This is a genomic window from Cupriavidus gilardii (genome assembly GCF_017598945.1).
Lineage (GTDB): Bacteria > Pseudomonadota > Gammaproteobacteria > Burkholderiales > Burkholderiaceae > Cupriavidus > Cupriavidus gilardii_E.
Genome location: NZ_JAGFTW010000057.1, coordinates 1 through 54,246 on the forward strand (window position 1 = coordinate 1; position 54,246 = coordinate 54,246).

Below are 54,246 nucleotides of genomic sequence, written 5' to 3' on the forward strand. Positions count from 1 at the left end.
GGGTGAGGCGGGGTGGCGGGGGTTGGGCCATCGGTGCCGCCGGCGAAGCGGCGGCACCGTGATCATGCAGGCGTGGGAGATACGCCTGGCGAGGTGGCGCTGCCGGTTATTCCACCGTCGCGCCCGATTCCTGCACGATGGTCTTCCACTTCTTGTAGTCGGACTGGACCAGATCGGCGAACTGTTTCTGCGACATCACCTTCGGCTCGGCGCCCTGTTCGTGGATGGCCTGGATCATCGCCGGCGTGGCGAGCTGCTTGTTCACTTCAGCTGCAAGCTTGTCCACCACATCGCGGGGCGTCTTCGCCGGGGCGAAGATGCCGTACCACGTGCTGACGTCGACCTGCTTGTAGCCGCTTTCGGCCAGCGTCGGCACGTCGGGCAGCGAGGTGCTGCGCGTGGCCGAGGTCACCGCCAGCGCGCGCAGCTTGCCGGCCTTGATCTGCGCCATCGCCGACGGCACCGAGGCGACCATCAGGTCGACGTTGCCCGCGATGGCATCCATCATCGCGGCGTTCGAACCCTTGTATGGGACGTGCAGCAGCTTGATGCCGGCGGCCTGGCTGAAGATTTCCGCGGCCAGGTGAATCGTGGTGCCGTTGCCCGGCGAGCCGTATTTGATCGAGCCGGGCGCGCGCTTGGCGGCCGCCACCACGTCGGCGACGTTCTTGAACGGCGAATTGGCCGGCGCGACGATCATGATCGGGGTATAGGCGACATGGGTCACCGCCACCAGGTCCTTGGTCGGGTCGTACTTGACCGTCTTGTAGAGCCACGGGGCCACGATCAGGTTGTCCTTCTGGCCCATCACCAGCTCATAGCCATTGGGCGTGGCCCGTACGGCTTCGGCGATGCCGATGGTGCCGCCGGCGCCGGGGCGATTGTCCGGCACCACGGTCCATTTGGCGCTCTGGGTCAGCTGATTGGCGACGAGGCGGGACAGGATGTCGGTGCCCCCGCCCGGGGGAAACGGGATCACCAACCGAATCGGCTTGGCAGGCCAGGCAGCGGTGTCGGCCTGGACCGGTGCGACAGCGGCCATGCCGCAGGCCGCCAGAAGGGCGAGCAACGCCTTCTTCATTGTCTGTCTCCTGTTTTGCGATGTCCCGAACCAGTCGTTTTGCTGGCTTGTCGCGGCCGGATGGCGCCGGTCCCGCTGGGCTGGTGCAAGTCTAGAGGGCGGGAGTGGAGCGGGCGAAGTCATATTTTCAGAGACCAGATATGCGTTTTCAAAATAGCGGAGGTTACCACTAACGTGGATCGGGGGCTCAGCGAGGGCGCGCGGGCCGCCGATTCGATCGGTCTGAGGGCGCTCTGAACGTGATCGGGTATCGCGACACTGTGCAGCGCATGCGGGGAGGGAGCGCGCTCCCTATAGAGGTCACCGCTTGTTAAAACCCCGCCATTTCTGGCAAGCGTTGTAGCCGATCGGCTGGCAACTTATGGGGACGTCGTTCCCGTTCCAAGCCCAGCTCCCCCTTGCCATATGAACCCCTATCTCGACCACTCTGTTGCCCGCTATCCCGTCCGCGGTTTCAGCCGCGATCTCGCCTGCTATCCCGCTCGACTATCTGCGCGCTGTTCGGTAGCAGGTTCCGAAGAGCCGGCTTCGGACGGCTATTCGACCCTGCGCCCTTTTCCCGATCCCATATGCCTCCGGATAGCCGAACCCGGGGACACAACGGACGGTGGTCGCGCGGCGGCGAACGGCCGCGACCACGATGCCTCATACAAGCTGGTGTTCTCGTTCCGCGAGGTCGTGCGCGACCTGATACACGGTTTCATTGGCGACCCCTGGCTGCGCTCGCTGGACTGGAATTCCCTGGAGCCGGTGCCGGGAAGCTATGTGTCGGACCGCCTTCGTTACGGCATCAACGATGTGGTCTGGCGCATCGAGGTGGCGGGGCAGGAGCAGCCGCTCTACTTGCTGATCGAATTTCAAAGCCGGATCGATACCGACATGGCGGCGCGCATGCTGGCCTACGTCGGCATGTTCTACCGCGATGCGAGCCGCCGACGTGACCGTCGACGTGGCAGCCGGCGCGCCACAAAGTATCCCGCGGTGCTGCCGATCGTGCTCTACAACGGCAGCAGACCATGGCGCGCGAATACCGAAATAGCGGCGATGATTTCGCCCCTGCCGCAGTCCATGGCGAGTCACCAGCCGCGTCTGAACTATTGCCTGATCGACCGTACTCGCTACACGGATTCCCAATTGGCGGCGATGCGGAATCTGGTGGCGGTGCTGATGCGATTCGAACGGGCTCAGAACATCGAAGCGATGCTCGAACCATTGCGGCTGGCGAGGGAATTGACAGCACACAATGCCGCCCTCGATCAAGCAATGACCGCGTGGTTCGCTGCTCTGACCCCGAACGCTTTGCATTTAACGGAAGTACATAACCTGAAGGAGCTGGAAATGGAAATGTCAGCACGATTCGACCGGTGGGCGCAGCAGTATACGAAGAAGGGGATCGAGAAGGGGGTTCACATCGGCAAGGCCGAATCCCTGCAAAAGCTCCTGCGGCATCGATTCGGCCCATTGTCCTCACACGTTATCGCCAAGCTTGACGCCGCTTCAACGGCTCAACTGGAGGCCTGGCAGGACAGAGCCCTGGAGGCGCAGTGCCTGGAGGACGTGTTTCGCCCGTGACGCTTGCAATGGCGGACCCCGATGGCTTTGCATCTAACGGAGGTACATAACTTGACGGATCTGAAAAAGGAAATGACGGCACGATTTCACCGGTGGGCTCGGGAGTATGCGGAGAAGGAGATCGAGAAGGGAATCGAGCAGGGGATCGAGAAGGGGATTCACATCGCCAATGCCGAATCCCTGCAAAAGCTCCTGCGACATCGATTCGGCCCATTGTCCACCCATATTCTCGCCAAGCTGGACGCCGCTTCAACGGCTCAGCTGGAGGCCTGGCAGGACAGGGCCCTGGAGGCGCAGTGCCTGGACGACGTGTTTCGGCCGTGACGCATGCAATGGCGGGCAGGTCGGGCTTCTAGAGTTTGACGAGCCACACGCGGCGTGGACCGGCCCGGCCTCGCTGTTACCCGAGGCCGGCCCTTTCAAGCGCGAGGCCGTTCCGAACGGATCCTCGCGCTATTTCCCATTGGCTATTGCGTGACGCAGCTGAAGCTCGCGGCCACGTTGATGTCACCGCCTCCGTTGTACCGCGGCCAGCTCGGGTACGGGCACAGCGGGCGCGTGCGACCCGGCACGCCGACCGTATCGGCGACCACCTGTGCCGGCGGTTCGGTGCCTTTTTCCACCCAGTTTTCCAGCGCGGTCAGCGAATCCCAGGCCGCATTGAACACGGTGCTGGCGGCGTGCCCATAGCCGGGGATTTCGTAGTAGCGCATGAACTGCGCGACCCGGTCCGCGCCCATGGTGGCGCGGACGCGCTCGTAATATTGGGCCGTCGCCCGCGAGCTGACCAGCACGTCGGCATTGCCATGGGCCATCAGGATCTTGCCGCCCTTGGCAGCGAACGCGCTCAGGTCCGTCTTGTTGATGTCCTGCAGTGCGGTCAGTTCGCTGACGCGAGACTGCCAGGGGCCCGGGTTCTCCGGGTCCAGCGACAGCGAATTGAAGTTGGGATCGCGCGTGACGAAGAAGCGGACCCACTGGTCCCAGAACACCGCGAAATACGGCGCCGTGGCAGGCATTGGCGTCGCGGGCGGGTCGAGATTGAGCGCGAGCGCGATCACCGTCGCCTGCACGGGCGACGGGCCCGACATGCCAAGGTCCGCTCCCCATACGTTGAAGCCCGGGTACTGCGTCTCGCCGCTGCCAAGCGGATACGCGAACTGGATCGGCGCGTTGTAGACCTTCAGCGCCGCGATCTGCGGATCGGACAGGCAGTTGTCGCCGGTATCGCCGCCGCCCGCGCAGCGAAGCGGCGCGCCGTTCAACGTCGCGGTCGCCGGATCGAAACTGGCGTTGCACGCCGCGACATTGCTGATGAGCCCGTCCTGCACGCCGTCGAGCGTATCGCAGGCCTGCAGCGAGGCGTCATAGAGTGCGCGACGTTTGGCGGCATTGGGATAGGCCCCTGGCTGCGCCAGCGCGCGCGTGATGCGGCCAAACGCCAGATCCAGCGTCGCGGCGTTCCACGCGGGGTAGAGCACGATGGCGCCGTTCCAATCGTCGGGCCAGCGCTGGACCACGGCGAGCGCCTCCCGCCCGCCCGTGGAGCCGCCCGCAAAGTACGCCCTGCGCGGCCCTTCGGTCGCGTAGCGGGCCTTGATCAGGTGCAGCGCGGTGTCGCGGGTCTTCTTCAACGCGTCGCTGGCAAAGTTGCGCAAGGCCTCGTCGTTGACGCCGAACGAGCCATCCCGGCTGCCCAATGCGCCGGCCTGATGGCCGGAGTCGCTGGCGAAGGTGGCATAGCCGCGCCCCAGCGGCGTGGGCTGGTCCGCGGGTCCGGCGGGCACATTGCCTTGCGGCGACGGAATCGTGCCGTTGTAGCCGCCGCCGCCGAACATCATGATCTTGTTGTTCCAGTTGGTCGGAAGATTGAGCTGGAAGCGAATATTCGGCGCATTGGGATCGACCGGCCGGATCTGGCCGAGCACCCGGCAATACTCGCCGGTCGCCTGCGCCCCGCTGCCGGCCGCCGGTACCACGGTCGCCTCGGTGACCACCGCACCTGAAGTGGGCAGCCCGATTGCCGCGGCCGGTACTTCGACGCTCGCCATTTCCGGGCAGGTTTTGGGCTTGGCGGCACTGGGTGGAGGCTTGTGTTCGTGATCGTCGCCGCCGCAGGCGGAGAGGGTCAGGACGATGCCGGCCAGCAGCGCACCAGAGACGGTGCGGACCGGATTGTCAGCGTGGCGTGTGCCGCGGCGCGGGTCCGGCAAAATTTCCGTGTTGGTATCCTGCATGCTTTGTCTCCCATGTCGATATTCCGCCTTGGCGCTGGGCCGGCCTTGGCAAGGCCGTCAGGCCACGCAAGGAGGCGGCCAATCGACCATAGGAGGCGCAGCGCGATGCGTCAATCACGGAGATGGCTGATGGCTCGTCACGCGGCCGCCATCGGATCGCGGGGACAGTGCAGGCGAAGAGCGCCGGCCCCTCAGAAGTCGACCTTCTGCCCCGGCTCCGGCACGATGATCCGGGTCGCTTCCGTGGCGCCCAGCGCCGCGGTAAATTCCGCCGGCGTGCCGCGCAACATGGGATTGGTCAGGTAGTGAATGGGGATCGCGTATTTCGGCCGAATCATCTCGCGCACGGCGATCGCCGCCTCGCGCGGCCCCATGGTGAAGTGCCCGCCGATCGGGATCAGCACCAGATCGGGTTTGTAGAGCTCCCCGATCAGCCGCATGTCGGCGAACAGGCCGGTATCGCCCATATGCCAGATGCGAAAGCCGTTCTCCAGCTCGATGATGTAGCCCACCGGCTCGCCGCCGTAGTGAACCTCTTCCTTGCCCGAGCCCGGGTTCTTCCATACCAGCTCGGAAGAGTGTTCGGCATGCACGGCAGTGATCTTCGGACCGTTCGGACCGAAAGGCGTCACCGTGCCGCTCTTGCCGAACCGCTGCGACAGATTGGCGGGCACCATACCGAGGCTGACGAGCGTCTGGCCCATGCCGCCGCCGTTGTAGATCGGCGCGTTATGCATCTTCGCCAGCGCGGGCGCATCGCCGAGATGATCGCCGTGGGCGTGGGTGACGAGGATCAGATCGACCTTGCCGAGCGCCTGCAGTTGCTTGAAGGGGGCCGGTGTCTTCGGGTTGCCCGTCAGCCAGGGATCGATCACGATCACCTTGCCGCCTGGTGTCGTGATACGCGTGGCGGCCTGGCCCAGCCACAGCACCTCGGTCTTGCCGGCGGCCGTCTGGCCTGCGGCGGCCGGTGCGGGTCCCGGTACGGAAGCGGCCGGGGTGGTGGGCGCGTTGGCTGCGCAGCCGACGAGCAGCGTCAGCAGGGCAGCGAGCAGCAGCGGGCGGGCTTGAGGCATGGCTTCCTCCGGGGCGTCGGTGTGCGTCACAACGGTGGGCAGCCGCCGAAGGGTTTCGATGCCGCTCGATGCCGACGCGGGTGAATCAGGCGGATGCAAGGGCGAGTATTGGCACAGCGGGGAACAGTGTCAACCGGCGATATCCTCAGGTCGGCAGCGAGTTCGCGTTCCGGCTGCCGCTGGCGGCAAGGTCGCGCTACGGCAAAGAAAACGGGCACAACGCGATCGGCCTTGCGCCCGTCTATTCGGCAGAAGCCAGTGCGCCGCCGCTAGGCGACGGTGCGCACCGGCAGCGAACGAATACGCTTGCCGGTCGCCGCAAAAATCGCGTTGCACAGCGCCGGTGCAACCGGCGGCACCGGCGGCTCGCCCACCCCGCCGGGCGGCACGTCGTGGCTGCCGTTGACCAGGTGAGTGCGGATCACGCGCGGCGAGGCGTGGTGGCGCAGCACCTCGTAGTCGTGGAAGTTGCTCTGCTTGACGCGCCCCTTCTCGAAGCTGATCTCGCTGGACAGCGCCAGACTCAGGCCCATGATCGCGCCGCCTTCCAGCTGCGAGCGGATGCGCTCCGGATTGATCTGCGGGCCGCAATCCATCGCCATGTCGACGGCCACGACCTGCACCTCGCCCTTGGCATTGACCGCGACCTCGACGACCGCGGCCGTGTAGCTCATGAAGCTGTAGCAGAAGGCCAGCCCGAGCCCATGTCCACGCGGCAGCTTGCGGCCCCAGCGGGCGCCGCGCGTGGCGGCCTCGATCACGTCGCGCAGCCGGCCGGTGTCATACGGGTAGCGCTCCGGCGATTCGGTGTAGTTCCAGCTGTCCGCCATGCTGCGCGGATCGATCTTGCGTGCCGGGCCGATCAGCTCGAGCGCGAACTGCTTGTGATCCTTGCCGGCGCGATGGGCCAGCTCGGCAATGAAGCACTGGGCCGCAAACGCGTGCGGGATGTTGGACACCGAGCGGAACCAGCCGATGCGGGCGTGGGCCTCGACCTCGGCGGTTTCGACGCGAACGTTCGGAATCCGGTACGGCATGTTGATGGCCGACATCCCCAGTTCGAACGGCTGCTGGCCCTTCGCACCCGCCGTGAACAGCGAGCCGATGGTCGGGGCGGCGCTGCGGTGCAGCCACGTCTGCGGCCGTCCGTCCTTGCCGACCACCGCTTCGAGCCGCTCTACCGAGACGGTGTGCAGATAGTCGTGATGGATATCGTCCTCGCGCGTCCATACCAGCTTGACCGGGGTACCCGGCATGGCCTGCGCCACGATCGCGGCCTCGTCGACGAAGTCGGGCTTGGACTTGCGGCCGAAGCCGCCGCCCAGCAGCAGCACGTTGACGCGCACGTCCTTGGGCTCGAGCTTGAGCCGCTTGGCCACCGCCGTCTGCGCGGCGACCGGATTCTGGACCGACGTCCACACCTCGGCCGTCTTGCCGCTGACGCGCACGGTCGCTACGGGCGGCTCCATCGAGGCGTGGGCCAGATGGGGGACGTAGTACTCGGCGGCGTAGCGCTCGGCCTCGGCGCTTTTGCTCCAGGCCGCCGCCGCATCGCCTTCGTTGCGCACCACCTTGCCGGGACGCCGTGCAGCCTCTTCCAGCGTGCGGCGATAGGCGACCGAGTCATAGCCGGCATTGGGACCATCGTCCCAGTCGATTTCCAACGCGGCCCGGCCTTGCATCGCCGCCCACGTATTGCGCGCCACCACGGCGACCCCGCCCAGCGGCTGGAAGGCCGGTGCGCCGCTGAACGCCGGGATTTCCACGACCTTCAGCACGCCGGGAACGGCCAGTGCCTTCTCTGCACGGACGGCGCGCACCTTGCCGCCGACCACCGGGGGCCGCGCCACCACGGCATAGACCATATTGGGCAGGCGCACGTCCATGCCGTAGGTGGCCTGGCCCTTGCCGATCGCTTCGAGGTCGACCAGCCGCACGCGATCCTTGCCGATGTAGCGGAACTGGTCGGGCGTCTTGAGCTTGAGCGTGCCTTCCGCCGGGACCGGCTGCTTCGCGGCATCCCCAGCCAGTTCGCCATAGGGCAGGCGCCGGCCCGTCGGCAGGTGAATCACCTCGTGCCGTTGCGCGCGGACCTCGCCGACCGGGACCGACCATCGCGCCGCCGCCGTGGCTTCGAGCATCTGCCGTGCCGCCGCGCCGACGCGCCGCATCGGCATCAGGAAATGCCGCACGCTGCGGGAGCCGTCGACGTTCTGGTTGCCGTAGCGCGTTTCGTTGGCCTCGGCCTGAACCACCTTTACCCGGTCCCAGTTCGCCTCCATCTCGTCGGCGACGACCATCGGCAGGCTGGTTCGCACGCCGGTGCCCATCTCGGCGCGGTGCGCGACGATGGTCACCGTGCCATCTGCGGCGATCGAGACGAACACCAGCGGGTCGGACACCGTGCCGCCGGGCATCGAATCGGCGCCGTATTTTTTTGGCGCGTCGTCGTCCGCGTATGCGAGTCCGATGACCCCATTGGCGCCCACCGCCAGCGACAGCGTGCCGAGCGCGGTGCCCTGCAGGAAGCCGCGGCGGGACAGGTTCGGTGCCGCGACCGCGCCGCGTTGCGACATCTCGTCGTTGGCCATCACGTGCTTGCCCATCACTTGCCTCCCTTGGCCAGTTCGCCGGCAGCCTGCTTGATCGCCGCACGGATGCGGGGATAGGTGCCGCAGCGGCAGATATTGCCGCTCATCGCTTCGTCGATCTGGCGCTCGTTCGGCGCGGGCGTGGCCTTCAGCAGGCTGACCGCCGACATGATCTGGCCGGCCTGGCAATAGCCGCACTGCGCCACGTTGTTCTCGACCCAGGCCTTCTGCACCACGCGGCCGACGCGGTCGGCTTCCACGCCTTCGATCGTTGTGATAGCGTGCCCGTCCGCCGCGGAGACCGCGGTAATGCAGGCGCGAATCGGCGAGCCGTCCATATGCACCGTGCAGGCGCCGCACAGTGCCATGCCGCAGCCGAATTTGGTGCCGGTCATGCCGAGTTCGTCGCGCAATACCCACAGCAGCGGGGTATCGCCCGGAACGTCGATTTCCTTGATCTGGCCATTGAGTTGGAGGCGTGCCATGGCGGAATAGAGGTCGGTGGGGTAGGGTTCGAGGGAATTTGTTATTGCTCGATGGAAGCGCGGGGCTCTACGGCATGCGGGCCGCGTGGGCCGATTGCGCTCCGGCGCAATGATATTCGCTTATGCCGCTTCGTGCATCGGGCACAATCGGCAAGCACTGATGCACCGTATTCATGAATACGATGCCGTGCCGGAAGCACCAAAACGGTGACTGCACGGCATGATTCCCAACGTTAGCGACAGCAAGGTCCGCCGCCATGGCACGCGATAACATCAACGACATTCTGGCCTTTCTGGCCGTTGCCCGCGAACGCAGCTTCACGCGCGCGGCCGCGAAGCTCGGCCTTTCCCAATCGGCGCTCAGCCATACCGTCCGCGCGCTGGAGACACGCCTGGGCGTGCGCCTGCTGACGCGGACCACGCGCAGCGTGTCGCCGACCGAGGCCGGCGAACGATTGATCCAGACCGTCGGGCCGAAGCTCGAAGAAATCGAGACCGAGATTTCGGCGGTGCGGGAACTGGGCGACAAGCCGATCGGGACCGTGCGCATCACGGCCATCGACCATGTCATCGACCATGTTCTGGTGCCGCGTCTGGCAGGACTGCTGCAGGCCTATCCGGACCTGCGGGTCGAGATGAGCTCGGACTACCGGCTGGTCGATATCGCGGCCGAGCAGTACGACATCGGCGTGCGGTGGGGCGATCAGGTTGCCAAGGACATGATTGCCGTACGGCTGACGCCGCCGGTGCAGACGATGATCGTCGGCTCGCCGGACTACTTCGCGGCCCACGGCGTGCCAGGTTCGCCCGAAGACCTGCTCCGGCACAACTGCATCACGCTGAGGCTGAGCGGCGGCGGCCTGTACGCCTGGGAACTGCGCCACAAACGGCGCGACGTGCAGGTCCGCGTCAGCGGCCAGTCCACCTTCAACAGCGCCTGCCAGATGGTCGAGGCGGCGGCGCGCGGTTATGGACTGGCATTCGTCACAGATGGCCTGGCCGAGCCCTATCTGCGCGACGGGCGGCTGCGCAGCGTGATGGCGGGCCACTGCCCGAAGTTTCCGGGGCTGTTCGCTTACTATCCGAACCGGCGCAATGCCTCGAAGGCGTTGAAGCTGGTGATCGAGGCGATCCGGTATCGCGATTGAAGCGGGCAACGACACAACGGGGCGCGACTTGCGCCGCGCCCCGCCGATCTGCCCTTACCGTACGGCCCTTCAAGGCTTGACCGCGATCGCTCCGATTTCGACCGCCACATCGCGCGGCAGCCTGGCCACCTGCACCGTCGCGCGGGCCGGTGTGACGCCGGTGAAGTAGGTCCCGTAGACCTCGTTCATCTTGGCGAAGTCGTTCAGGTCCTTCATGTACACGGTGGTCGAGACGACGTTGGCCATCGTCATCCCGTCCGCCGCCAGCACCGCCTTCAGGTTGTCGAGCACCAGCCGGGTCTGCGCCTCGATCGGCGCGTCCTTCAGCAGTTCTCCCGTCTTCGGATGAATCGGGATCTGGCCGGCGAGGTACAGCACATTGCCGGCACGGACCGCCTGCGAGTAGGGGCCGATGGCCTTGGGCGCATCGGGGGACGAGACGGCGCGCAGCGCGCCGCCTTGCTGGGCGCAGGCCGACAGCGATGCCACGCCGCAGAGCGTGGCGGCAATCAAAGCGATCGATCGTTTCATGGGCTGACTCTTGTTGGAGGGAAAGGGGTCGGTTACGCCATGGCGCCGGACAGATTCCACATCGAGTCCACCAGCCGGTCGATGTCGTTGGCGTCGTGCCACAGATGCGTCGAGATGCGGATGCCGTAGTGCTGCGCCGGCGCGCCGATCACCTCGAAGTTGACCGAGCGGATCACGAAGCCCGGCGAGAAGTCGCTCAGCATGCGGTTGACGAACGTCGTGGCCTTCTGCTGGTTCATCGCGTCGTCGCGGTTGCGGAACGGATTGAAGCAGGTCAGCGCCGACACCAGCTTCGGATCGTCCTTCGGCGAGTACAGCGAATCGATGCCCCAGCGTTCGACGATCTTTTCCTTCAGGTAGGCCGACAGCGTCAGATCGTAGGTTTCGATCTTCTTTCTGCCGATCGAATCCCACATCTCGCAGGCTCGCGCCAGCGCCCTGAACATCGGCACGTGCAGGCTGCCGCAGGAGGTCACCGTGGCCGCGATGTCATAGGCGCCGCGCGGCTGCTGCCGGGCGTAGGAACTGGTATGGATCGGGAACCAGTCGGGCAGCGGCAGCGGATTCGACGCGCGCATCTTGTTGCGGATCACCAGGATGCCGGTCGAACCGGGGCCGCACTGCCACTTGTGGCCGGCGCCGGACATGAAGTCCATGCCGAGCGCGCCATAGTCGTACGCCATCATGCCGGGCAGGTGGGCGCCGTCGACGATGCTGATCAGGCCGTGGGCCTTGACCACTTCCATCAGATCGGCGATCGGCAGCATGGTGCCGGTCTTGTAGGTCGGCGACGACCACATCATCGCGCGTACCCGCTTGCCCTGTCCCTTCAACGCCCGGATCCGTTCGTCGAACAGCTGGACATAGGTGCTGGCGCTCTGGCGATTGCCGGTCGGCAGCGCAATCATCGACACCTCGATGCCGTAGCGGTCCACCGCGATATTGAGCGGCGTCAGCCCGCCGCCATGCTCGTGGTTGGTGGTCACCACCACATCGCCCGGCTCCCACTTGATGCCAAGAATCGCGTGGCACATGCCCGACGAGGTATTGGCCGAGAAGGCGAGCTCGTCGCGATCGACACCGAAGCCCTTGGCCACGGCCTCGCGCAGGTCGGCGAGGTTGCCATAGCCGCTGGACGAATCGGCCGCCTTGGCGAAGTTCTCCTGTTCGAAGGTATCGAGGACGACCTGCGGCATCGAGCCGCCGGTGCCGATGTTCATGTAGACCTTCTCGGGCTTGAGCACGAACATGCCCTGGACCTGCGCCCAGAAGGCTTCGTCCTGCGTCAGCTGCGAGCGCAGGTCGGACGCCTGCGCCGACGCGTCGTTCGAGCACGCGCTGATCAAGGGTCCGAGGGCCAGCGAGCCGGCACCGTAGGCCAGCATGCGTAGAAATTCGCGCCGCTTGGGCGTCCACGTCGCCAGGTCCTCCGCCTGCAATTGCGTCGCGACAGCCGGTCTCTGCGTTTGCTTCAGCTCGTCCATGGTGCTCTCTCCCAGTTTCATCCACGATCGGCGCGTCGGCGCGTCCGCGTGTTCGCACGCATGGCGCCGGTTCCCCAAAAAAAGTCTACGCAAACTACGGTCCCAGCATCAGGACGACTTTCCCCTACGCAGTAATACCGAGAGCGCGTTTTTCGGGCATGCACAAGGGCGATGCGCAAGCGATCTTGCGCAGTGCAAACGGCACCATCACGGGGATGGCACCGCAACAAGAGAGGATCGTCAGCAGTCCGCCGCTAATGCCTCGTCGGCCAATCCGATCGCATGCAGATCGGAGAAATGAACCGCGTACTTGACGAGCTCGGCGCGTCCACCGACCTGCAGCTTGCGCCGTACATGCAGACGGTGTGTCTCGACCGTGCGTACCGAGGTGCCGAGCCGTTCGGCGATCTCCTTGTTGGAGTAGCCCTCGGCCACCAGCTTCAGCACCGTGGCTTCCTTGGGCGTCAGCGTCCGGCGCGACGAAGCAGGCGGCTCGTCGGTCTGCAGGAACGCCTGCAATTCGGGGTTCAGGTAAGTGCCGCCGGCAGCCACCGTGCGAATCGCGGTGACGAGCTCGTGCGCGGGCGCTTCCTTGAGGACGTAGGCGGCGATCCCCAGCGCGAAGGCACGGCGCACGTACTCCGGGTCCTTGTGCATCGACAGAGCGACGACCCGTATCGACGGAAACCGCTCGGCAAAGCGCGTGGCAAGCTGCAGGCCATTGGCGTCGGGCATGTGGATGTCTGAGACAACCAGATCGGGCTGCCGCTGCGCGGCCAGCGCGATGGCGTCCTCCACGTTGGACGCCTCGCCGACCACCGTCATCTCTCCGGTCGCCTCCAGACGCAGACGAACGCCGTCGAGCACAAAGGGATGGTCATCGACGAGCAGGACACGAAGGTTCGAGGTCATGCAGCAGGGCTCCTTGCAAGCGGGGCGGTGGCCTGGATGTCGGCCCGGATGTCGGCGTGATGGTCGGTCAGGCGATCGGTCTGGATCCGGGGCTCGATGGGGCGCAACGTCAGGCGCGCCGCGACGCGCGTGCCGTCGGGTCCGGTATGGATCGCGAAGTCGCTGTCCTCCAGGCTTTCGATCCGTTCGCGCATATTGCGCAGGCCGATGCCGCCCTGGCGGTCGGCCCGCACCTTCTTCAGATCGAAGCCGCGGCCGTTGTCCTCGATCGTCAGCTCGACATGGCGGTCGGTGCCGGTCAGCGCAATCTGCACCCAGCCGGCATGGGCGTGAGTCAGGGCGTTGTTCAAGGCTTCCTGTGCGACGCGAAACAGCGCTGTGGCCTGGCCTTCGGACAGCGCCGGGATCGGCCCTTGCTCGGTGAAGCGCAGATCGACAGGGCACTGCGGCCGCAGCTGTTCAACCAGCATGCGCAGCGCGGCGGCCAGGCCAAGGTCGCTCAGCAAGGCCGGATGCAGGCCATGCGACACGCGCCGGATCTCGATCAGCGCCTCCTGCAGGCGGCCCAGGCCCTGCGCCAGCAGTTCCTGCGGGGCGTGGCGGCGCGCTGGCGGCGGGTCCCGGTTCGGGTCCTGTCCTGGGTCTTGTCTCGGGTCCAGTTTCCCGTCGCGTTTCTGGTCCTGCTCCAGATGGACCTGCGCCGTCTCCAGCAGGTACTTGGACGACACCAGCACCTGCACCACGCCGTCGTGCAGCTCGCGTGCAACGCGGGCGCGCTCCTCTTCCTGCGAACTGACCACCCGCCGCGCCAGGCGCCGCAGCTTCTCTCCCGAAATCCGCGAGTTGTGCAGGTTCAAGGCCAGGCCGCCGAGGCTGATCAGCATGATCGATCCCAGCGCGAAGGCGCTGATCCGTATCTGCGTATCGCGCAGCGTGCGGGCGGCGTTGGCGTCGAATGCCGCCAGCTCGCGTTCGATGTCGTCCATGTAGAGGCCGGCGCCGAGGATCCATCCCCATTGCTCGGCCGTCCGCACATAGGACATCTTGGGCGCCTCGGTGCGGGAGGAGGGCTTGATCCAGTTGTATCGAACAATGCCGCCGCCGGAGCGCGCCTTGTTGATCAGCAACATGGCCTGGTCGCTGCCGGCATCGGCCGGATCGCAGAAATCGACGCCTTCGATTCCCATGCTGCCCGGGTTCAGCAGCACATTGCCGAGGCGGTCGTAAACAAAGAAGTAGCCGTCGTTGCCGAAGTGCATGCGGGACAGGGCGGCGAGCGCCTGCCGCTGCAGGTCCGCTTCCTCGCCGCTGCCGTGCGCGATACGGGTCAGCGTGGCGTGCCCGAGCTCGACGTAGTGACGCAGCTCCTTTTCCTTGCTGGCCACGTAGACCGCCTGTACCTGCTGCCGGTCCTGCCGAGAATGGCTGACCATCTGGTACGAGACCGCCCAGGTCACCAATACAAACACCACCAGCATGAAGGCGGCCGACAGCGCGACCGTCCGCATGCGGATCGTCAGGCTTTGCACACGTGGGGGCAAATGGATCATCGAGGGGGTGCCCAAGAGCCGGTCGTATTCGGGTTCGGCAACCTGACGGGATGGCCGCCGACGAAACACCGAGGCGGCGTCGAACAAGATGCCGACGCCGCCAAGACAAATCGATTCCTCCCAGTTCGATTTATCGAATCGGCCCGCTGCGCGAGTTCGGTGTCCGCGCTTTGTCAGGCTGATTCTCGACCCCTCGTGCCCATCGACGAAAAGGCTGTTCGGTCGATAAGCAAGAGGAAAACTATGCCGTTTTCTTGCAAAAGGCAAGCGGCGTGCCGAAGTGGGGCGTATGCCCTGCGATGGATAACGCGCGGGGTACGGGGGACTACCTAGAACAATGCAGACATGCCCTGCGCGGGTGCGCACCGCATTAAGGGCTTACCCGTATTGAAGCCTGGTGTCGGCTAGAATCGCGCGGTGCCGGACCGCCTGCGGACCGCGGCCGATGGCCGCTTTATCGGCGTTAATGGAACCTTAATGTCCATTCGCCATGATCGCCCGCCTGGCGATTCTCGATTGGATTCTTGCATGACAGGCGTCATGGACTTGCTGCTGGTTGAAGACGATCCCATGCTGGCCGAAGCCATTTGCGATGGCGCTCGTCAGAACGGCTGGCATATCGATCATGCCGATGACGCCGCTGCGGCCCGCGCGGCGCTGGTGGACCATGCGTACTCGGCGGTCCTGCTGGATATCGGGCTGCCGGGCGAATCGGGCTTGACCGTCCTTCGGGCCATGCGCGCCGGCTACGACGTCACGCCCGTGCTGATGCTGACAGCGCGCGGGCAGTTGAGCGAGCGGATCGAAGGGCTCGATGCCGGTGCCGACGACTATCTCGTCAAGCCGTTCCAGATCGACGAACTGTGGGCCCGGGTCCGCGCGGTGATCCGGCGCAGCCAGGGCAGGGTGGTGCCGGTATTCAGCTGGGGCGAGATCGAGCTCGATCGCAGCCGCCGGCTGGTCACGCGGGCGGGCGCGCGCGTTCCGCTGAGCGCGCAGGAATACCGGACACTGCTGGCCTTGCTGGAACGGCCGGGCAGGGTCGTGACGCGCGAACACCTGGAGCGCGTGGTGTACGGCAATGCCGGCGCCATCGAAAGCAATACCATCGCCGTCTTCATCCATCAGTTGCGCCGCAAGCTCGGCGAGGGCCTGATCACGACGGTCCACGGACATGGCTACCTGATCGGCGAGGCCGGCGCATGAAGTCGCTGCAGGGCCGGCTGCTGGCGGTGATGGTCGGCGTCATCGTGCTGTGCTGGGTGGTGTCGCTGGCCGCGCTGATGGTCTATCTGCAGCACAGCCGTTCCAGCATCTGGGACGACAAGCTGCAGGCCTTCGCCGCCCGCATCGTGCGCGCACTGCCGGCGAACAAGAAGGCGTTCAATCTGGTCGGGCCCGGCCGGGAGGTGCGCGACGACGATGGCTCGCCCGAATTCGACCTCGTGATCCAGATATGGTCCCAGCAGAAGCTGCTGACCGTACAGAGCCCCCGTCCGCGCGCCCAGGCCAATACGCCGGCTGCCGCGCTGAAGCCCGACTTTATCGACGGCTTCGCCACGCGTGTCATCGACGGCGAACGCTGGCGCGTGTACGCGGTCTCCGACAGCACCGGCACCATGCAGGCGCAGGTAGGGATCCCGCACGAGGTCATCAATGCCGAGGTACGCGACGCCACGATGCAGGCGCTGCTGGCCAACAGCGTGCTGCTCGCACTGGTCGGCGTGCTGTTGTGGCACACCATGCGCCGTTCGCTGAAGCCCGTCGCGGCGCTGGAGCGGCTGGTGCGCGATCGGACGACGTTCGACCTGACACCGCTGCCGTCCACGTCTCTGCCGACCGAACTGCAACCGCTGGTGCAGTCGTTCAACCGCGTGCTGGCGCAGCTCGACCACGCCGTGGAGAGCGAGCGCCGTTTCATCGGGGACGCCGCGCACGAACTGCGCACGCCGTTGTCGGCGCTGCAGGCGCAGGTCGAAATCGCGCTTCGTGCCGCGACCGGCAAGGACAAGGACACGGCGCTGGAAAAGGTGCTGGCCACCGCCAAACGCACCACGCGGCTTTCCGAACAGCTGCTCGACCTTGCCCGTCTGAACGCCTGCGGCCAGGCGCCGCATGAGCCGGCGGACCTCGAAGATCTGGTGCTGCATGTGGTCAGCGAATTCGAGGTTCAGGCGGAACTGCAATCCCGCCAACTGTCCGTGCAAACCCGCGGTGGCCGCATCGCCTGCAATATCGACGAGATCGGCATCCTGCTGCGCAATCTCGTCGACAATGCGCTGCGCTACACGACGCCGGGCGGCCGCGTCCACATTGGCTGCGGCACCGCGAGCCACGACGCTGGCGGTCCCGTCTATCTGGAGGTCGCGGACGATGGCCCGGGCGTTCCGGAAGACGAACGCCAGGCGATCTTCCGGCGATTTCACCGCGCCAGCGGCAATCGCGTACGCGGCAGCGGCATCGGCCTGTCGCTGGTGGCGACCATTGCGCAATCGCATGGCGCGACCATCGAGACCGGCCCCGGTCTGGACGGGCGCGGCTTCCGCGTACGGGTCGCCTTCGCGCAGGCCGAGCCGATGTCTTGACGAGGCTGACGTTCAGAACCGGTACAGGTAGCCGACCTGCACGGTCGTCATATTGGAGCGGTCGACAATCGGGCTGTCCTTGATCGCCGAGCCCAGGCGCGTCGCGCTGACGTCCAGAAACAGCCCGTGATGCCGCGCGAGGCGGTAGTCGACCCGCAGGCCCGCACTGAAGTTGACCGTCGAATCGCCCTGATATTGCGGCCTGCCGATCCGTGCCTCCGATGCTCTGACGCCGTAGTAGTAGTCCACGTTCTCGGTGCTGAGCCATTGCGCCGATACGTGCGGCGTCAAGCGGAAATTGCCGTACTGAAAGCCGCGGCTGATCTGCAGGGTGGCCTTGTGGCCATCGGCGGAGCCGAGCCATTCGGCCGAGACATTGGCAATGTCGTTGTGCCAGATCGCGGCGCCGCCGAACCACAGCCTGGCGTTGCGGTCGGCCATGCCTTCGAGCGCCCCCGAGTCGGAGGCTTCATAGCCGTCGCTCAGACCGTAGCGCGTGCGCAGCCGGAACGATACGGGCCCCAGCGACGGCAGCTTCAGGTCTGCGCCGAGGCCGTACACATGCAGCCATCGGTTCTCGTACGACAGCACGGGAATCACCCGGTAATCCGTGCCGACATCGCGATAGGGCTTGCGCCGCGCCGCGGCGCCGACACCGAGGCCCCATTGCGATTCGCCGGGCTGGAGGGCGGCATCCGTGCCCTGTGCGCTTGCCTGTGGGGTCCACAGGCTTGCGAGCACGGCGATGGCCGCGGTGGCGGCCGGATATCGAAGAGCGGTTGCGCGGCGAAGGGGTAGGGTTCCGTTCATTGTTGATTCGTCAGGCGGGAGTGGATCGGAAGATCGGCAGGATGGGCGAGGGGGCGCGCCGGATTCGCGCGTGCCAGGGCAAGCGTCCGGCAACGCAGGCAAAGGCAGGGACCGTCTCTGGCGGATGCGGGGCTGCCGTCTGGCGCTGCGGACGTTGCGGGCGCGGACATCGCGGAACGAGGAGGAAGCATGGGAATCGGCACGAGCCACCTTGCTGTCACGGGGCGCCGAGGGCCGGCGTCCAACGGTGTCGATGGTGCCGATATCGGTTTAAGGAGTTATTAGCGCGGACACCCCAGGCAGCACAGGCACCCCAGGCAGCACAGGTAGAAGGCGTTTTGTCGGACGCGCACCGATGACATGCGCAGGCCGCGCTGCGCATACTGATCGGCATCATCCCCATCTTGCCCAGCAACACCATGCCTTCACAGAACGCGTCTTCTGCCCCGCTCGACCAGCGCAAGCGGCTGGGCAACTGGCTGCCCGCCGACGAATCGGCCGTGGCGGCGTTCCGGCTGCAGTTGTGCCGGCAGGCAAGGGAGCGCGCCAACGGCGGTCCCCGATCCGAAGCGGTACGTGCCATGCACACGCTGCTGCGCGACGACGCCACGCTGCGCATGGGCATGACGCGCGCGATCGAAGAGGCGATCGACGCGGGTTATGCACTGGGTTATCGCAATATCGACGAGCTGATGCAGGTCGTCGACTACCTGATGTCGTACGCGCCGCCATTCAGCGACAGCAGCCTGGTGGTGTGTCCCATCAATGCGGTCTTCGACTGGCCGATGTGCATGCCGTCCGGCTATGCGGTGTTTCGCCACCCGGTGTTCAACAAGCAGATGCGGCGCGTGCTGACGTCCTGGTCCGCGTTCCTCGGCGGTCCGCATTCCCGGGCGCATCTGAACACCAAATCCCCCGACGGCTGGTTCAGTCCGGAGGCGGACGCGAAGATCGGACTGTCGCAGTTCATCGCGCATCCCGAGCTGCCGTACTGGGGTTTTCTGTCCTGGAACGACTTCTTCACGCGGCGTTTTCGGGAGGGCGAGCGGCCCGTGGAGAGCGCCGACGACGACAAGATCATCGTCAGCCCGTGCGAGGCCAAGCCCTACGAATTGCGCCGCGACGTCAAGCTGGTCGACGATTTCTGGATCAAGTCGCAGCCGTACTCGCTGCGCGACATGGTCGGCCCTCACGAGGAAGCGCTGGCGCGCCGCTTCGTCGGCGGCACGGTCTATCAGGCCTTCCTGAACGCCTACAGCTATCACCGCTGGCATGCGCCGGTGCGCGGCACCGTCGTCAAGGCCTACAACCTGGCCGGCACCTACTATTCCAGCGCCGAGGCGCAGGGGCCCGACCCCGAGGGGCTCAACGATTCGCAGGGCTACACCACCGCGATGGCGACCCGCGCGGTGATCGTCATCGAGGCCGACGACCCCGCCATCGGGCAGATCGCCTGCGTGTTCGTCGGCATGGGCGAGGTGTCGTCGTGCATGATCGACGTGGTGCCCGGCCAGCGCGTCGCCAAGGGCGAGGAACTCGGCTACTTCCAGTACGGCGGCTCGACGATCTGCATGCTGTTCGAGCCGGGCAAGGTCGACGAGATCGTCTGGGATCCGGCGCGAATCGACGACCCGCCCATCGTCAAGGTCAACGCGCACCTTGCGACGGCACGATAGCGCCGTCGCTTGCGTGGAGCCGCTTTGTGGAGCTGCTTACGTGACGCCGCTTACGTCGCGCTGATGCCCTTTGCCTTGACGATGGCGCTCCAGCGGTCGTAGTCCTTGTTGAGCCGCGCCTGCATCTGCTTGCTGTCCTGGAACGATGCGATTGCGCCGGCCGTCACCAGCTTCTGCTGCAGCTCCTTGTCGTTGGACAGGATGTCGCGCGTTTCGCTGGCGATCCGCTCGACGATCGGCTGCGGCGTATTCAGCGGCGCAATCAGGCCGCCCCACGAGTCGAAGTCGAAGCCGCGGAAGCCTTGCTCGGAGATCGTCTTCACGCCCGGCAGCAGGAGCTTGGCATTGGGCGAGCTCAGCGCGATCGCCTTGAGCTTGCCGGCGCGGATATGAGGCAGTGCCGCGACGACATCGGCGAACATCGTGCCGACCTGGCCGCCGAGCAGATCGGCGACCGCCGGCGCGCTGCCGCGGTAAGGCACGTGCAGCATGTCGAAGCCGCCGAGGTCCTTGAGCTGCTCCATCGCCAGATGGCCGAAGCTGCCGGTACCGGAGCTGGTGTAGTTCAGCGGCGTCTTGCTGGCCTTGGCAAAGCGGATCAGGTCCGCCAGCGTCTCGACGCCCGGCACCACGTTCGGATTGATGACGATGGCCATCGGCAGCACGTAGACGGTGGCGACGGACTGGAAGTCCTTCTTCACGTCATACGCGTTGTTGTTGTACATCAGCGGGGCCAGCAGGGCCGGCATGCCGAACATCGACAGGTTGTGCCCGTCCGGCGCGCTCTTGATGAAGCTGGCGGTGCCGATCGAGCCGGAGGCGCCCGGCTTGTTTTCGATGATGACCTGCTGAGCGAGGCGCTCGGAGAGCTTCTGCGCCACGATGCGCGCGGCGGTATCGGTCGGCCCCCCGGCGGGGAAGGCCACCACCATCTTGATGATCTTGTCGGGCCAGCCGTTTTTGGCGAGGGCGGCGGGCATCATCGCCGCGAGCGAGGCGGCAGCGCCCGCCTGGAGCATCTGGCGGCGGCTGAAGGTCGGCTTGTTCATGGGTCTTGTCTCCGTCTATTGAAAATGTCTTCGGTCAGATGACGCCGCGGGCCCGCAGGTCCGCGAGCTGTGCATCGTCCAGCTGCAGCAGTTCGCGGAAGACTTCCTGCGTGTGCTCGCCCATATGCGGCGGCGGCATGCGCACCGGCATGCGCTGGCCGTCGATCGCATACGGCGGTGCCAGCACCGCCTGCGTGCCGGCCTCGCTGTCCTCGTAGCGATGCAGCAGACCGGCCTGCGCGGTGCGCTGCGATTGCAGGGCCTCGAACATGCCCAGCACTTCGCCGCAGGGAATCTGCGCGGCGGCAAGGCGCTGCAGCAGGTCCGCGCGCGTGAACTGGCGCAGCGCTTCGCGCAATTGCGGCAGCAGGATGTCGCGATGCTGCGAGCGCGCCGTATTGGTGGCGAAGCGTTCGTCCTCGGCCCACTCGGGGCGGCCGATCACGTCGCGGCAGAATCGCTGGAATTGCCCGTTGTTGCCGACCGTGATCACCAACGGACCATCGGCGGCATCGAACACGCCGTAGGGCACGATGGACGGATGCGCATTGCCGAACTTGGCCGGGTCTTCGCCCTGCAGCAGGGCCTCCATGCCGTAGTACGAGGTAATCATCAGGCCGCAGTCGTACAGGGCCATCTGCACATGGCGCCCGCGTCCGGTCGATTGCCGCGCATACAACGCGGCCAGGATGGCCTGCGCGGAATACATGCCGGTGAACATGTCCACCGCGGCCACGCCGAATTTCAACGGGCCCTGTCCAGCCTCGCCATTGGTCGCCATCACACCGGCCTCGCCCTGCACGACCAGGTCGTAGCCCGGCCGTTCGGCCTCGGGCGTGAAGCGCGCATAGCCGGAGATCGAGCAGTACACCAGACGGGGATTGAGCGCCGCCAGTTGCTCGTAGCCCAGGCCCAGCTTTTCCGCGCCGCCGACCTTGAAGTTCTGGATCACCACATCGCTGCGCGCGGCCAGTTCTCGGGCCAGCTTCAGTCCGTCTTCGCTCTGCAGGTCCAGCGTGACCGAGCGCTTGTTGCGGTTGGCGCTGTTGAAGTACGAGGTATTGCGCGTGCCGATCCGCAGGCCCCAGTCGCGGGTGTCGTCGCCGCGCGCGGGGTGCTCGACCTTGATGACGTCGGCGCCGAGGTCGGCCAGCGCCATCGCGCACATCGGCCCCGCCAGCACGCGCGACAGGTCCAGTACCCGCACGCCGGCCAGCGGCAGCGATGCGCCCTTGTTTTCCTGATGCATTCAGCAGCGTCCCGTTCGGGGACGTCCGGTTGATTTCGGTCAGCGCAGATTGTCTATATGTTGATAAAGATTGACAATTGCAACGGAAAATCAACATAGATGACAACTTGGGGTTGACAATGGATTTGAGCGCGCTGTCGTTGCTGGTCGACATCATCGATGCCGGCAACCTGAGTCGGGCCGCGAGGCAGCTGGGCATGAGCCGGGCCAACGTCAGCAAGCGCCTGAACCATTTCGAGCGGCAGTTGGGTGCGGAACTGCTCCGGCGCAGCACCCGCCAGCTCGAACCGACCGAACTGGGCCGGCAGCTCTACGAACACGGCCGCGCGATCCGGCAGGAATTGATGGCGGCGCGGGAGTCCGTACAAAGCCTGGGCAAGCGGCTCGGCGGTACGGTGCGCCTCGCCGTGCCCAGCGGCTTCGGCCAGCACACGATGTCGGCATGGTTCATCGAATTCATGCGGATGTATCCGGCCATCACGCTGAACGTGATCTTCGACAACGACATCGAGGACCTGATCAAGGGCGCAGTGGACTTTTCCATCCGCGTGATGGGCGAGACGCCGACCAATGCGGTGGCGCGCAGCCTGGGGGACATCGAGTACGTTGCCTGCGCGACGCCGGAGCTGGCCCGCGAGGTCGGCATGCCGCGCTCGCTCGAGCAGTTCCGGGACCTGCCGCTGATCACCTCGGAATTGACCGGCGAGCGGCTGCGGCTGGCCGGGCTGGCGGGAACGGCAGGCGGGCAGCCGCACATCCGCCCTAGGCTGATGTCGGCCAACTTCTTCTTCCTGCGCGACGCGATTCTTCAGGGAATCGGCGTGGGACTGGTGCCGCAGTACATGGTCGCCAGCGACCTGGCCGCCGGGACCCTGGTGCGTTTGCCATTGCCGGCGCGAGACCTGGCGTTCCTGCGGACCACGATGTATCTGCTCTACATGCCGGCCCGCTACCAGACGCGCGCCGTGTCGACGCTCATTGCGTTTCTGCAGCAGAAGGCGACGGCGGCGATGGCGGGGTAGCCGCCGTGGCGAGTTCGCGGCTCCGCGCGATGGCCTGCCCGATGGCCGAGACGATGTCCTCGCGCTCGGCCGGGTCATCGACGCGCAGAGCATAGGACGGGTGCCAGGTCGCCACCAGCCAGGCATCGCCAAGTTGCACCGGCGCGTTCAGGTAGTCCTGCAGGCTCGCCTTTCGGCCGAGGATCGCGCCCAGCGCGGTCGCGCCCAACGTGACGATGACCGCCGGCCGAACCCGCGCCCGTTCCTCCTCGAGCCAATGGGCGCACGCCTCGACCTCGCGCTGGGCTGGCGTCTTGTGCAGCCGCCGCTTGCCGCGCGCGATCCATTTGAAGTGCTTGACCGCATTGGTGACGAACACCGACTCGGGCGGCACGCCGGCGCGGCGCATCGCCTCGTCGAGCACCTTGCCGGCCGGTCCGACGAAGGCGCGGCCGGCCAGATCTTCGTGGTCGCCGGGCTGTTCGCCAATCAGCATGATGCGAGCCGTTTCCGGGCCGTGGCCCGGCACGGCCTGGGTGGCATGGCGCCAGAGCTCGCACCGGCGGCATTGGTCCAGCGAAGAGGGCGGCGGCCGCAGCGGCTGCGCGTCCTGGGCATCGACCGCAACCGCCTTGCCCTTCATGCTGCCGACCGCGCCCGCCTGCGCGACGCGGCGCGCGCCGGTTCTTGCCTCGGCGATCATCGCCGGTATCAGCCGTCCCTCCGGGAGCCCCCTCCAGAAGCGCACCGGCATGTGCTGCTCCAGCGCGGCTTCGTTCAGGCGTGCCGGATTGAAGATGCTGCGGTAATAGGCGAGCCACAGCGGCTCGATGTCGTCGCCTGCCGCGCCGGAGCGCAGCGCGGCGACATCGGCGCCGGCGACCGCGTCGACCACTGCATCGGCCGGGGTATCGGACAACTGCAACGTGTGGCCGTCCCACAGCGCCGCGCCCTGCGGCGTGCCGATCCACCACGACGCTCTGCCCATGCGCCGCGCGAAGTGGTCCGCGGCATCGGCCAGCACGTCGTGCTCGGGCTCATACCAGGCGAGGTACTCCGGTATCCCTTGGCCGCTGCGCCGATGGAAACGCACGTACGCGATCATGTCGTGATGGGCGCGCCGCACCGACTTGGCCATCGCCTGCAGCCGCGCGCCGTCTTCGTCGGCGGGCGAGACCACCGCCCGATCGCCCTGGCACCATCGCCACAGCACCCGATACAGCAAGGCCCAGCGTTGCGGCGAGCGATAGCGCGCCGCTTCCTGCAGCAGGGCGGCCAATGCCTTGGAGACGCGGACCTGCGGGGCGGCATCCGGGGTATTCGGCGGCAACGCGGATACCGCCGACGCCGCATCATCGCCAGGGACCGGCGCCGCAGGGGCGGCCGGCGCGTCGAGCAGCATCAGCTGTTGCGTACCGGCACCACCGGCCGAACCCCGCTCCACCCATGTGATCGTCTCCGGCGGCCGGCCCGCGGCCAGCGCCCGCAAGGCCTCCGCGCGCCAGCCGGCGTAGCCGCCTTCGACCACCAGCGCGGACGAGCCTGCGCCGCTCATAGCAAGGGCAACTGCACGGGCGCCGGAGACAGCGCCCGCCGCAACTGTTCCGACGGCCGGTCCGCCAGCGCCGGCCGGTAGTCCTGCACCACGATGAAAGGCTTGACCTTGTCCATCGGGCAGCGCAGGCGCACCAGGTCCTGATAGCGGATCGCGCGCGAGCGCCGCAGCTCCACCAGCCGCTTTGCGTTGCGCATGCCGATGCCGGGCACCCGGGAGATCAAGGCCTGCGGTGCGCGGTTCAAGTCGACGGGAAAGGACTCGCGATGGGCCAACGCCCAGCCCAGCTTCGGGTCGATGTCCAGCGGCAGGTCGCCGCCGACCTGGAACAGCTCCTCGGCCTGAAAGCCGTAGCCGCGCATCAGGAAGTCCGCCTGATACAGCCGATGCTCGCGCATCAGCGGCGGCGCCTGCGCAGGCAGGCCGGAGGGGCTGTCGGGAATCGGGCTGAACGCCGAGTAATACACCCGCTTGAGCTTGTACGCGCCGTACAGCGTCTGGGCCGTCTGCAGGATGGTGCGGTCGTCGGCGTCGTCCGCGCCCACGATCATCTGCGTGCTTTGCCCGGCCGGCGCGCGCCCCGGCGCCTGCTTGTCGCTCTCCGCCTCTTCCTGCGCGAGGCGGATCGAACCCATGGCGCGCTTGATCGTGTGCGCGCTCTTCTCCGGCGCCAGCCGCTGCAGGCCGCCGTCGGTGGGCAGTTCGATGTTGACGCTGAGCCGGTCGGCATACTGGCCGGCCTGCGAGATCAGCCGAGGATCGGCGTCCGGAATCGTCTTCAGATGGATATAGCCGCGGAACTGGTGTTCGTCCCGCAGCGAGCGCGCCACTTGGACCAGCTGCTCCATCGTGTAGTCGGCGCTGCGGATGATGCCGGAGCTGAGGAAGAGCCCGTCGATATAGTTGCGCCGGTAGAAGTCCAGCGTCAGGTCGACCACCTCGCGCGGCGAGAAGCGCGCCCGGGGGACGTTGCTGGAGCGCCGGTTCACGCAGTACTGGCAGTCGTACTGGCAGAAGTTTGTCAGCAGGATCTTGAGCAGCGAGACGCAGCGCCCGTCGGGCGTGAAGCTGTGGCAGATGCCGGCCCCGGTACTGGCGCCCAGGCCGCCCTTGCCGCGCGAATCCCGTTTGGGCGCGCCGCTGCTGGCGCACGAGGCGTCGTACTTGGCGGCGTCAGCCAGGATTTCCAGCTTGGTGAGCAGTTCCATCGGCGGAGAGATACTGTATGGATGTACAGTATTATAGGCCGCATCGCGCTGGCGAGCGGTTTTCTGGGGCGAAGGCGACTGTGGCGGGCCGGGACCGACCCTCGGCGCAATACCGATGTCCGGCCGCACGCAAGCCTGCCAGGATGACGCAATCGTGGGCGCCACAGGGAGAGTCCGATGTGCTACGCGGCGCAGATCAAGGCCGACTTCAGGAAATTCACGCGCGAGTACGGCGCGTTGATGAATCTTCACCAGTTCTTCGAACTGTTCTGGCAGAAGCGCAAGAACCAGGAATGGCAAAAGCTGCCCAAGGCGATGCGCATGGCGTTCGCGCAGGCCGGCTCGGACGAGGAGCGCGATCTCGCCGCACTGGTCGCCGCGGGCGACCGCGAACAGGCGAACGCATTGGAGGCGGAGCTGTTCCGCCAGAAGGCGCGCCTGGCCGAAGCGGAACGCGGGCTGGCCGGGCGGCCTACGCGCAAGGCCGAGAACGAGCTGCGCATCGCCACCGACAAGATCGCCCGGCTGCAGCAGAACCTTGCCGACCTGCAACGCGCCGCGCCGACCGCGGAGGACGCCATGATCTTCCCGGGTTATTACGCCCCTGTGATGATCGTGATGGAGGGCCGGCGCGCGATCGTGCCGATGCGCTACCGCTGCCGGTTGCCGGGCTGGGACGTTGCCATGGAGAGAAAAAAGCCGGGGACGTACAACGCGCGGCGCGACAGTCTCGACAATGCGTGGCGCCAGCTGTTCGGCTATCGCCACGGCATCCTGCCGATCCGGGCTTTTCATGAGCACGTGGCCCGGCATCGGCTGGAACACCGCGAGCTCGGCCCGGACGAGAAGGAGCAGAGCGTCGTGCTGGAGTTCCGTCCCGAACCGCCGCAGGATCTACTGATCGCCTGCCTGTGGTCGCACCACAAGGGCGAGGGCGGCGAGCCGGATCTCTATTCGTTTGCCGCAATTACCGACGAGCCCCCGCCGGAAGTCGCGGCGGCCGGCCACGATCGCTGCGTCATCCCGATCAAGCCGCGGAACGTCGACGCCTGGCTCAATCCCGATCCCGGCAATCTCGCCGCGCTACACGCCATCCTGGATGACCGCGAGCGGCCGTTCTTCGAGTATCGGCTGGCGGCCTAGCGCGGGGGGGCTTAGCCGGACTTGCCGAAGGCGTTGAGGTACGCGTCGAACTCGTCGCGAACGATGCCTTCTATCCGTTCGACTTCATCGTCCGTCAGGTCTTCGAAGAGCTTGCGCCTTCGCTTCGATAATTCTCCGTGGTTCTGCACGATCAGGTCGATGAGATTGGAAAGTCGCGACTGCGGCAGATCGAGCCAGCTTTCGATGCGGACCAGGCTGGCGTCATAGGCTCGAAGATATTGGATCTCCTGCGCAAGATCGTGCTCGACGCATTGCTCGATACACCGGAAGACAAACTCGCACAGCGTTGTCGCATCGAATGACGCATACAGCCAATACGGCTGAGGCGACTTGATCAGAATCGTGTCGCTGTCAGCGTCCAATGCGTAATTGATCAGCGCGGTGCGCGGTGCCGAGTAGGCTTTCAGCAAGCCGGCATAGGTGTCGATCTCCTTGAGCATGCGCGCGGAGATGGGCAGCACGACGCCTTCAGGGGTGACCCCGGCCTGCCGAAGCAGGTGATGGATCAGGAAGCGGTGCAGGCGCCCATTGCCATCGTAGAAGGGGTGAGCAAACACGAAACCGAACGATGCGCAGGTGGCCACGACGATCGGATGGACAGCTCGGGTCTGGATCAGGCTGGCCACCTGCGAAATGCCCTCCATCATTGCGTCAAGCTGCTCGGGACTCGGGGGAATATAGTCGGCCATATTCCGCATGCGCCCGCCGCGCGAAAGCCAGTTTTGACGGTCGCGATAAGAGAATTCGCTGCGTCGGCCGGAGATGATCTCGTTTTGCCATTCGCATAGCTGCTGCTCGGTCAACGGTCCCGGCGCGCCGGCAAACTGCAGCAAACGACGGAACTTGGCCACGCGCTGGTTATCGGGCACCTCTTGTTCGATCGAGTAGGTCGAACGGGTCTCGGCGAGATACAGATAGTCGACCGCCCGGGCCAGCACCTCCGGCTCGAGGCGCTCGATCGCTGCGGCGACCTTGTTCGGCAAGTCAGAGGCGATCCATGCCGACAGTTCGTCGGTGCGTCGCACCAACGGGCAGAATGCCGGCGGTCCGAGATGGTTGTTGTGGATGCCGAACTGCGGATCCGTCTTGACTGGGCCGGTGATATACGCGCCTTCGTCGAGGGTCGGAATACGAGGCGTGCCGACAGGCACGTTGTAGTCGAACTGGACGCCGGCAAGCCATTTGGCGTAGAAGCCGCTCAAGCGCGCATAGCGCGACGTAGGGGCGGCTCGGAGCCATTCCTGCACGGCGTCGATGGCTTCCCGGTGCTCGAACAATGCCGCCAGGACGGTCAGGTCCAACTGCTCCTTCTTCAGCGCAAAGAGGAGGTGGTCGACGATCGAGTCGCCGCCGCGGTATCGGTTCCGCGGGTAGATCACGCGAGTGGTGCCGTCGGGGCCGGTGTGTCTGGTCAACACGCCCGTCTTGTCGGCCAGTTCATAGGTCGAGCGCAGCGGCGGCACGCGCAGATCGAACTTCTGAACCAGTGCTTTGTAGCCGAGTGATGTAAGTGCCATTTCGCGCGATACAAATTTAAGGTCATTTGCTCGCGCAGCTTACCAAACCTTCTACTGGACTTACCAGAACATCTATTTTTGGCCCTCTCTCTTACCATTTCATCTACGGCGGATGCCCGCGGGCCTGCCAACTTACCCATCTCTCTACTGGCTTTACCTATTTATCTACCCAGCGCACTGCGTCTTACCATTTCCTCTACATCCCCACGCCTCAGCGCCGGAACCACAGAATCGACAGCACGCTAGCCGCCATCAGCAATACTACCGCCGCGCCCGCAAACAACGCTCCCACCTCGGTTTCCCTGCGCTCCAGCGCAAAACGCGAGCTGAGCTGGCGATAGACCTGGCTCAGGTCGGCTTCGGAGCCCGCGTGGAAATACTCGCCGCCCGTGATCTTGGCCACCGCGCGCAACGCGGGTTCATCGAGCTGCATGTAGTAAGACATGGTCTGTCCGCCGCCCGTGCCGTCCTGCGGCGAGCCGAATCCGACCGTATAGACGCGCACGCCGCGCTCGGCGGCCATGCGGGCCGCGATGACCGGATCGGGACCGGTGGTGCGCCGGCCATCGCTGAGCAGGATCACCGCGCCGTGCCGGTAGGAGCCGGGCTCGGCCGCGGGCCGTTCTTCCCGCCTGGCTCGCTTCTCGCGGTTGCGGGCCGCGTCCGCGGCGGCCGCTTCGTCCAGCGATCGGCCAGGATTCTCGAACTGCTCCGACGCGCTGCCGAACAGCACCGCCTCCAGGTCGATCCCGTCGTCCGGGAACAGCACGGCCAGCGCCTCGATCAATCCGCTGCCCGTCGCGGTGCCGCGCTGAAGCTGGAAGCGCTCGATCGCTTCGAGCATGTCCTGCCGGTTGTCGGTCGGGCTGAGCACCACCGAAGCGGTGGCGGCAAACGACACGATGCCCAGGCGCACGTTGGCGGGCAGCCCGGTCACGAGGTTGGTGGCGGCCTGCTGGGCGGCGGCGATGCGTGTCGGCGAGACATCGGTCGCTTCCATGCTGCGCGAGACGTCCATGGCCAGCACCAGGGTGATGGTGTCGGCCGGCAGCGTGATGGTGGCGCTGGGGCGCGCGCAGGCAAGCAGCGCGGTGCCGAGCGACAACAGGAACAGCAGCGGAGGGACGTGGCGCCGAAGCCATTGGCGAGGACCGAGCGCCGCACGGGGCAGGGCGAGACTGGCGTAGAGCAGCGCGGATTTCCTGCGCCGGGCGAGCACATGGAAATAAGCTGCAGCCAGTACGGGGAGCACAAGCAGCAGCCAGAGCATTTGAGGCCAGAGAAACTGCATGCCCTGCTCCTTGGCGCGTCGTTAAGAACGATGGTACTGTAGTTTCCGGCGCGTGAACTCGGGGCGGCGATGAAACGGGTGACGATCTACGGTGGAGCCTTGGCGGCGATCGCACTCGTCTTCGCTGCGGGCGTGGGTTCTGCCTGGCTGTTGCAGCCGAAACAACGCGCATTGACGCAGTCGGACATCGACTCTGCGGTGCTCCACACGCTCCATACCAAGGACCTGCCGTCGCGCGCCGCACGCGCGGCCGAGGCGGTTCGCCAGTCGGTGGTCGAGGTCCGGGCCTATCCTGGCGCCGAGCCCGCCGCGGATAAACCCCGCGCCGACAAGGCCGGACGCGATCGCGCGGCCAAGCCGCCGCCCGAGTCCTCGGCGCCTTCCCGGCGCGCCCCGCGCGACGAAACCGCCAAAGGCAAGCCGCCCGGCGACAAGAGCGCGCCGGAGACCTTGCCCGACGGCCGGCACATCGGCACCGGCGTGGTCGTCACCGAGAGCGGCGTCATCATCACCAACTATCACGTCGTCGCCGGGGCGCGGCGCGTCGAGGTCCGATTCCACGATGGGCATACCGCCGAGGCGGCCCTGCTGCAGGCCGTCCCGGAAAAAGACCTCGCCATCCTGCAGCCCAAATCGATTCCCGACGACCTGCCGCCCGCGACGCTCGGCTCCAGCCGCGAGCTGGCGCCCGGCAGCGAAGTGGTGGCGGTCGGTTTCCCGTTCGGCATCGGGCCGTCGGTGACGGCCGGCGTGGTGTCCGGGCTCGACCGCCAGTTCGTGTCGCCGGACGACAAGCAGCGGCTGGACAAGCTGATCCAGTTCGATGCCGCGGCCAATCCCGGCAACTCGGGCGGACCGCTGGTCAACATGAAGGGCGAGGTGGTGGGCATCGTCACGGCCATCCTCAATCCCAACCAGAGCGGCAATTTTCTTGGGATCGGTTTCGCCATCACCATCGAGAGCGCGGGCGGTTCCGTCGGCGCTTCGCCGTTCTAGACGACGACTTCAGACCAAGACTCCAGACGAACACGCCAGACGAATACGAAAGCGAGAGGCCCATGAACGACCAAGCCCGGGAAGCCATCGAAACCGCCAACCTGATGGAACGCCTGCTGTACGAGGTCAAGCGCGTAGTGGTGGGACAGGACCATTTTCTGGAACGGGTGCTGGTGGCGATTCTCGCCGGCGGCCATTTGCTGGTGGAAGGCGTGCCGGGGCTGGCCAAGACGCTGACCGTCAATACGCTGGCGCGGACCATGCGCGGCACGTTCAAGCGCATCCAGTTCACGCCCGACCTGCTGCCCGCCGACCTGGTCGGCACGCGCATGTATCACCAGGGGACCGGCGAGTTCTCCACGGTGCGGGGGCCCGTCTTCGCCAATCTGCTGCTGGCCGACGAGATCAACCGCGCGCCGGCCAAGGTGCAGAGCGCCCTGCTCGAGGTGATGCAGGAAAAGCAGGTCACCATCGCCGGCGAAACCCACCGGGTGCCGATGCCGTTCCTGGTGATGGCCACGCAGAACCCGATCGAGACCGAAGGCACCTATCCGTTGCCGGAGGCGCAGGTCGACCGTTTCATGATGAAGGTGCTGGTCGGCTATCCGAGCGAGGACGAAGAGGTGGTGATCGTCAACCGCGTGACCGGTCCGCGGATCGACGTCAGTCCGATCGCCACGCCGGAACAACTGGCCGAGCTGCAGGAAGAGTGCCGCAACGTGTATGTCGATCCGGGGCTGATCCAGTACGCGGTGCGCGTGGTGGCGGCCACCCGCAAACCGGCGAGCTACGGGCTCGACGATCTCGATCGGTACGTGACCTTCGGCGCCAGCCCGCGCGCGACCATCGGGCTGATCGAAGGCGCGCGTGCGCTGGCGCTGCTGCGAGGCCGGCACTACGCGGTGCCGGAGGACGTGATCGACCTCGTTCCGGACGTATTGCGCCATCGGCTGTCGCTGTCCTACGAGGCCATGTCCGACGGCGTCACCGCCGATGCGCTGATCGGCCGCATCGTGCAGGCCATGCCGGTCCCCGAGCGTCCGCTGGAATCCCATGTTCGGGCGGCTGCGCGCTAGGCGCCGGACCGGCCCGGAGGCCGCTTCCGGGCGCGCTGCCACGCCGGGCGCGCCGCGCGGTGTCGGTGCCGGCCGCACCGACGCGTTGTTGCGCCGCATGGAATGGACGGTGGTGCGCCGCCTCGACGGCATGCTGCAGGGCGACTACCGCACGCTGTTTCGCGGCTTCGGACTGGACCTGGCCGACCTGCGCGAATACCAGCCCGGCGACGACGTCCGCCACATCGACTGGAACGTGACCGCCCGGCTGCAGACGCCGCATGTGCGGATGTTCCAGGAGGACCGCGAGATCGCGGCCTGGTTTCTGCTCGATCTGAGCGGCTCGGTGGAATTCGGCTCGGGCGAGGTCCGCAAGCGCGATCTGCTCAGCGATTTCACTACCGTGATGGCGCTGCTGCTGACCCGCTACGGCAACCGCGTCGGCGCCGTGCTCTACAACGGGGCCGCCGACATGACGGCGTCGGCGGTGCCCGCGCGTGCGGGGCGCCGGCAACTGCTGCACCTGCTCGATCGCATGCATGCGACGCCTGCCGCCTCGCCGGGTACAACACGGCTGCGCGAGCTGCTCGATCACGCGCGGGCGGTGGCCAGGCGGCGTTCGGTGCTGTTCGTCGTCTCGGACTTCATCAGCGACCCGGGTTGGCAGGCGTCGCTCGCCATGTTGGCCAGGCGCCATGAAGTTATCGCCGTGCGGCTGGTCGATCCGCTGGAGCGGGCGCTGCCCGATCTGGGTTTGTTGGTGATGCAGGACGCCGAAACCGGCGAGCAGATGTTCGTCGACACCCACGACCCGGTCTTTCGCAAGCGCTTCGCCGCGGCCGCGCAGGCGCGCGAAGAGGAACTGCGGCTGGGCTTTGCGCGCGCCGGCGTGGATTGCCTGACGCTGTCGACCGACGCTCGCCTCGATCTGGCCCTGCTGGCGTTCTCGCGGCAGCGGCGTCATCGGCAAGGAACGGCGAAGGGGGTAGTGAATCCGGCGGCCAGTCCAGCCGGGACGTTGGCACAGAAGGCGGCAAAGACGGCGCCACCGAAAGGCGCAGGAAAGGGGGCCGCATGGACGGCGTGAGCGACGCGATCGCGCGCCTTCCCGCCATCAGCTTCCTGTGGCCAAGGATGCTGTGGTTGCTGCTGCTGATCCCCTTGCTGGCCGCCGCCTACCTGTGGCTGGATACGCGCCGCCGGCGCGCGGCGGTGCACTATCCGGCGCTGAAGACCGTGGGCTTCGCCAACCGCGGCGTCGCGGGCTGGCGCCGGCACGCGTCCCCCATCCTGATGTTGCTGGCGTTGGCGGCATTGATCGTCGCCCTCTCGCGTCCCCATGCGCTGTTGGTGCTGCCCTCGCGCATCGAAACGGTGATGCTGGTGATCGACCTGTCCGGCAGCATGCGCGCGAAGGACGTGCAACCGAACCGGCTGCGCGCCGCGCAACACGCCGCCAAGGGCTTGCTCGACGCAAAACCGGCCGGCGTCAGCGTCGGCCTGGTCGCGATGGCGGGGACTTCGGCCGTGGCGCAGGCCCCGAGCCGTAGAAAGCAGGACGTGACCACGGCGATCGATCGGCTGCAGCCGCAGGGCGGCACCGCGCTGGGCAATGGCCTGCTGATTGCGCTGACGGCGCTGCGGCCGCAAGCGACCGAGGACGCCGCGCGGCTGATGGAGGGCGACGCCTCGCCGCTGAAAAAGCCGGGCCCGCCGAGCAGTCCGTTCGGCGCATCGGGAGGGCCACAGGGCGGAGGCCAAGGCGGCGGGCAAGGAGCAGGGCAAAACGCGGCCGACGCCGAGGGCGCCGCCCCCGGCTCCTATGCCGCCGGCGCGATCGTCGTGTTCTCCGACGGCGAAAGCAACGCCGGTCCGACCGCCATACAGGCGGCCGAGCTTGCCGCCGCCTACGGCGTGCGCGTCTATACCGTGGGCGTCGGCACGACCCAGGGTGTCGTGCTGTCGGCCGACGGCTGGTCGGCGCGCGTCAAGCTGGATGAGGCCGTGCTGAAGCAGGTTGCCGATACCACCGGGGCCGAATACTTCCGTCTGGAGGACGCCGCCAGATTGAAGCAGGTGTATCGGGCGATCAACGCCAAGCTGACGCTCGGCAAGACCGAGCAGGCCGAAATCACCGCGCTGTTCGCCGCGCTCGGCGCGGTGCTCGCGGCCGGGGCCGCGCTGCTGTCGCTGTGGTGGTTCGGGCGGGTGCTGTAGCGTCGCCCGCGCTCAGCGCCCCTTGAAGACCGGGTGCCGCGCGCAGGCCGACAGCACGATGCGCTCGGACTGCACCAGATAGTCGTTCAGCGCCTGCGCACACTCGGCGAGCTTGCCCGACTCGAACAGCTGCAGGATCTGCTGGTTCAGCTCGACATAGGGACCGTGCAGGAATTCCGGGTCCTGCAGCATGCCGAACGCGAGCCGCAACTCGGCCAGCAGGTGGGAAAACATCACGTTCAGCCGCTCGCTGTCCGCCAGTTCCACGATGGCCATGTGGAACTCCATGTTGGCGGTGCCCGCGCCCTGCCAGTCGGCGTTGTCGCGGCAGCGCAGTCCGGCCTCCACCGCCTGGCGCATGTGTTTTCTGGCCGGATGGCTGGGATAGGCCTGCGCGATCGCCTGGCATTCGATCAGGCGGCGCACGCGGTAGATATCGATGATCGACGCAATGCTCGGAATGGCCACCGCCACGCCGCGGTTCGGCTCGTGCTTGAGCAGGCCTTCCTTGGTCAGCACGCGGAACGTCTCGCGCAGCGTATTGCGCGAGATCTGCAGGCTTTCGCTGAGCGCGGCTTCCGACAGCCGCTGCCCGGGCGCGAAGTCGCCATGCAGGATGCGCTGGCGAATCTGTTCGGTGACCCGCTCGGCCAGGTTTTTTACGTCAGAACTGGTTGTCATGTTTGCTGCAAGGAAGGTCGGGACGACGGTCGACCGGGCCTGGACGAGGCGCCTGCGAATGCCGCCGCGGGATGTTACCCCACCTCTGTTCAACAATATGCACGAGATTGGTGCGACGCCCCGGGGCAGACGCACGGCTAGGTGTATACCAGAATCGATCCTGCTTACTGATTGTTGAACAATCACGGCACGGTGGTTGAGTAAAGACGTGCATATCCATCAACATGACATGTGGCTTGCCAAACGGCGCTGCGGTGGAGGGGCGGCCGGCTGGCGGTCTCGCGCGATCCCGCTCACACCCCCGACGTCGCCGCGACGTTGCCGTGAACCGTGCGGCGAGCCTTCCCCACGCAGTGTCGTTATCCCGAGTGAGCGCAACCATGTGGCTAAAAGAAACAACGCAGGCAGAGCGCAAGACGCTCTTTGCCGCCTTCGTCGGCTATGGGGTCGATGCCTTCGACTACATGATCTACACCTTCATGATTCCCACCTTCATCCTGGTGTGGGGCATGACCAAGGCCCAGGCCGGCTATATCGCCACGGGCGCGCTGATCAGTTCGGCGATCGGCGGCTGGCTGGCCGGCATCCTGGCCGACAAGTACGGCCGCGTGCGGGTGCTGCAGCTGACCGTGCTGTGGTTCAGCTTCTTCACGTTTCTCAGCGGCTTCACGCAGTCGCCCGAGCAGTTGTTCGTGACCCGCATGCTGCAGGGGCTCGGATTCGGCGGTGAATGGTCGGTCGGCTCCGTGCTGATTGCCGAGATGATCCGGGCTCGCCATCGCGGCAAGGCGGTCGGGCTGGTGCAGAGCAGCTGGGCGGTCGGCTGGGGGCTGTCGGCGGTGGCCTTCTGGGCGGTCTATGCGATGTTCGAGCAGCAATACGCGTGGCGCGTGCTGTTCTGGATCGGCGTGCTGCCGGCGGTCTTCATCCTCTATATCCGCCGCAACATCAGCGAGCCGGAGGTGTATCGGGAGACCAAGGCCAAGCTCGCCGTCACCGGGCAAAGCAACAACTTCATGCTGATCTTCAAGCCCGGCGTGCTGCGCGTGACCGTGCTGGCGAGCCTGCTGGCCACCGGCATGCAGGGCGCCTACTACTCGGTGACGACCTGGCTGCCGACCTACCTGAAGATGGAGCGCAATCTGTCGGTGCTGAACACCAGCGGCTACCTGATGGTGCTGATCGCGGGCTCCTTCGCCGGCTATCTGACCAGCGCCTGGCTGTCCGATCGGCTGGGACGCCGGCGGTGCTTCATGCTGTTCGCGGTCAGCGCCGCGATTCTGGTGATCTGCTACACCCAGTTGCCGATCACCGATGCCGCGATGCTGGTGCTGGGTTTCCCGCTGGGCTTCTTCCTGTCGGGCATCTTCTCCGGCATGGGCGCCTATCTGACCGAGCTGTATCCAAGCCATATCCGCGGCTCCGGCCAGGGCTTCTGCTACAACTTCGGGCGTGCCGTCGGCTCGGTGTTCCCCGCGATGATCGGGCATATGGGCGCGACAATGTCGCTCGGTGTCGCGATCGGCTATCTCGCCGCCGGTGCCTACGGGCTGGTCGTGGTCGCCTGCCTGCTGTTGCCCGAGACGCAGGGGCGCGAACTGCTGGGCGAAGCCGAGCCCGCGCACTGAGGGTTGGATGCCATGCAAATCGATCTGAACAGCGATCTGGGTGAGAGCTTTGGCGCCTGGCGCATGGGCAACGATGCCGCGATGCTGGACATCGTCAGCAGCGCCAACGTGGCCTGCGGTTTTCATGCCGGCGATCCGGCCGGCATCCTGCAGACGCTGAAGGCCGCCAAGGCGCGCGACGTCGCCGTGGGCGCCCATGTCTCGTATCCGGACCTGCAAGGATTCGGCCGTCGCAATATGGACATTGCCAGCGACGACCTGATCGCCGACGTGATTTACCAGATCAGCGCGCTGGCCGGGATGGCGGCGACGGTCGGCACGACGGTGCGCTACGTCAAGCCGCACGGCGCGCTGTACAACACCATCGCCAGCGACGAGCGCCAGGCGCGCGACGTGATCACCGCGATTCGCGCGGTCAATCCCGAGCTGGCGCTGGTCGCGCTGGCGGGCTCGCCGCTGGTCGGCTGGGCGCGCGAAGCCGGCCTGCGCGTCATTGCGGAAGCCTTTGCCGATCGCGCCTACACGCCGCAGGGCACGCTGGTGTCTCGCCGCGAGAAGGGCGCGGTGCTGCACGACGCAGCCGAGGTCGCCGAGCGGATGTTGCGGCTGGTGCGGGAGGGCACGGTGCGCGCCATCGACGGCAGCGTGGCCCGCATCGAGGCGCAATCGATCTGCGTGCATGGCGACAGCGACGGCGCGCTGGAAATGGCGCGCGCCGTGCGCGATGCGCTGGAGCGCGACGGCGTCAAGGTCTGCGCGTTCGCCTGAACGCGCAGCGCTGGATCTGGCATTTGCGGAGTTCGATTTGCGTTTCCTCCCCGTTTCCCTGAACGCGCTGCTGGTCGAGCTGGCCGATCTGGACCAGACGCTGGCACTACTGGCCTCGCTGCAGCGCGATCCTGTGCACGGCGTGGCGGAGCTTGTGCCCGCCGCCCGCACGATTCTCGTGCACTACCGGCCCTGGGCGACCAGCGCTGCCGCATTGGTCCGCGCGATTGCCGGGCGCGATCTGTCGCAGCGTGTCGAGCGCAGCAATACGCTGATCGAGATCCCGGTGCGCTATGACGGCGAGGATCTGGCCGAGGTGGCGCAGTGGCTGGGCATCACGCCCGCAGAAGTCGTGCGCCGCCACACCGGCAGCGAATACACCGTCGCCTTCACCGGCTTCGCCCCCGGCTTTGCCTATCTGAGCGGCGGCCACCCGTCGTTGGACGTACCGCGCCGCCGTACGCCGCGCACGCAGATTCCGGCCGGCGCCGTGGGTCTCGCCGGTACCTTCAGCGGCGTGTATCCGAAGGCCAGTCCCGGCGGCTGGCAGATCATCGGCACGACGCCGGTGCCGATGTGGGACCTGGGCCGCGAGCAACCGGCGCTGCTGCAGCCCGGTTATCGCGTGCGCTTTGTCGATATGGCGGCTGTGGGTGGTGACTGGGAAGCCTCCTTCGGCACGGCCACGGGCGGCCGCGCGGAGGGGGCCGGAAGCGGCGCTGTGCCGGCAGTCGACCCGCATGGGCAGCAGAGCAGGGCGGCCAGCACCGCCGCGCTCAAGGTCAAGGGCACCGGATTGCTGACGGTGTTCCAGGATCTGGGCCGCCACGGACAGGCGGGGCAGGGCGTATCGGCCTCCGGCGCGCTGGACCAGGCGGCGTTGAGGACGGCCAATCGCCTGGTCGGCAATCGCAGCGACAGTGCCGCGCTCGAAACCGTCGGCGGCGGTCTGCAATTGCAGAGCCAGGGCGACACCGTGCTTGCCGTCACCGGTGCCGATGCGCCGCTGACCCTCCGTACCGCAGACGGCCGGCAGTGGAACGTGCCGACGCATCAGGCCGTGGCCCTGGCCGATGGCGACACGCTGAGCCTTGGCCAGCCGGTCGCCGGCGCCCGCTGCTATATCGCGGCACGCGGCGGCTTTGCCGTTGCGCCGGTGCTCGGCAGCTGCGCCACCGACACGCTCGCCGGAATCGGGCCGTCGCCGTTGGCCGTCGGCGATGTGTTGGGTGTATTGCCCGCGCCCGCCGGCGCCGTGGTCGGCATGCCCGAGCAGCCCGCCGCCGACCTGCCGACGGTCGATCGGGACGTCGTACTGGACGTGGTGCTGGGCCCGCGCACCGACTGGTTCACACCCGAGTCGGTCGCGCGGCTGGCCGCGCAGCGCTGGCAGGTCACGCCGCAGTCCAACCGCGTGGGTTTGCGGCTGACTGGCGAGGTCCCGCTGGAACGCGCCATCACCGGCGAGCTGCCCAGCGAAGGTACGGTGCTGGGCGCGCTGCAGGTGCCCCCCAGCGGACAACCGATCCTGTTCCTGGCCGACCATCCGCTGACCGGGGGCTATCCCGTGATCGGCGCCGTGGCGCCTTACCACCTCGATCGTGCGGGCCAGATTCCGGTCGGCGCGTGGCTGCGCTTCAACCCGATCGGCCCCTTCCAAGCACTGCCACCGTCTGCCGACTGAGCGGCCCACCGAGATTTCCGCACCGAGATTTCCGCACCGAGATTCGCGATGAAGAAAGTCCTGATTGCCAACCGTGGCGAGATCGCCGTCCGCATCATCCGCGCCTGCGCCGACTACGGCGTCGGCTCGGTCGCCGTGTATGCCAACGCCGATATCGACGCGATGCACGCGCGCCTGGCCGACGAGGCGTACGGCCTGGACGGCGACCGTCCGGCCGAGACCTATCTGAACATGCCGAAGCTGCTCGATATCGCCCGCCGCAGCGGCGCCGATGCCGTGCATCCCGGCTACGGCTTTCTGTCGGAGAGCGAGGCGTTCGCGCAGGCCGTCATCGATGCCGGCCTGACGTGGATCGGCCCGTCACCGGCCACCATCGCCCGGCTCGGCGACAAGGTGCAGGCGCGCAAGATTGCGCTGCAGGTCGGCGCTCCGCTGGTCGCCGGCACGGCCGAGCCGGTGGCCGATGCGAACGAGGTGCTGGCCTTCGCCGAACGGCATGGTCTGCCGATCATCATCAAGGCGGCCTTCGGTGGCGGTGGCCGCGGCATGAAGATCGCGTGGCGCATGGACGAGGTCGAGGAGCTGTACGCATCGGCCGTGCGCGAGGCGGTGACCGCCTTCGGCCGCGGCGAATGTTTCGTCGAGCAATTCCTCGACAAGCCGCGCCATATCGAAGCGCAGGTCCTGGCCGACCGGCACGGCCATGTGGTCGTGCTGGGAACCCGCGATTGCTCGCTGCAACGCCGGAACCAGAAGCTCGTCGAAGAAGCGCCGGCACCGTTCCTGACCGATGAACAGCGCGCACGGATTCACGCGGCGGCGCGGGACATCTGCGCGGCCGCGGGCTATACCAGCGCCGGCACGGTGGAATTCCTGCTCAGCGCCACCGGTGCGATCTCGTTCCTCGAGGTCAACACGCGGCTGCAGGTCGAACACCCGGTGACCGAGCAGACCACGGGCGTCGATCTGGTCGTCGAGCAACTGCGCGTGGCCGATGGCCTGCCGCTGTCGATCACCGACACGCCGGCGCCGCTGGGGCACGCCATCGAGTTCCGCATCAATGCCGAGGACGTGGGCCGGGGCTTCCTGCCTGCGCCCGGGCCGGTGCAGCGCTTCGACGCGCCGTCCGGGCCCGGTGTGCGCGTCGACTCCGGCGTCCAGTCGGGCTCGGTGGTGCCGGGTACGTTCGATTCGCTGATGGCCAAGCTGATCGTGACCGGTGCCACGCGCGAACAGGCGCTGGCGCGCGCCCGTCGGGCGCTGCGCGAATTCCGGATCGAGGGCGTGGCATCGGTGCTGCCATTCCATCGCGCCGTGATAGACCACCCGGATTTCCTGGGGACGGACGGCTTCAAGGTCCACACGCGCTGGATCGAGTCCGATTTCGCCGAGCCCCTTGCCGCGGCCGCCCGCGCGCAGCCGCAGCAGGACGACAGCCTGCTGCGCACCGCGATCGAGGTCGACGGCCGCCGCATGGTGCTGGGCGTGCCGGCGCAATGGCTCCGTGGCCTGGCCAACGCGCCGGCGGCTGGCGAAGCGGAAAAACCGGCTCAGGCGGCCGCAACCAACCCCGCCGAGTTGCCGTCACCGATCGCGGGCACCGTGCAAGCGTGGAAGGTGGCGGTCGGCGACGAGGTCAAGGAAGGCGACCTGATCGCGGTGATGGAGGCGATGAAGATGGAGATGCAGGTTCACGCGCATCGCGATGGCCGCGTAACGTGGCAGGCCAGCGCGGGCACGTTCCTGACGGCAGGTGCGCGGCTGGCCGAGATCGCCTGAGTTCGTTCAGCCTCGTTCAAGGTAGTCCGGTTCAGGCTGCTGAGCTTGCCGCGTACCCGGCGTACTCGGGATAGTCGGTGTAGCCCGCGGCGCCCCCGCCGAAATAGCTGGCCCGGTTGCCGGGATGGAGCGGCAGGTCGTGGCGCAGCCGCCAGGGCAGGTCGGGATTGGCGATAAAGCTGCGGCCAAAGCCGATCAGGTCGGCCCAACCCCTGGCGAGCGCCTCCTCGGCACGCGCCTTGTTGTAGTTGCCCGAGTAGATCAGCGTGCCGGGGTAGACCTCGCGCAGCGCCTCCTTGAAGGCGGCGGGCATCACCGGCGCGTCTTCCCAATCGGCTTCCGCGATGTGGATATAGGCCACGCCAATCTTGCCCAGCGCATGCGCCGCGGCGAGGTAGGTGGCTTGCGGCGTGTCGTCGATCGCGCCCTGCAGCGTGGTCAGCGGGGCCAGGCGTACGCCGATGCGATCCGTGCCGACGACGTCGGTCACGGCCTGCGCCACCTCCTTCAGAAAGCGCAGCCGGTTGTGCAGCGAGCCGCCGTATTCGTCGGTGCGCGCATTGGCCTGCGAATCGATGAACTGATTGATCAGATAACCGTTGGCGCCATGCAGCTCGACACCGTCGAAGCCCGCCTCGAGCGCATTGCGCGCGGCGTGCGCGTAGTCGCGCACGATGCCATGGATCTCCGGGATCGACAGCGCGCGCGGCGTCGAGTGCTGGACCATCGCCCCGGCACCGCCGGCGGGCCCCTTGCCATCGACATCGATAAAGACCTTGACCCCTTCGGCCACCAGCGCCGACGAGGACACCGGCGCGGCATTGCCCGGCTGCAGCGACGTGTGCGAGACGCGGCCGACATGCCACAGCTGCGCAAACATGGCGCCGCCGGCGGCATGCACGGCGTCGGTGACCTTGCGCCAGCCCGCCACCTGTTCGGGCGTATAGATGCCGGGTGTCCAGGCATAGCCCTGACCCTGCTGGCTGATCTGCGTGCCTTCGGAAATGATCAGTCCGGCCGAAGCGCGCTGGCGGTAATACTCGGCCATCAGGTCGGTGGCCACGCCGCCATCGCCCGCCCGCGAGCGGGTCATCGGCGGCATCACGATACGGTTTGCCGTGGTCAGATGGCCAAGGCGATAGGGCGTAAACAGCATGGGGTCCTCACGGTTGCGGATTCCGGATCGGCGCGGCCATGGGCCATGCCGATCTCGCGATGCGACGATTGTGGGGATCCCGGCGGTCTGGAAAAACCCGCCATTCGGCAAATGATTCTTGCGTAACGATCAAGGGTTGCCGCTGGTCCCTTGCAGGGAAGGCGCCCCCGCGCCTTGCAGAAAGGCCCGTTCCGCCAGCCCCGCCAGACCTGCCCGCGCAATGCGGCCGCGCCGCTCGCCATCGAGCAGCCCGATCAGCACCGACGCCCAGATTTCGGTCAGCGCCTGGGCGGTGATGTCGATGCGGAAGACGCCTTGCTGTTGTCCGCGCAGAAAGAAGGCGTCGAGCTTGCCTTCCCAGTCGGTCTGCCAATCCGACGACACGCCGGAGACAACCTCTCGCCAGTAGTAGATCAGGAATGCGGCCACCTCCCGCTGCTCGACCATGTTGGCGTTCAGGCGTCGCAGCGCGGCAAGGGGAGAAGGATCGTCCAGTCCCGCCGACTGGATGACTTCGGCCAGCACGCGGACGCAATGGTCGATCAGACGGGAAATCAATTGGTCCCGGGTACGGCAGAAGCGATACAGGGTTGCCTTGCTGATGCCGACGGCTTTGGCCAGGTCCTGCAAGGTGCCGCGCGGTTGGTCGACCAGGGCGAGCGCCAGGGCGGCGAGGAGTCGGCTGTTGTCTTCGGTAGATGCGGTGGCAGCCGTCATGACGGTGTGGGATTCACTGTTATGTCTCGAAAATCACTTTTCTGTGACTTGTTGGCGGAATGCGACGTTGGCGCGGAGGGATTATCGGGCAAAAACGTCAGTTTCCTTACCGGATGAATCGTTATTGATTCATTTGACAAACCCGCGTAGCATCCGGTGCTTTGCAAAGCGCGAAGGGTAAGACATGAAGCACTTTCCATGGCAAGGGCGGCGTACCGTCGCCGTGCTGGCTGCCGCCATTGCCATGGCGGCGTGCGGCAAGGCCGACCAGCAGCCGACGCCCGCGCCTCCCTCGGTCGATGTGCTGACCTTGCAGCCCAAGGCGATGGCCGTCAGCAGCGAACTTCCCGGCCGCATCGAACCGGTTCGTGTCGCCGAAGTCCGCGCTCGGGTGCCCGGCATCGTGCTCAAGCGCAATTTCAAGGAAGGCGCCGACGTCAAGGCCGGCGATCCGCTGTTCCAGATCGATCCCGCGCCCTTGCAGGCGGCACTGTCGCGCGCCGAAGGCGAGCTGGCCCGGGCCGAAGCGGTGCTGTCCGAGGCCGCGGCGGTGGTGCGCCGCTATACCCCGCTGGTCGAGATCGAAGCGGTGAGCCGCCAGGATTTCGATGCCGCTCAGGCCGCGCACAAGAGCGCGCAGGCGGCCCGTCGCAGTGCCGCCGCGGAGGTGCAAACCGCGCGCCTGAACCTCGAATACGCGACCGTGCGGGCGCCGATCTCGGGGCGCATCGGCCGCGCGCTGGTCACGGAAGGCGCGTTGGTCGGGCAGGGCGAGGCCACGCCGATGGCCACCATCCAGCAGCTCGATCCGGTCTACGTCGACTTCAAGCAACCGGTCGCCGACGTGATGCGCATGCGCGAAGCGCTGGAGCAGGGCCGGCTGCGCCAACAGCGGGACGGCGGCGTGCCGATCCAGGTGACGATCGAAGGCACCGACAAGAAGCGGGAAGGACGGCTGCTGTTCTCCGACATCTCGGTCGAGCGCGAGACCGGCCAGGTGTCGTTGCGCGGCCAGCTGCCCAACGATGACGGCCTGTTGCTGCCCGGCATGTACGTGCGCGTGCATGTCACCCATGCGACCGATCCGGCCGCCATGCTGGTCCCGCAGCGGGCGGTCCGCCGAGGCCCCGATGGCAAGGCGCACCTGCTGGTGGTCGGCAAGGGCGATGTCGCCGAGACCCGCCAGGTACGCACCGGCCGCATGCAGGGCGGCGAATGGCAGATCGTCGAGGGCGTCAAGCCGGGCGATCGGATCGTGATCGGCGGCGAGGCAAACCCGGGGCAGAAGGTCAGCATCGCCCCGGCAGGGCCCGCAGTTCCGGCAGCGCCGGTCAACCGTGCCGCCGAGGCCGCGCCATCGAACAGTCCTCCGGGGCAACGAGGCTAGGCGCGCAGGCGCCGCGCCACTGAACAGACATCATGCTGCCAAGATTCTTCATTCATCGCCCCAACTTCGCCTGGGTGCTGGCCATCTTCATCGTGCTGGCCGGATTGCTGGCGATGCCGTCGCTGCCGGTCTCGCAATACCCGACGGTTGCGCCGCCGCAGATTGCCATTACCGCGATCTACCCCGGCGCTTCGGCCACCACGCTGGTCGACTCGGTGACCAGCGTCATCGAGGAAGAGCTGAACGGCGCCAAGGGCATGCTGTACTACGACTCGTCCAGCAGCTCCGCCGGCCTCGCCGAAATCACCGTCACGTTCGCGCCGGGCGTCAACCCGGACCTCGCCCAGGTCGATGTGCAGAACCGCATCAAGCAGGCCGAAGCGCGGCTGCCGGCCGCGGTCACGCGCCAGGGCCTGCGGACCGAGCAGGTCAGCGCGGGCTTCCTGATGGTCTACGCGATCAATTTCAAGGGCGACGGTGCCGGCAAGGACATGGTCACGCTCGCCGACTATGCGGCGCGGCGGATCAACAACGAGATCCGGCGCGTGCCGGGCGTCGGCAAGGTGCAGTTTTTCGGCGCGGAAGCCGCGATGCGGGTGTGGATCGACCCGCAGAAGCTGCTTGGCTACGGGCTGTCGGTGGCCGATGTCAACGCGGCGATCGCCGCGCAGAACGTGCAGGTGCCGGCCGGCAGCTTCGGCAGCCGGCCCGGCAGCGCCGAGCAGGAGCTGAGCGCGACCATCGCCGTCAAGGGCATGCTGACCACCACCGAGGAATTCGGTGCCATCGTGCTGCGTGCCAATCCGGACGGCTCGAAGGTGACGCTGGCCGATGTCGCGCGCCTCGAAGTCGGCCTGCAGGACTACAACTTCGACATGACGACCAGCGGCAAGCCGGCGGTCGGCGCCGCGGTGCAACTGCGTCCCGGCGCCAACGCACTGGAGACCGCGCGCGCCGTCAAGGCCCGGCTCGACGAGCTGTCGAAGTCCTTTCCCGACGATATCGAGTATTCGATTCCGTACGACACCTCGCGCTTCGTCGAAGTCGCCATCGAGAAGGTCATCCACACGCTGCTCGAAGCGGTGGTGCTGGTGTTCCTGGTGATGCTGCTGTTCCTGCAGAACCTGCGCTACACGCTGATTCCGACCATCGTGGTGCCGGTGTGCCTGGCCGGCACGCTGGCCGTGATGTATGCGCTCGGCTTCTCGGTCAACATGATGACGATGTTCGGCATGGTGCTGGCGATCGGCATCCTGGTCGACGACGCGATCGTGGTCGTCGAGAACGTCGAGCGGATCATGGCCGAGGAAGGTCTCGGTCCGGTCGAGGCAACCGCCAAGGCGATGAGCCAGGTGTCGGGCGCGATCGTCGGCATCACGCTGGTGCTGGCGGCGGTGTTCTTTCCGCTCGCGTTCATGTCCGGATCGGTGGGCGTGATCTACCGGCAGTTCTCGCTGTCGCTGGCCGTCTCGATCCTGTTCTCGGGCTTCCTTGCGCTGACGCTGACGCCGGCGCTTTGCGCGACGCTGCTCAAGCCGATTCCGGCCGGGCATCACGAGGAGAAGCGCGGCTTTTTCGGCTGGTTCAACCGCAAGTTCGGCCGCCTGACCGAGCGCTTCACCGCCTTGAACGGGAAGCTGCTGCGCCGTGCGGGACGGTGCATGGTCGTGTACGGCATGGTGGTCGCGGTGCTGGCCCTGCTGTACACGCGGCTGCCCGAGTCCTTCGTGCCGATCGAGGACCAGGGCTACTTCGTGGTCGACGTGCAATTGCCGCCGGGCGCGACTTATCAGCGCACCGAGGCCGTCGTCAAGGAACTGGAGAGCTGGCTGCTCGCGCGCAAGGCGATGGAGTCGACCACGATGGTGCTGGGATTCAGCTTCTCGGGCAGCGGCCAGAACGCGGCGCTTGGCTTTCCGACCTTGACCGACTGGTCCGAGCGAGGCAGCGGCGAGCATGCCAGCGACGAGGTGGCGGCCTTCAACGCGAAATTTGCCGGCATGAAGGCGGCTCGTGTGATGGCGGTCGATCCGCCGCCGATCGAAGGGCTGGGCAACGCCAGCGGCTTCGCGCTGCGGCTGCAGGATCGCGGTGGTCTGGGGCGTGCGGCCCTGATCGCGGCACGCGACGCGCTGCTCAGCCAGGCGAATGCCTCGCCCGTGCTCGCCTACGCAATGATGGAAGGCCTGGAGGACGCGCCACAACTGCGTCTCGATATCGATCGGGACAAGGCCGAAGCGCTGGGCGTCGGCTTCGAGGCGATCAACACCGCGCTCTCCAGCGCCTATGGCTCGGCCACCGTGGCCGACTTCGCCAACATCGGCCGCCTGCAGCGGGTGGTGGTGCAGGCCGATGTGCGCGACCGCATGACGCCCGAGGCGTTGCTGTCGCTGAACGTGCCGAACGCACGCGGCGAGCAGGTGCCGCTGAGCGCGTTTGCCACGCCCGAATGGGAGATCGGTCCGGTGCAGGTGTCCCGCTACAACGGCTATCCGACGATCAAGATCATGGGCGACGCCGCGCCCGGTTTCAGCACCGGCGAGGCCATGGCGGAGATCGAACGGATCGTCGGCACGCTGCCGGCGGGTATCGGCTACGAATGGACGGGGCTGTCGTACCAGGAGCGCCAGGCCGGCGCGCAGGCACCGCTGCTGCTGGCGCTGTCGTTCCTGGTGGTCTTCCTGCTGCTGGTCGCGCTGTACGAAAGCTGGGCGATCGCCGCAGCCGTGATGCTGATCGTGCCGATCGGCGCGCTGGGGTCGGTGCTGGCGGTCAATGCGGCGGGCATGCCGAACGACGTCTATTTCAAGGTGGGGCTGATCACGATCATCGGTCTGGCGGCGAAGAACGCGATCCTGATCGTCGAATTCGCCAAGTCGCTGCGGGAACAGGGCATGCCGCTGATCGACGCCGCGCTCGAGGCGAGCCGGCTGCGGTTCCGCCCGATCGTGATGACGTCGATGGCGTTCATTCTGGGCGTCGTGCCGCTGGCCATTGCCACCGGCGCCGGTGCGGCCAGCCAGCGTGCCATCGGCACCGGCGTCATCGGCGGCATGCTGACGGCGACCACGCTCGGGGTCGTCTTCGCTCCGGTGTTCTTCGTCTGGGTGCTGTCGCGCTTCAAGCGTTATCGGGACAACGCGCGCACCACCACGCCGACCACGTCCACCACGACGGAGGGCGCGCAATGAAACCGATTCGAACCAGAACGCCGCTGCCGCGCGTGCTCCCCTGCCTGCTGCTGAGCCTGGGCGCTGCGCTTGCGGGCTGCTCGCTTGCGCCGGTCTATCAGCGGCCGGCCGCGCCGGTCCCGACGCAGTGGACCTCCGGCCAGCCGGTTGCCGGCGACGCGCAGGCCGCGCCTTCATCGGCCGCCGTGCTGCAATGGGAGCGTTTTATCGTCGACGACAAGCTGCGCGAGCTCGTCGCACTCGCGCTCGACAACAATCGCGACCTCCGGCAGGCCGTGCTGAACATCGAGGCGGCACGGGCGATGTACCGCGTGCAACGCGCCGATCGCGTGCCGGGTCTGCAGGCAGAAGGCGGGGGGACGCGGCAGCGCGTTGCGGAGGATCTCCGTCAGCCGGGCATGCCGTCGGTCCAGCAATCGGTGCAGGCCGGTATTGCCGTGCCGTCGTTCGAGCTCGACCTGTTCGGCCGCGTGCGCAACCTGTCGGAAGCGGCGCTGCGCGAGTACCTGGCGACCGAGGAGGCCGCGCGCAGTGCCCGCATCAGCCTGATCGCCGAGGTCATCCAGGCCTATCTGGCGCGAGACAGCGCCCAGCGGCGCCATCTGCTGACCATGCAGACGCTGCAGACGCGCGAGTCGTCGTTGCGGCTGATCGCGCAGCGCCGCCAGGCCGGCACCGCGACCGCGCTGGATTTCCACGAAGCAAGCGGCCTGACCGATCAGGCGCGCGCCGATCTGGAGCGCACCGACCGCGAATTCCGCCAGGCCACCAATGCCCTCGCGCTGCTGGTCGGTGTGCCCGACGTCGGCGCGCGCTTGCCGCAGACGCCGCGCGACGACGTGCTGCTGGTGCAGGACCTGGCGCCCGGCACGCCGTCCGAACTGCTGATTCATCGCCCGGACATCCTCGCGGCGGAACAGCGGCTGCGCGGGCGGCATGCCGACATCGGCGCCGCGCGCGCGGCGTTCTTCCCTCGCATCGCGCTGACGGGCATGTTCGGCAGCGCCAGCGGCGAGCTGTCGAATCTGTTCGGCGCGGGTCAGACGATATGGGCGTTCGCGCCGCAGCTGACGTTGCCGATCTTCTCCGGCGGCCGCAATGTGGCGAACCTGGACCTGGCTCATGCGCGCAAGGACATCGCCGTGGCCAACTACGAGAAGACGATCCAGACTGCATTCCGCGAAGTATCGGACGCGCTCGCCGCCACCGATACCTTGCGGCGCGAGGAGATCGCGCGCCGTGCGGTGGCGCAGACCAGCGAACAGACGCTGCGCTTGTCCGAGGCGCGCTACCGGGCCGGCGTCGACGACCATCTACGCTACCTCGAGGCGCAGCGCAGCCACTATGCCGCGCAAACGGCCCTGATCGACGTGGCGGCGCAGCGCCAGGCCGCGCTCGCCTCGCTGTTCCGGGCGCTCGGAGGAGGGTGGTCCGAGGAAAGCACGGCCGCCGCGAAGACGCTGCCGACGGGGGATCGCTCACCGATATAGGGCGGCGTCGCCCCTGGATGGGGAATCGTGCGCCATGATGGGACAGCCGGTTTGACCGCTTCGCGCTACCGCGCGGATCTTAAGTTTTTCTTTTGATCCCGCAAATAAAGTCTTAATTTTCTTTATTTGAGCGCGCAATTATGATCGGCCGACCATCAGGAGGAGAAACCCGTCATGCCCGCTGTCCGTAATGCCGTCCGCCGCCGTACCCTGCTTGCTCTTGGCGCGCTGTGCGTCGCCCCTTCGCTGACGTTTGCCGCGGACAAGTACCCGTCGAAACCGATCCGCATGGTCGTGGCATTCGCCGCGGGCGGGGCGAACGACACCATCGCCCGCATCCTCGCCAAGGAACTGCAGCAGAGCATGGGCCAGTCCGTCGTGGTGGAAAACCGCGGCGGCGCGGGCGGCCTGATCGGCTCGGACATGGTCGCCAAGGCGGCGCCGGACGGCTACACGCTGCTGCTCGGCAGCGCCGGCGCCCAGACCATCATGCCGGCGCTGACCCGCAAGATGCCCTATGACCCGCGCACCGGGCTCGCGCCAGTATCGCTGGTCGCCGAGGCGGCGAACGTGCTGATGGTCAGAAGCGGACTGCCGGTCAACAACGTCAAGGAATTGCTGGCCGCTGCCCGGCAGAAGCCGGGCGCCTATACCTACGGCTCCTCGGGCAACGGCACCACGCTGCATGTGTCCGGCGCGCTGATGGAGAAGCTGGCCGGCATCGACCTGCTGCACATCCCGTACAAGGGCAACGGCCCGGCGATGAACGACCTTTACGCGGGCAATGTCGACATGGTGTTCGGCTCGGTGCCGGTCGCCATGGCGGCACTGAAGACCGGCAAGGCCAAGATCCTGGCCGTCACCACGAAGAAGCGCATTCCCTCGCTGCCCAACGTGCCGACGATGGCCGAAGCCGGCGTGCCGGGCTACGACTTCTCCAGCTGGTACGGGCTCTTCACGACCGGTGGCACCGACCCCGCCATCGTCGAACAATTGGCGCGCGAAACGGCCAAGGCGCTGGCCAAGCCGGATGTGGTGGCGGCGCTGGCGCAGCAGGGCGTCGAGCCGGAGGCCAGCACGCCGGCGGCGTTCCGGGCACGCATCAACGACGAGCTGATGCGCTGGGAGCGGGACGTCAAGACGATGAAGATCGCTGCGGAGTAATCGCGTTGGACCGCGACATGGCCACCGAAATGCATGCCGGAGGGTGATTGCATATCGCCTGGCATCAGAACTGGTACCGGACCCAAGGGATTGCCGGCTTCGTCCACGCTACTGTTGGGCCGGAACGATCTGGTCACGCCGGCAGCCGCGCTACCCCCTGACGCTGCGGGGATCGTTGCCGAAGCTGTTGCGTTCGCGAATCCGGCCGTCCGCGCCATGGATCAACAGCTCGACCTTGGCTTGCTGCGCCGCTTCGGTGCCGGAAGCGATCGCCTCCTGCTGCGTATCGTAGGTCGGGCCGGTGCCGTCTGTTCCCTCGATCTGCACGGTCCATTTGCCGCCATCGGTCGGCACAACGTGGACATTTCCTGCCATGGTCGCCTCCTGTCAATGCGTGCCTTCCTTTGTACGCGCAGCGCGCGCCATGCGGTATCGGGCGACGTCTGACCGGCGTTGGGGTCCGGCCCACCGTCCGCAACGGAGCCGCGACGGCATCCGACTAGAGAATCAGGCAAGCATCGCAGACCAATAGGTATTCGCGTCTTGCGGACGGGCATTCGACAATGCCTCGGTCAGACAATCCCACCGCCGAGGAGCCCGTCATGCCGCTTCGCCATCGCTTCGCTTTCCTTGCTCGCCTTCGCTCCGTCGACCCCGCCCTTGTCCTGGCCGCCGTCTACGTCAGCGCGACGTTCGGCGCTGCGTACGCGCAGGGGGTGGCAGGCAACGAGCCCGCGCAACGCACGCCGCGCGAGCGTGGCACCGCCACCATGGACAAACTTTCCGGCGGTGCCGGCCAGCCGGTGCTCAATGCACTGCGCAAGGACTTTCTGCCGTTGGCGGATGCCATCGTCGACTACTCGCTGGGCGATGTCTGGTCCCGGCCCGGGCTGGACGATCGCACCCGCCAGCTTGCCGCCGTCGCGGCCTTCGCGGCGCAGGGGCACACGCAGGTGCTGAAGATCCACGCCGGCTACGCGCTGCGGCTGGGCGTGACGCCCGAAGAATTGAAAGAGGTGGTCTACCTGACCACCGTGACTGCCGGATTTCCGCGAGCGATCGATGCGGCCAATGCGGTGCGCGAGGTACTGGAGGCCGCGGGGCAGGGCAATGCCGGTGCGGCGCCACGCTGAGCGGTATCGGGCTGACAGTTTTTGTCCGCAGCGCGCAGAGCGCTGTCACCGGCGCAGCCGCTGGTACATGGCCATCAGCGGCGTGGCGGTCGACCCGTGCAGCACGATCGACACGACCACCGTGCACAAGGTGATCTGCAGCAACAGGTCGGCATGCGCCAGATCGGGGGCATGAACCAGCGAATAGGCCAGGTAGTACAGCGAGCCGATGCCCCGGATGCCGAACCATGCGGTGAGCCGCCGTTGCGCCGGCCGCAAGCCCATGCCCGCCGTGGAGAGATAGACCGAGAGCGGCCGGATCAACAGGATCAACAGCAGGGCGCAGCCCAGCGCGGGAACGCTGAAAGTCGCCCGCGTCAGCATGGCCCCGATCAGCAGGGTGACGCATAGCTCGGCCAGACGCTCCACGTCGAGGGAAAACTCGGATACGGTCTGCGTCAGATAAGCCGCCGCCTTGTGCTCGTGTGTGGCAACCTGTTCAAGACCCTTGACGGGGAGGGTGCCGAGCACTTCGTCCGGAGGCGTGTCCGGGTTTTCGTCGCGTTCGACCTGGCGCATTGCCACGCCGGCCGCAAACACCGCCAGAAAGCCATAGGTGCTCGCCGACAACGCGGCGCCATAGGACACGCCGATCAGCCCCAACGTGAAGAAGCTCTCGAGCCCGACAGCCTCATGAAAGCGCATGCGCAAGGCCAGGATCGTCTTGCTGGCCAGCAGGCCCAGCGCGGCGCCGATGCCAAGGCCCCCGGCGGTTGCCCAGATCAGGTCGACGGCGATCCATCGCGTCAGGCCGGGGCCCAGCTCGTGATAGCCAAGCAGTCCCAGGCCCAGCATCACGAACGGGAAGGCCGTGCCATCGTTCAGGCCGCCTTCCCCGGTCAGACTCAGACGAACGATGTCCCGGTCTTCGGTGTCCGCCATTTGTACGTCGGACGCAAGCACCGGATCGGTCGGCGCAAGGATGGCGCCGGCAAGTATTGCGACCCCGAGCGGCAGCCCCAGCCAACCGACCCCGACCGCGCATATCCCCGCGATGGTGAGCAGCATCGCCACGCTGGCAAGCTGGACCGGCAAGCGCCATACCCGATATGACATGCGGACGCGCAAGCGCAGGCCCACGCCGAACAGCGAGATCAGCACGGCGATTTCGGTGATGATCTCGAGCGCGGCAACGTGGCCCGGATCGTGGACATCGAGCGTGATCAGGCCGGCGCCAACGGGGCCGAGCGCCACACCAAACAGCAGGTACAGCGCGGAGGGCGCAATGGGCAGCCGTTTCACGACCGAACCGATGAGGCCCATCGTTACCATCAGTCCGCCGATCACCAACGCCCAGATCGCAAACACACGGATCTCCTTGCCAAGCCGCCTGGCGGACTTCAGGAGTAGGGGGCCCCGGTATTGCTGTGTCGGGAACCGGGAGAACCCCGCAGCGGCAGCCCATCCCGAGTTTCGCCCTGGCGGAGGCGGGTAGAGCATCACGGGCCCGCCGCGGGCAATCATACCCGCCTCCGTCGTCCTTTGTTAGTTTCCCAAGTCCTGGAGAGCCAGGTTACGGCGACATGATTTCAGAGCGGGCCGTTTGCCTGGCGCGGCAAGGCTGGAGTGTCGCCGCTGAGTGCATGCGGCATCCAGCCAACCAACCAACGCTGGCGAGCAACTGGTGCTATATTGGAAAACGATCAATTCCAAATTGAACGGCATTTTCAGCATGGCGACCAACCATCAAGCCTCCGCCCGCCCGCGTGGCCGGGGCCGGCCGCGTGAATTCAACGTCGATCAGGCGCTGGATCGGGCCGTGCGGGTATTCAGCGAACGGGGCTACCACGGCGCCTCGATCTCCGACTTGGCCCAGGCCATGCGTCTGGCGCAGGGGAGTCTCTACAAGGCATTCAAGGACAAGCAACAGCTTTTCCTGGCAGCGTTTGACCGATACCGCGCGCAGCGGATGGAGAAGCTGCGTCATGCCATTGGCGAGGGCGGTACGGGCCTGGAACGCCTGCGCAAGACGCTGGCGTTTTATGCCGAATCCTCTCAGGGGGCGACCGGCCGGCAAGGATGCCTTGTTGTCGGCAGCACGGTGGGCCTGTCGGCATTCGAGAAACCGCTGGCCGACCACATCGCCACGGCGCTCGCACGTAACGAAGCATTCCTCGCAGACCTGATCCGCCAAGGAAAGGACGACGGCTCCATTGCTGCCCATGTCAATGTCGAGGCCACCGCGCGGATGCTCTTGTGTCTGACGCAAGGCATGCGCGTGGTCGGTAAAACCCGTCGCAGCCGTGAAGACATGCAGGCCGTGGTAGACGCCGCGCTCAACGCGCTGGCCTGATTTTTTGTCTATTTAGGAAATGATCCATTCCATTTGATGCAGGAGAAGCCCTTATGAAGATCGCATTTCTCGGCCTCGGTACGATGGGCCTGCCGATGGCAGTCAATCTTGTCAAGGCAGGCTACGCGGTACGCGGCTGGAACCGCTCGCCAGCACCGGTGACGAAGCTCGTCGCGCTCGGCGCGGAAAGCGCCGCTACACCGCGGGAAGCCGTCGCCGATGCCGATGTCATGGTCTCGATGCTTGCCGACGATGCCGCCACACGTGCCGCCGTGCTCGAGGCGGGAACGCTGGCCGCCCTCAAGCCCGGCGCCATCCACGTGAACATGGCCACGGTATCGGTAGCCCTGGGCGCCGAACTGGCAGCGCTGCACCAGACGCAAGGCGTTGGATACGTTGCCGCACCGGTACTCGGCCGGGTGAATGTGGCCGAGGCCGGCGAGCTCAATATCCTGGCCGCCGGCGCGCCTGCAGCGATTGCGGCCGTGCAGTCGTTGTTCGACGTGCTGGGCCAAAAGACCTGGTACCTGGGCGAGCGGCCCGAGCAGGCCAATGCCGCCAAGCTGGCGGTGAACTTCATGATCGCCAGCGCTATCGGCACCATGGGCGAGGCCGTCGCGCTGGCGCAGGGGCATGGCGTAGACAAGGCCGACTTTCTCGAGCTGGTCACGTCAACGGCATTCGCGACACCGGTCTACAAGGGCTACGGGAAGGCAATCGCCGAGGAGCGCTTCGAGCCGGCCGGGTTCAAGCTGGCGCTCGGCTTCAAGGATGTGCGCCTGGCGCTGGCAGCAGCGGAGCAAGTCAACGTACCGCTGCCGTTGGCAAGCGCACTGCGCGATGCCCATATCGAAAGCCTCGCGCACGGCGAGGGTCATCTGGATTGGGCGGCGTTGTCACGGACATCCGCACGGCGCGCAGGGCAGGAATAAGCGGCGTGGCAAGCCCGGAAGCGGTTCCGGGCGGCTTCGTTGTTTTGCGTAATTTTGTTACTCACGCACTGACGGCGTGACGCTGCTTGTCGCTTGCCTAGTAACAAATTTAGTTGAACAAACGTTGCAGAAAATTGTTACTGCGTTGAACGGTTCAACTTAAA

Annotated in this window: 44 protein-coding genes; 23 read left to right on the top strand and 21 right to left on the bottom strand. The window is 66.7% G+C overall.

From position 1 onward, the window contains the following. Window positions 1-106: 106 nt before the first annotated feature. A complete protein-coding gene (locus tag J5T34_RS20725; RefSeq protein WP_208582623.1) occupies window positions 107-1,081 on the bottom strand; it encodes a Bug family tripartite tricarboxylate transporter substrate binding protein in 975 nt (324 codons plus the stop codon). A 405-nt stretch (window positions 1,082-1,486) separates the two neighbouring features. Between J5T34_RS20725 and J5T34_RS20730 the strand changes: the two genes are divergently transcribed. After that, complete coding sequence (locus J5T34_RS20730) at window positions 1,487-2,653, top strand: Rpn family recombination-promoting nuclease/putative transposase (RefSeq protein ID WP_208582625.1); 1,167 nt, start codon at window positions 1,487-1,489, stop codon at window positions 2,651-2,653. Window positions 2,654-2,704: 51 nt separating this feature from the next. Beyond that, window positions 2,705-2,977, top strand: a complete 273-nt coding sequence (locus J5T34_RS20735; RefSeq protein ID WP_208582627.1) for a hypothetical protein — start codon at window positions 2,705-2,707, stop codon at window positions 2,975-2,977. A gap of 143 nt (window positions 2,978-3,120) precedes the next feature. On the opposite strand, the gene J5T34_RS20740 is transcribed toward J5T34_RS20735, so the two are convergent. The 4 genes from J5T34_RS20740 to J5T34_RS20755 form a co-directional block, all read right to left on the bottom strand. Then, window positions 3,121-4,890, bottom strand: a complete 1,770-nt coding sequence (locus tag J5T34_RS20740) for a tannase/feruloyl esterase family alpha/beta hydrolase (protein ID WP_208582635.1) — start codon at window positions 4,888-4,890, stop codon at window positions 3,121-3,123. 191 nt (window positions 4,891-5,081) lie between these two features. Next, window positions 5,082-5,966, bottom strand: coding sequence for a metal-dependent hydrolase (locus J5T34_RS20745; protein WP_208582637.1), 885 nt, complete (start codon window positions 5,964-5,966; stop codon window positions 5,082-5,084). A 269-nt stretch (window positions 5,967-6,235) separates the two neighbouring features. Beyond that, window positions 6,236-8,542 (bottom strand): xanthine dehydrogenase family protein molybdopterin-binding subunit, encoded by a 2,307-nt coding sequence (locus tag J5T34_RS20750; protein ID WP_208582701.1) that lies wholly within the window; start codon window positions 8,540-8,542, stop codon window positions 6,236-6,238. Between the two features lie 29 nt (window positions 8,543-8,571). Then, window positions 8,572-9,042: a (2Fe-2S)-binding protein gene (locus tag J5T34_RS20755; RefSeq protein ID WP_006576107.1), complete on the bottom strand. Its 471-nt coding sequence runs from the start codon at window positions 9,040-9,042 to the stop codon at window positions 8,572-8,574. 257 nt (window positions 9,043-9,299) lie between these two features. Between J5T34_RS20755 and J5T34_RS20760 the strand changes: the two genes are divergently transcribed. Continuing rightward, window positions 9,300-10,190 (top strand): LysR family transcriptional regulator, encoded by an 891-nt coding sequence (locus J5T34_RS20760; RefSeq protein WP_208582639.1) that lies wholly within the window; start codon window positions 9,300-9,302, stop codon window positions 10,188-10,190. Between the two features lie 69 nt (window positions 10,191-10,259). Here the strand turns inward: J5T34_RS20760 and J5T34_RS20765 are convergent, their stop codons facing one another. The 4 genes from J5T34_RS20765 to J5T34_RS20780 all read right to left on the bottom strand — a co-directional run bounded on the left by J5T34_RS20765 (window position 10,260) and on the right by J5T34_RS20780 (window position 14,667). Continuing rightward, a complete protein-coding gene (locus tag J5T34_RS20765; protein WP_217435517.1) occupies window positions 10,260-10,721 on the bottom strand; it encodes a RidA family protein in 462 nt (153 codons plus the stop codon). A gap of 32 nt (window positions 10,722-10,753) precedes the next feature. Further along, the gene (locus tag J5T34_RS20770) at window positions 10,754-12,205 is read right to left on the bottom strand and encodes an aminotransferase class V-fold PLP-dependent enzyme (protein ID WP_208582642.1); all 1,452 of its coding nucleotides are present in this window, start codon (window positions 12,203-12,205) and stop codon (window positions 10,754-10,756) included. 240 nt (window positions 12,206-12,445) lie between these two features. After that, the gene (locus J5T34_RS20775) at window positions 12,446-13,117 is read right to left on the bottom strand and encodes a response regulator (protein WP_208582644.1); all 672 of its coding nucleotides are present in this window, start codon (window positions 13,115-13,117) and stop codon (window positions 12,446-12,448) included. Then, window positions 13,114-14,667, bottom strand: coding sequence for a cache domain-containing protein (locus tag J5T34_RS20780; protein ID WP_244259115.1), 1,554 nt, complete (start codon window positions 14,665-14,667; stop codon window positions 13,114-13,116). The genes J5T34_RS20775 and J5T34_RS20780 overlap by 4 nt, the downstream gene beginning before the upstream one ends. A gap of 540 nt (window positions 14,668-15,207) precedes the next feature. Here J5T34_RS20780 and J5T34_RS20785 point away from each other — a divergent pair. Continuing rightward, window positions 15,208-15,873, top strand: a complete 666-nt coding sequence (locus tag J5T34_RS20785) for a response regulator transcription factor (RefSeq protein ID WP_208582705.1) — start codon at window positions 15,208-15,210, stop codon at window positions 15,871-15,873. After that, the gene (locus J5T34_RS20790; protein ID WP_208582646.1) at window positions 15,870-17,252 is read left to right on the top strand and encodes a sensor histidine kinase; all 1,383 of its coding nucleotides are present in this window, start codon (window positions 15,870-15,872) and stop codon (window positions 17,250-17,252) included. The genes J5T34_RS20785 and J5T34_RS20790 overlap by 4 nt, the downstream gene beginning before the upstream one ends. Before the next feature lie 12 nt (window positions 17,253-17,264). Here the strand turns inward: J5T34_RS20790 and J5T34_RS20795 are convergent, their stop codons facing one another. After that, entirely contained in the window at window positions 17,265-18,062 is a 798-nt protein-coding gene (locus J5T34_RS20795) for a MipA/OmpV family protein (protein ID WP_208582648.1), read from the bottom strand. A 419-nt stretch (window positions 18,063-18,481) separates the two neighbouring features. Between J5T34_RS20795 and J5T34_RS20800 the strand changes: the two genes are divergently transcribed. Continuing rightward, a complete protein-coding gene (locus J5T34_RS20800; RefSeq protein ID WP_208582650.1) occupies window positions 18,482-19,738 on the top strand; it encodes a phosphatidylserine decarboxylase family protein in 1,257 nt (418 codons plus the stop codon). Between the two features lie 50 nt (window positions 19,739-19,788). On the opposite strand, the gene J5T34_RS20805 is transcribed toward J5T34_RS20800, so the two are convergent. Continuing rightward, window positions 19,789-20,787, bottom strand: coding sequence for a tripartite tricarboxylate transporter substrate binding protein (locus J5T34_RS20805; protein WP_208582652.1), 999 nt, complete (start codon window positions 20,785-20,787; stop codon window positions 19,789-19,791). 34 nt (window positions 20,788-20,821) lie between these two features. Beyond that, complete coding sequence (locus tag J5T34_RS20810) at window positions 20,822-22,036, bottom strand: CaiB/BaiF CoA transferase family protein (RefSeq protein ID WP_208582654.1); 1,215 nt, start codon at window positions 22,034-22,036, stop codon at window positions 20,822-20,824. Window positions 22,037-22,155: 119 nt separating this feature from the next. On the opposite strand from J5T34_RS20810, the gene J5T34_RS20815 reads away from it, so the two are divergent. Beyond that, window positions 22,156-23,058, top strand: coding sequence for a LysR family transcriptional regulator (locus tag J5T34_RS20815; protein ID WP_208582657.1), 903 nt, complete (start codon window positions 22,156-22,158; stop codon window positions 23,056-23,058). On the opposite strand, the gene J5T34_RS20820 is transcribed toward J5T34_RS20815, so the two are convergent. Both J5T34_RS20820 and J5T34_RS20825 read right to left on the bottom strand, forming a co-directional pair. Further along, entirely contained in the window at window positions 23,012-24,592 is a 1,581-nt protein-coding gene (locus tag J5T34_RS20820) for a UdgX family uracil-DNA binding protein (RefSeq protein ID WP_208582659.1), read from the bottom strand. The two genes, J5T34_RS20815 and J5T34_RS20820, sit on opposite strands and share 47 nt — an antisense overlap. Beyond that, window positions 24,589-25,800, bottom strand: a complete 1,212-nt coding sequence (locus tag J5T34_RS20825; RefSeq protein ID WP_208582660.1) for a putative DNA modification/repair radical SAM protein — start codon at window positions 25,798-25,800, stop codon at window positions 24,589-24,591. Before J5T34_RS20825 ends, J5T34_RS20820 begins: the two co-directional genes overlap by 4 nt. A gap of 177 nt (window positions 25,801-25,977) precedes the next feature. Here J5T34_RS20825 and J5T34_RS20830 point away from each other — a divergent pair, with 177 nt between their 5' ends. Next, a complete protein-coding gene (locus J5T34_RS20830; protein ID WP_208582662.1) occupies window positions 25,978-26,943 on the top strand; it encodes an SOS response-associated peptidase family protein in 966 nt (321 codons plus the stop codon). An 11-nt stretch (window positions 26,944-26,954) separates the two neighbouring features. Here the strand turns inward: J5T34_RS20830 and J5T34_RS20835 are convergent, their stop codons facing one another. Together J5T34_RS20835 and J5T34_RS20840 are read right to left on the bottom strand one after the other, a co-directional pair. Further along, window positions 26,955-28,481 carry a Fic family protein gene (locus tag J5T34_RS20835; protein ID WP_208582664.1) on the bottom strand — a complete coding sequence of 509 codons (1,527 nt, stop codon included), beginning with the start codon at window positions 28,479-28,481 and terminating at the stop codon, window positions 26,955-26,957. Between the two features lie 211 nt (window positions 28,482-28,692). Continuing rightward, the gene (locus J5T34_RS20840) at window positions 28,693-29,772 is read right to left on the bottom strand and encodes a VWA domain-containing protein (RefSeq protein ID WP_208582666.1); all 1,080 of its coding nucleotides are present in this window, start codon (window positions 29,770-29,772) and stop codon (window positions 28,693-28,695) included. A 69-nt stretch (window positions 29,773-29,841) separates the two neighbouring features. Between J5T34_RS20840 and J5T34_RS20845 the strand changes: the two genes are divergently transcribed. From J5T34_RS20845 to J5T34_RS20860, 4 genes are all read left to right on the top strand, one after another. Then, window positions 29,842-30,768 (top strand): S1C family serine protease, encoded by a 927-nt coding sequence (locus J5T34_RS20845; RefSeq protein ID WP_208582668.1) that lies wholly within the window; start codon window positions 29,842-29,844, stop codon window positions 30,766-30,768. 62 nt (window positions 30,769-30,830) lie between these two features. Further along, on the top strand, window positions 30,831-31,844 hold the full coding sequence (locus J5T34_RS20850; protein ID WP_208582670.1) for an AAA family ATPase: 1,014 nt from the start codon (window positions 30,831-30,833) through the stop codon (window positions 31,842-31,844). Next, window positions 31,822-32,910 (top strand): DUF58 domain-containing protein, encoded by a 1,089-nt coding sequence (locus tag J5T34_RS20855; protein WP_208582672.1) that lies wholly within the window; start codon window positions 31,822-31,824, stop codon window positions 32,908-32,910. Before J5T34_RS20850 ends, J5T34_RS20855 begins: the two co-directional genes overlap by 23 nt. Continuing rightward, window positions 32,907-34,040, top strand: a complete 1,134-nt coding sequence (locus tag J5T34_RS20860) for a vWA domain-containing protein (RefSeq protein ID WP_208582707.1) — start codon at window positions 32,907-32,909, stop codon at window positions 34,038-34,040. The genes J5T34_RS20855 and J5T34_RS20860 overlap by 4 nt, the downstream gene beginning before the upstream one ends. A gap of 12 nt (window positions 34,041-34,052) precedes the next feature. Here J5T34_RS20860 and J5T34_RS20865 read toward each other — a convergent pair whose 3' ends face one another. Further along, window positions 34,053-34,721 carry a GntR family transcriptional regulator gene (locus tag J5T34_RS20865; RefSeq protein WP_208582674.1) on the bottom strand — a complete coding sequence of 223 codons (669 nt, stop codon included), beginning with the start codon at window positions 34,719-34,721 and terminating at the stop codon, window positions 34,053-34,055. A gap of 380 nt (window positions 34,722-35,101) precedes the next feature. Here J5T34_RS20865 and J5T34_RS20870 point away from each other — a divergent pair, with 380 nt between their 5' ends. From J5T34_RS20870 to J5T34_RS20885, 4 genes are read left to right on the top strand one after another with little or no spacing between them, the layout of a single operon-like run. Continuing rightward, the gene (locus J5T34_RS20870; RefSeq protein WP_208582677.1) at window positions 35,102-36,349 is read left to right on the top strand and encodes an MFS transporter; all 1,248 of its coding nucleotides are present in this window, start codon (window positions 35,102-35,104) and stop codon (window positions 36,347-36,349) included. Between the two features lie 12 nt (window positions 36,350-36,361). Beyond that, window positions 36,362-37,117 carry a LamB/YcsF family protein gene (locus J5T34_RS20875; protein WP_208582679.1) on the top strand — a complete coding sequence of 252 codons (756 nt, stop codon included), beginning with the start codon at window positions 36,362-36,364 and terminating at the stop codon, window positions 37,115-37,117. A gap of 37 nt (window positions 37,118-37,154) precedes the next feature. After that, a complete protein-coding gene (locus J5T34_RS20880; protein WP_208582681.1) occupies window positions 37,155-38,801 on the top strand; it encodes a 5-oxoprolinase/urea amidolyase family protein in 1,647 nt (548 codons plus the stop codon). 48 nt (window positions 38,802-38,849) lie between these two features. Beyond that, a complete protein-coding gene (locus tag J5T34_RS20885) occupies window positions 38,850-40,580 on the top strand; it encodes an acetyl/propionyl/methylcrotonyl-CoA carboxylase subunit alpha (RefSeq protein WP_208582683.1) in 1,731 nt (576 codons plus the stop codon). A gap of 31 nt (window positions 40,581-40,611) precedes the next feature. On the opposite strand, the gene J5T34_RS20890 is transcribed toward J5T34_RS20885, so the two are convergent. Both J5T34_RS20890 and J5T34_RS20895 read right to left on the bottom strand, forming a co-directional pair. Further along, the gene (locus J5T34_RS20890; protein WP_208582685.1) at window positions 40,612-41,736 is read right to left on the bottom strand and encodes an alkene reductase; all 1,125 of its coding nucleotides are present in this window, start codon (window positions 41,734-41,736) and stop codon (window positions 40,612-40,614) included. Between the two features lie 129 nt (window positions 41,737-41,865). Next, window positions 41,866-42,453, bottom strand: a complete 588-nt coding sequence (locus tag J5T34_RS20895) for a TetR/AcrR family transcriptional regulator (protein ID WP_208582687.1) — start codon at window positions 42,451-42,453, stop codon at window positions 41,866-41,868. A 184-nt stretch (window positions 42,454-42,637) separates the two neighbouring features. On the opposite strand from J5T34_RS20895, the gene J5T34_RS20900 reads away from it, so the two are divergent. The 4 genes from J5T34_RS20900 (at window position 42,638) to J5T34_RS20915 (ending at window position 49,685) form a co-directional block, all read left to right on the top strand. Further along, a complete protein-coding gene (locus J5T34_RS20900; protein ID WP_208582689.1) occupies window positions 42,638-43,840 on the top strand; it encodes an efflux RND transporter periplasmic adaptor subunit in 1,203 nt (400 codons plus the stop codon). 35 nt (window positions 43,841-43,875) lie between these two features. Then, window positions 43,876-47,031 (top strand): efflux RND transporter permease subunit, encoded by a 3,156-nt coding sequence (locus J5T34_RS20905; RefSeq protein WP_208582709.1) that lies wholly within the window; start codon window positions 43,876-43,878, stop codon window positions 47,029-47,031. Further along, window positions 47,028-48,521, top strand: a complete 1,494-nt coding sequence (locus tag J5T34_RS20910) for an efflux transporter outer membrane subunit (protein WP_208582691.1) — start codon at window positions 47,028-47,030, stop codon at window positions 48,519-48,521. The genes J5T34_RS20905 and J5T34_RS20910 overlap by 4 nt, the downstream gene beginning before the upstream one ends. A 174-nt stretch (window positions 48,522-48,695) precedes the next feature. Further along, complete coding sequence (locus tag J5T34_RS20915; RefSeq protein WP_208582693.1) at window positions 48,696-49,685, top strand: Bug family tripartite tricarboxylate transporter substrate binding protein; 990 nt, start codon at window positions 48,696-48,698, stop codon at window positions 49,683-49,685. Window positions 49,686-49,835: 150 nt separating this feature from the next. On the opposite strand, the gene J5T34_RS20920 is transcribed toward J5T34_RS20915, so the two are convergent. Further along, window positions 49,836-50,060, bottom strand: a complete 225-nt coding sequence (locus J5T34_RS20920; protein ID WP_208582695.1) for a DUF2188 domain-containing protein — start codon at window positions 50,058-50,060, stop codon at window positions 49,836-49,838. A gap of 227 nt (window positions 50,061-50,287) precedes the next feature. Between J5T34_RS20920 and J5T34_RS20925 the strand changes: the two genes are divergently transcribed. Beyond that, window positions 50,288-50,818: a carboxymuconolactone decarboxylase family protein gene (locus J5T34_RS20925; RefSeq protein WP_208582697.1), complete on the top strand. Its 531-nt coding sequence runs from the start codon at window positions 50,288-50,290 to the stop codon at window positions 50,816-50,818. 45 nt (window positions 50,819-50,863) lie between these two features. On the opposite strand, the gene J5T34_RS20930 is transcribed toward J5T34_RS20925, so the two are convergent. Further along, complete coding sequence (locus tag J5T34_RS20930) at window positions 50,864-52,321, bottom strand: cation:proton antiporter (RefSeq protein ID WP_244259117.1); 1,458 nt, start codon at window positions 52,319-52,321, stop codon at window positions 50,864-50,866. A gap of 295 nt (window positions 52,322-52,616) precedes the next feature. Here J5T34_RS20930 and J5T34_RS20935 point away from each other — a divergent pair, with 295 nt between their 5' ends. Further along, complete coding sequence (locus J5T34_RS20935) at window positions 52,617-53,150, top strand: TetR/AcrR family transcriptional regulator (protein WP_208582719.1); 534 nt, start codon at window positions 52,617-52,619, stop codon at window positions 53,148-53,150. A 53-nt stretch (window positions 53,151-53,203) separates the two neighbouring features. After that, window positions 53,204-54,082, top strand: a complete 879-nt coding sequence (locus tag J5T34_RS20940; RefSeq protein WP_208582699.1) for an NAD(P)-dependent oxidoreductase — start codon at window positions 53,204-53,206, stop codon at window positions 54,080-54,082. Window positions 54,083-54,246: the final 164 nt, after the last annotated feature.

Excerpts from the sequence above, each read along its gene's own strand:
- J5T34_RS20835 (WP_208582664.1), bottom strand. The coding sequence starts at position 28,481 with ATGGCACTTACATCACTCGGCTACAAAGCACTGGTTCAGAAGTTCGAT.
- J5T34_RS20810 (WP_208582654.1), bottom strand. The coding sequence starts at position 22,036 with ATGCATCAGGAAAACAAGGGCGCATCGCTGCCGCTGGCCGGCGTGCGG.
- J5T34_RS20915 (WP_208582693.1), top strand. The coding sequence starts at position 48,696 with ATGCCCGCTGTCCGTAATGCCGTCCGCCGCCGTACCCTGCTTGCTCTT.
- J5T34_RS20895 (WP_208582687.1), bottom strand. The coding sequence starts at position 42,453 with ATGACGGCTGCCACCGCATCTACCGAAGACAACAGCCGACTCCTCGCC.
- J5T34_RS20760 (WP_208582639.1), top strand. The coding sequence starts at position 9,300 with ATGGCACGCGATAACATCAACGACATTCTGGCCTTTCTGGCCGTTGCC.
- J5T34_RS20725 (WP_208582623.1), bottom strand. The coding sequence starts at position 1,081 with ATGAAGAAGGCGTTGCTCGCCCTTCTGGCGGCCTGCGGCATGGCCGCT.
- J5T34_RS20775 (WP_208582644.1), bottom strand. The coding sequence starts at position 13,117 with ATGACCTCGAACCTTCGTGTCCTGCTCGTCGATGACCATCCCTTTGTG.
- J5T34_RS20785 (WP_208582705.1), top strand. The coding sequence starts at position 15,208 with ATGGACTTGCTGCTGGTTGAAGACGATCCCATGCTGGCCGAAGCCATT.
- J5T34_RS20925 (WP_208582697.1), top strand. The coding sequence starts at position 50,288 with ATGCCGCTTCGCCATCGCTTCGCTTTCCTTGCTCGCCTTCGCTCCGTC.
- J5T34_RS20875 (WP_208582679.1), top strand. The coding sequence starts at position 36,362 with ATGCAAATCGATCTGAACAGCGATCTGGGTGAGAGCTTTGGCGCCTGG.
- J5T34_RS20745 (WP_208582637.1), bottom strand. The coding sequence starts at position 5,966 with ATGCCTCAAGCCCGCCCGCTGCTGCTCGCTGCCCTGCTGACGCTGCTC.
- J5T34_RS20825 (WP_208582660.1), bottom strand. The coding sequence starts at position 25,800 with ATGGAACTGCTCACCAAGCTGGAAATCCTGGCTGACGCCGCCAAGTAC.
- J5T34_RS20940 (WP_208582699.1), top strand. The coding sequence starts at position 53,204 with ATGAAGATCGCATTTCTCGGCCTCGGTACGATGGGCCTGCCGATGGCA.
- J5T34_RS20855 (WP_208582672.1), top strand. The coding sequence starts at position 31,822 with ATGTTCGGGCGGCTGCGCGCTAGGCGCCGGACCGGCCCGGAGGCCGCT.
- J5T34_RS20840 (WP_208582666.1), bottom strand. The coding sequence starts at position 29,772 with ATGCAGTTTCTCTGGCCTCAAATGCTCTGGCTGCTGCTTGTGCTCCCC.
- J5T34_RS20910 (WP_208582691.1), top strand. The coding sequence starts at position 47,028 with ATGAAACCGATTCGAACCAGAACGCCGCTGCCGCGCGTGCTCCCCTGC.
- J5T34_RS20830 (WP_208582662.1), top strand. The coding sequence starts at position 25,978 with ATGTGCTACGCGGCGCAGATCAAGGCCGACTTCAGGAAATTCACGCGC.
- J5T34_RS20885 (WP_208582683.1), top strand. The coding sequence starts at position 38,850 with ATGAAGAAAGTCCTGATTGCCAACCGTGGCGAGATCGCCGTCCGCATC.
- J5T34_RS20770 (WP_208582642.1), bottom strand. The coding sequence starts at position 12,205 with ATGGACGAGCTGAAGCAAACGCAGAGACCGGCTGTCGCGACGCAATTG.
- J5T34_RS20780 (WP_244259115.1), bottom strand. The coding sequence starts at position 14,667 with ATGATCCATTTGCCCCCACGTGTGCAAAGCCTGACGATCCGCATGCGG.
- J5T34_RS20845 (WP_208582668.1), top strand. The coding sequence starts at position 29,842 with ATGAAACGGGTGACGATCTACGGTGGAGCCTTGGCGGCGATCGCACTC.
- J5T34_RS20870 (WP_208582677.1), top strand. The coding sequence starts at position 35,102 with ATGTGGCTAAAAGAAACAACGCAGGCAGAGCGCAAGACGCTCTTTGCC.
- J5T34_RS20820 (WP_208582659.1), bottom strand. The coding sequence starts at position 24,592 with ATGAGCGGCGCAGGCTCGTCCGCGCTGGTGGTCGAAGGCGGCTACGCC.
- J5T34_RS20800 (WP_208582650.1), top strand. The coding sequence starts at position 18,482 with ATGCCTTCACAGAACGCGTCTTCTGCCCCGCTCGACCAGCGCAAGCGG.
- J5T34_RS20740 (WP_208582635.1), bottom strand. The coding sequence starts at position 4,890 with ATGCAGGATACCAACACGGAAATTTTGCCGGACCCGCGCCGCGGCACA.
- J5T34_RS20930 (WP_244259117.1), bottom strand. The coding sequence starts at position 52,321 with ATGATTGCCCGCGGCGGGCCCGTGATGCTCTACCCGCCTCCGCCAGGG.
- J5T34_RS20805 (WP_208582652.1), bottom strand. The coding sequence starts at position 20,787 with ATGAACAAGCCGACCTTCAGCCGCCGCCAGATGCTCCAGGCGGGCGCT.
- J5T34_RS20890 (WP_208582685.1), bottom strand. The coding sequence starts at position 41,736 with ATGCTGTTTACGCCCTATCGCCTTGGCCATCTGACCACGGCAAACCGT.
- J5T34_RS20850 (WP_208582670.1), top strand. The coding sequence starts at position 30,831 with ATGAACGACCAAGCCCGGGAAGCCATCGAAACCGCCAACCTGATGGAA.
- J5T34_RS20750 (WP_208582701.1), bottom strand. The coding sequence starts at position 8,542 with ATGTCGCAACGCGGCGCGGTCGCGGCACCGAACCTGTCCCGCCGCGGC.
- J5T34_RS20815 (WP_208582657.1), top strand. The coding sequence starts at position 22,156 with ATGGATTTGAGCGCGCTGTCGTTGCTGGTCGACATCATCGATGCCGGC.
- J5T34_RS20900 (WP_208582689.1), top strand. The coding sequence starts at position 42,638 with ATGAAGCACTTTCCATGGCAAGGGCGGCGTACCGTCGCCGTGCTGGCT.
- J5T34_RS20790 (WP_208582646.1), top strand. The coding sequence starts at position 15,870 with ATGAAGTCGCTGCAGGGCCGGCTGCTGGCGGTGATGGTCGGCGTCATC.
- J5T34_RS20755 (WP_006576107.1), bottom strand. The coding sequence starts at position 9,042 with ATGGCACGCCTCCAACTCAATGGCCAGATCAAGGAAATCGACGTTCCG.
- J5T34_RS20730 (WP_208582625.1), top strand. The coding sequence starts at position 1,487 with ATGAACCCCTATCTCGACCACTCTGTTGCCCGCTATCCCGTCCGCGGT.
- J5T34_RS20865 (WP_208582674.1), bottom strand. The coding sequence starts at position 34,721 with ATGACAACCAGTTCTGACGTAAAAAACCTGGCCGAGCGGGTCACCGAA.
- J5T34_RS20920 (WP_208582695.1), bottom strand. The coding sequence starts at position 50,060 with ATGGCAGGAAATGTCCACGTTGTGCCGACCGATGGCGGCAAATGGACC.
- J5T34_RS20795 (WP_208582648.1), bottom strand. The coding sequence starts at position 18,062 with ATGAACGGAACCCTACCCCTTCGCCGCGCAACCGCTCTTCGATATCCG.
- J5T34_RS20765 (WP_217435517.1), bottom strand. The coding sequence starts at position 10,721 with ATGAAACGATCGATCGCTTTGATTGCCGCCACGCTCTGCGGCGTGGCA.